This window comes from Bordetella genomosp. 13, from assembly GCF_002119665.1.
Classification (GTDB): Bacteria; Pseudomonadota; Gammaproteobacteria; order Burkholderiales; family Burkholderiaceae_B; genus Bordetella.
The window spans coordinates 1-56,139 of sequence record NZ_CP021111.1 but is presented as its reverse complement, the minus strand read 5'-3'; the positions used below and the strand labels follow the sequence as shown (position 1 = coordinate 56,139).

51 protein-coding genes and 1 pseudogene (1 of these 52 only partly in view) are annotated in these 56,139 nt (G+C 66.5%); 25 read left to right on the top strand and 27 right to left on the bottom strand.

Translation table 11 applies throughout. The annotated features are described in order from the left end of the window. The 4 genes in view from CAL15_RS00255 to CAL15_RS00240 are tightly spaced (at most 16 nt apart) and all read left to right on the top strand, a layout consistent with a single transcriptional unit that may run on beyond the window. Positions 1–169, top strand: the final stretch of a protein-coding gene (locus CAL15_RS00255; protein WP_086076783.1) for an ABC transporter ATP-binding protein. Its footprint begins 1,379 nt before the window's first position; only the last 169 of its 1,548 coding nucleotides appear in the window; its start codon lies off the left edge, out of view; the stop codon is at positions 167–169. Next, complete coding sequence (locus tag CAL15_RS00250; RefSeq protein WP_086080847.1) at positions 169–1,239, top strand: ABC transporter permease; 1,071 nt, start codon at positions 169–171, stop codon at positions 1,237–1,239. The genes CAL15_RS00255 and CAL15_RS00250 overlap by 1 nt, the downstream gene beginning before the upstream one ends. 10 nt (positions 1,240–1,249) lie before the next feature. Then, positions 1,250–2,200: an ABC transporter permease gene (locus CAL15_RS00245; RefSeq protein ID WP_086076782.1), complete on the top strand. Its 951-nt coding sequence runs from the start codon at positions 1,250–1,252 to the stop codon at positions 2,198–2,200. A gap of 16 nt (positions 2,201–2,216) precedes the next feature. Next, positions 2,217–3,500: an amidohydrolase family protein gene (locus CAL15_RS00240; RefSeq protein ID WP_086076781.1), complete on the top strand. Its 1,284-nt coding sequence runs from the start codon at positions 2,217–2,219 to the stop codon at positions 3,498–3,500. Between the two features lie 100 nt (positions 3,501–3,600). On the opposite strand, the gene CAL15_RS00235 is transcribed toward CAL15_RS00240, so the two are convergent. Further along, positions 3,601–4,494, bottom strand: coding sequence for a LysR family transcriptional regulator (locus CAL15_RS00235; RefSeq protein WP_086076780.1), 894 nt, complete (start codon positions 4,492–4,494; stop codon positions 3,601–3,603). 160 nt (positions 4,495–4,654) lie between these two features. Between CAL15_RS00235 and CAL15_RS00230 the strand changes: the two genes are divergently transcribed. The 3 genes from CAL15_RS00230 to CAL15_RS00220 all read left to right on the top strand — a co-directional run bounded on the left by CAL15_RS00230 (position 4,655) and on the right by CAL15_RS00220 (position 6,494). Then, positions 4,655–5,587 (top strand): dihydrodipicolinate synthase family protein, encoded by a 933-nt coding sequence (locus CAL15_RS00230; RefSeq protein WP_086076779.1) that lies wholly within the window; start codon positions 4,655–4,657, stop codon positions 5,585–5,587. A gap of 213 nt (positions 5,588–5,800) precedes the next feature. Next, positions 5,801–6,181, top strand: coding sequence for a type II toxin-antitoxin system RelE/ParE family toxin (locus tag CAL15_RS00225; RefSeq protein ID WP_086076778.1), 381 nt, complete (start codon positions 5,801–5,803; stop codon positions 6,179–6,181). Continuing rightward, positions 6,165–6,494, top strand: a complete 330-nt coding sequence (locus tag CAL15_RS00220; RefSeq protein ID WP_086076777.1) for a helix-turn-helix domain-containing protein — start codon at positions 6,165–6,167, stop codon at positions 6,492–6,494. Before CAL15_RS00225 ends, CAL15_RS00220 begins: the two co-directional genes overlap by 17 nt. A gap of 40 nt (positions 6,495–6,534) precedes the next feature. Here CAL15_RS00220 and CAL15_RS00215 read toward each other — a convergent pair whose 3' ends face one another. The 11 genes from CAL15_RS00215 to CAL15_RS00165 form a co-directional block, all read right to left on the bottom strand. Beyond that, positions 6,535–8,082 carry a UxaA family hydrolase gene (locus CAL15_RS00215; RefSeq protein ID WP_086076776.1) on the bottom strand — a complete coding sequence of 516 codons (1,548 nt, stop codon included), beginning with the start codon at positions 8,080–8,082 and terminating at the stop codon, positions 6,535–6,537. A 29-nt stretch (positions 8,083–8,111) separates the two neighbouring features. Further along, on the bottom strand, positions 8,112–9,119 hold the full coding sequence (locus tag CAL15_RS00210) for a Bug family tripartite tricarboxylate transporter substrate binding protein (protein ID WP_086076775.1): 1,008 nt from the start codon (positions 9,117–9,119) through the stop codon (positions 8,112–8,114). A gap of 178 nt (positions 9,120–9,297) precedes the next feature. Then, on the bottom strand, positions 9,298–9,657 hold the full coding sequence (locus CAL15_RS00205) for a RidA family protein (RefSeq protein WP_086076774.1): 360 nt from the start codon (positions 9,655–9,657) through the stop codon (positions 9,298–9,300). 31 nt (positions 9,658–9,688) lie between these two features. After that, complete coding sequence (locus tag CAL15_RS00200; protein ID WP_086076773.1) at positions 9,689–10,831, bottom strand: NAD(P)/FAD-dependent oxidoreductase; 1,143 nt, start codon at positions 10,829–10,831, stop codon at positions 9,689–9,691. Between the two features lies 1 nt (position 10,832). After that, entirely contained in the window at positions 10,833–12,272 is a 1,440-nt protein-coding gene (locus CAL15_RS00195; protein WP_086076772.1) for an FAD/NAD(P)-dependent oxidoreductase, read from the bottom strand. Further along, positions 12,269–12,577 (bottom strand): (2Fe-2S)-binding protein, encoded by a 309-nt coding sequence (locus CAL15_RS00190; protein ID WP_086076771.1) that lies wholly within the window; start codon positions 12,575–12,577, stop codon positions 12,269–12,271. Before CAL15_RS00190 ends, CAL15_RS00195 begins: the two co-directional genes overlap by 4 nt. Then, positions 12,561–13,724 (bottom strand): NAD(P)/FAD-dependent oxidoreductase, encoded by a 1,164-nt coding sequence (locus CAL15_RS00185; RefSeq protein WP_086076770.1) that lies wholly within the window; start codon positions 13,722–13,724, stop codon positions 12,561–12,563. The genes CAL15_RS00190 and CAL15_RS00185 overlap by 17 nt, the downstream gene beginning before the upstream one ends. Then, the gene (locus CAL15_RS00180; protein WP_198299212.1) at positions 13,724–14,521 is read right to left on the bottom strand and encodes an ABC transporter permease; all 798 of its coding nucleotides are present in this window, start codon (positions 14,519–14,521) and stop codon (positions 13,724–13,726) included. Before CAL15_RS00180 ends, CAL15_RS00185 begins: the two co-directional genes overlap by 1 nt. A 59-nt stretch (positions 14,522–14,580) precedes the next feature. After that, positions 14,581–15,447 carry an ABC transporter permease gene (locus CAL15_RS00175; protein ID WP_086076768.1) on the bottom strand — a complete coding sequence of 289 codons (867 nt, stop codon included), beginning with the start codon at positions 15,445–15,447 and terminating at the stop codon, positions 14,581–14,583. Next, the gene (locus tag CAL15_RS00170) at positions 15,444–16,493 is read right to left on the bottom strand and encodes an ABC transporter ATP-binding protein (protein ID WP_086076767.1); all 1,050 of its coding nucleotides are present in this window, start codon (positions 16,491–16,493) and stop codon (positions 15,444–15,446) included. Before CAL15_RS00170 ends, CAL15_RS00175 begins: the two co-directional genes overlap by 4 nt. Positions 16,494–16,516: 23 nt before the next feature. Further along, positions 16,517–17,548, bottom strand: a complete 1,032-nt coding sequence (locus CAL15_RS00165; protein ID WP_086076766.1) for an ABC transporter substrate-binding protein — start codon at positions 17,546–17,548, stop codon at positions 16,517–16,519. 132 nt (positions 17,549–17,680) lie between these two features. On the opposite strand from CAL15_RS00165, the gene CAL15_RS00160 reads away from it, so the two are divergent. Beyond that, on the top strand, positions 17,681–18,499 hold the full coding sequence (locus CAL15_RS00160; protein WP_232468078.1) for a GntR family transcriptional regulator: 819 nt from the start codon (positions 17,681–17,683) through the stop codon (positions 18,497–18,499). Positions 18,500–18,556: 57 nt separating this feature from the next. Here the strand turns inward: CAL15_RS00160 and CAL15_RS00155 are convergent, their stop codons facing one another. From CAL15_RS00155 to CAL15_RS00145, 3 genes are read right to left on the bottom strand one after another with little or no spacing between them, the layout of a single operon-like run. Then, on the bottom strand, positions 18,557–20,251 hold the full coding sequence (locus tag CAL15_RS00155) for a hydantoinase B/oxoprolinase family protein (protein WP_086076765.1): 1,695 nt from the start codon (positions 20,249–20,251) through the stop codon (positions 18,557–18,559). After that, the gene (locus tag CAL15_RS00150) at positions 20,244–22,298 is read right to left on the bottom strand and encodes a hydantoinase/oxoprolinase family protein (RefSeq protein ID WP_086076764.1); all 2,055 of its coding nucleotides are present in this window, start codon (positions 22,296–22,298) and stop codon (positions 20,244–20,246) included. The genes CAL15_RS00155 and CAL15_RS00150 overlap by 8 nt, the downstream gene beginning before the upstream one ends. 40 nt (positions 22,299–22,338) lie before the next feature. After that, positions 22,339–23,319, bottom strand: coding sequence for a Bug family tripartite tricarboxylate transporter substrate binding protein (locus CAL15_RS00145; protein ID WP_086076763.1), 981 nt, complete (start codon positions 23,317–23,319; stop codon positions 22,339–22,341). Between the two features lie 154 nt (positions 23,320–23,473). Between CAL15_RS00145 and CAL15_RS00140 the strand changes: the two genes are divergently transcribed. Further along, positions 23,474–24,373 carry a LysR family transcriptional regulator gene (locus tag CAL15_RS00140; protein WP_198299115.1) on the top strand — a complete coding sequence of 300 codons (900 nt, stop codon included), beginning with the start codon at positions 23,474–23,476 and terminating at the stop codon, positions 24,371–24,373. Positions 24,374–24,383: 10 nt separating this feature from the next. Here the strand turns inward: CAL15_RS00140 and CAL15_RS00135 are convergent, their stop codons facing one another. Genes CAL15_RS00135 through CAL15_RS00115 form a run of 5 tightly spaced genes read right to left on the bottom strand, consistent with a single transcriptional unit; the run spans position 24,384 to position 29,654 of the window. Then, entirely contained in the window at positions 24,384–25,187 is an 804-nt protein-coding gene (locus tag CAL15_RS00135; RefSeq protein WP_086076762.1) for a crotonase/enoyl-CoA hydratase family protein, read from the bottom strand. Between the two features lie 4 nt (positions 25,188–25,191). After that, on the bottom strand, positions 25,192–26,280 hold the full coding sequence (locus CAL15_RS00130) for an acyl-CoA dehydrogenase family protein (RefSeq protein ID WP_086076761.1): 1,089 nt from the start codon (positions 26,278–26,280) through the stop codon (positions 25,192–25,194). Positions 26,281–26,282: 2 nt separating this feature from the next. Further along, positions 26,283–27,431 carry an acyl-CoA dehydrogenase family protein gene (locus CAL15_RS00125; RefSeq protein WP_086076760.1) on the bottom strand — a complete coding sequence of 383 codons (1,149 nt, stop codon included), beginning with the start codon at positions 27,429–27,431 and terminating at the stop codon, positions 26,283–26,285. Position 27,432: 1 nt separating this feature from the next. Next, positions 27,433–28,656 carry a CaiB/BaiF CoA transferase family protein gene (locus tag CAL15_RS00120; protein ID WP_086076759.1) on the bottom strand — a complete coding sequence of 408 codons (1,224 nt, stop codon included), beginning with the start codon at positions 28,654–28,656 and terminating at the stop codon, positions 27,433–27,435. Between the two features lie 26 nt (positions 28,657–28,682). Then, on the bottom strand, positions 28,683–29,654 hold the full coding sequence (locus tag CAL15_RS00115; RefSeq protein WP_157666565.1) for a tripartite tricarboxylate transporter substrate binding protein: 972 nt from the start codon (positions 29,652–29,654) through the stop codon (positions 28,683–28,685). Between the two features lie 258 nt (positions 29,655–29,912). On the opposite strand from CAL15_RS00115, the gene CAL15_RS00110 reads away from it, so the two are divergent. Then, positions 29,913–30,827: a LysR family transcriptional regulator gene (locus CAL15_RS00110; RefSeq protein ID WP_086076757.1), complete on the top strand. Its 915-nt coding sequence runs from the start codon at positions 29,913–29,915 to the stop codon at positions 30,825–30,827. Between the two features lie 57 nt (positions 30,828–30,884). Here the strand turns inward: CAL15_RS00110 and CAL15_RS00105 are convergent, their stop codons facing one another. Further along, on the bottom strand, positions 30,885–32,048 hold the full coding sequence (locus tag CAL15_RS00105; RefSeq protein ID WP_086076756.1) for an alpha-hydroxy acid oxidase: 1,164 nt from the start codon (positions 32,046–32,048) through the stop codon (positions 30,885–30,887). 173 nt (positions 32,049–32,221) lie between these two features. Between CAL15_RS00105 and CAL15_RS00100 the strand changes: the two genes are divergently transcribed. After that, positions 32,222–32,506: an acylphosphatase gene (locus tag CAL15_RS00100; RefSeq protein WP_086076755.1), complete on the top strand. Its 285-nt coding sequence runs from the start codon at positions 32,222–32,224 to the stop codon at positions 32,504–32,506. Positions 32,507–32,541: 35 nt separating this feature from the next. On the opposite strand, the gene CAL15_RS00095 is transcribed toward CAL15_RS00100, so the two are convergent. Beyond that, complete coding sequence (locus CAL15_RS00095) at positions 32,542–33,954, bottom strand: amidase (protein ID WP_086076754.1); 1,413 nt, start codon at positions 33,952–33,954, stop codon at positions 32,542–32,544. Positions 33,955–34,304: 350 nt separating this feature from the next. Between CAL15_RS00095 and CAL15_RS24560 the strand changes: the two are divergent. Continuing rightward, positions 34,305–34,412 (top strand): annotated as a pseudogene (locus CAL15_RS24560) (hypothetical protein); the annotation flags it as partial. A gap of 76 nt (positions 34,413–34,488) precedes the next feature. After that, the gene (locus CAL15_RS24555; RefSeq protein ID WP_232468077.1) at positions 34,489–34,590 is read left to right on the top strand and encodes a type II toxin-antitoxin system RelE/ParE family toxin; all 102 of its coding nucleotides are present in this window, start codon (positions 34,489–34,491) and stop codon (positions 34,588–34,590) included. Between the two features lie 9 nt (positions 34,591–34,599). On the opposite strand, the gene CAL15_RS00085 is transcribed toward CAL15_RS24555, so the two are convergent. Next, positions 34,600–35,508, bottom strand: a complete 909-nt coding sequence (locus CAL15_RS00085) for a LysR family transcriptional regulator (protein ID WP_086076753.1) — start codon at positions 35,506–35,508, stop codon at positions 34,600–34,602. A 233-nt stretch (positions 35,509–35,741) separates the two neighbouring features. Between CAL15_RS00085 and CAL15_RS00080 the strand changes: the two genes are divergently transcribed. The 12 genes from CAL15_RS00080 (at position 35,742) to wsfD (ending at position 50,124) form a co-directional block, all read left to right on the top strand. Continuing rightward, positions 35,742–36,932 (top strand): acyl-CoA dehydrogenase family protein, encoded by a 1,191-nt coding sequence (locus CAL15_RS00080; protein ID WP_086076752.1) that lies wholly within the window; start codon positions 35,742–35,744, stop codon positions 36,930–36,932. Positions 36,933–36,947: 15 nt separating this feature from the next. Continuing rightward, positions 36,948–38,060, top strand: a complete 1,113-nt coding sequence (locus CAL15_RS00075; protein ID WP_086076751.1) for an acyl-CoA dehydrogenase family protein — start codon at positions 36,948–36,950, stop codon at positions 38,058–38,060. An 8-nt stretch (positions 38,061–38,068) separates the two neighbouring features. After that, a complete protein-coding gene (locus tag CAL15_RS00070) occupies positions 38,069–40,057 on the top strand; it encodes an acyl-CoA synthetase (RefSeq protein WP_086076750.1) in 1,989 nt (662 codons plus the stop codon). Between the two features lie 80 nt (positions 40,058–40,137). Further along, positions 40,138–41,121, top strand: a complete 984-nt coding sequence (locus CAL15_RS00065; RefSeq protein ID WP_086076749.1) for a tripartite tricarboxylate transporter substrate binding protein — start codon at positions 40,138–40,140, stop codon at positions 41,119–41,121. 323 nt (positions 41,122–41,444) lie between these two features. Next, on the top strand, positions 41,445–42,170 hold the full coding sequence (locus CAL15_RS00060) for a ribonuclease activity regulator RraA (RefSeq protein WP_086076748.1): 726 nt from the start codon (positions 41,445–41,447) through the stop codon (positions 42,168–42,170). A gap of 454 nt (positions 42,171–42,624) precedes the next feature. After that, complete coding sequence (rfbG, locus tag CAL15_RS00055; RefSeq protein ID WP_086076747.1) at positions 42,625–43,695, top strand: CDP-glucose 4,6-dehydratase; 1,071 nt, start codon at positions 42,625–42,627, stop codon at positions 43,693–43,695. Continuing rightward, positions 43,695–44,531 carry an NAD-dependent epimerase/dehydratase family protein gene (locus CAL15_RS00050; protein ID WP_086076746.1) on the top strand — a complete coding sequence of 279 codons (837 nt, stop codon included), beginning with the start codon at positions 43,695–43,697 and terminating at the stop codon, positions 44,529–44,531. Before rfbG ends, CAL15_RS00050 begins: the two co-directional genes overlap by 1 nt. Further along, positions 44,528–45,493, top strand: a complete 966-nt coding sequence (locus CAL15_RS00045; RefSeq protein ID WP_086076745.1) for a glycosyltransferase family 2 protein — start codon at positions 44,528–44,530, stop codon at positions 45,491–45,493. The genes CAL15_RS00050 and CAL15_RS00045 overlap by 4 nt, the downstream gene beginning before the upstream one ends. An 11-nt stretch (positions 45,494–45,504) precedes the next feature. Then, on the top strand, positions 45,505–46,284 hold the full coding sequence (gene rfbF / locus CAL15_RS00040; RefSeq protein WP_086076744.1) for a glucose-1-phosphate cytidylyltransferase: 780 nt from the start codon (positions 45,505–45,507) through the stop codon (positions 46,282–46,284). After that, positions 46,281–47,288, top strand: coding sequence for a lysylphosphatidylglycerol synthase transmembrane domain-containing protein (locus tag CAL15_RS00035; protein WP_086076743.1), 1,008 nt, complete (start codon positions 46,281–46,283; stop codon positions 47,286–47,288). The genes rfbF and CAL15_RS00035 overlap by 4 nt, the downstream gene beginning before the upstream one ends. Before the next feature lie 25 nt (positions 47,289–47,313). Beyond that, positions 47,314–48,642: an NAD(P)/FAD-dependent oxidoreductase gene (locus CAL15_RS00030; RefSeq protein ID WP_086076742.1), complete on the top strand. Its 1,329-nt coding sequence runs from the start codon at positions 47,314–47,316 to the stop codon at positions 48,640–48,642. A gap of 24 nt (positions 48,643–48,666) precedes the next feature. Then, positions 48,667–50,124, top strand: a complete 1,458-nt coding sequence (gene wsfD / locus CAL15_RS00025) for a glycan biosynthesis hexose transferase WsfD (protein ID WP_086076741.1) — start codon at positions 48,667–48,669, stop codon at positions 50,122–50,124. A 370-nt stretch (positions 50,125–50,494) separates the two neighbouring features. On the opposite strand, the gene CAL15_RS00020 is transcribed toward wsfD, so the two are convergent. The 4 genes from CAL15_RS00020 to dnaA all read right to left on the bottom strand — a co-directional run bounded on the left by CAL15_RS00020 (position 50,495) and on the right by dnaA (position 56,139). Beyond that, entirely contained in the window at positions 50,495–50,890 is a 396-nt protein-coding gene (locus tag CAL15_RS00020) for a DUF1090 domain-containing protein (protein ID WP_086076740.1), read from the bottom strand. A gap of 54 nt (positions 50,891–50,944) precedes the next feature. Further along, positions 50,945–53,398, bottom strand: coding sequence for a DNA topoisomerase (ATP-hydrolyzing) subunit B (gene gyrB / locus CAL15_RS00015; protein ID WP_086076739.1), 2,454 nt, complete (start codon positions 53,396–53,398; stop codon positions 50,945–50,947). Positions 53,399–53,563: 165 nt separating this feature from the next. Next, entirely contained in the window at positions 53,564–54,673 is a 1,110-nt protein-coding gene (gene dnaN, locus CAL15_RS00010; RefSeq protein ID WP_198299114.1) for a DNA polymerase III subunit beta, read from the bottom strand. A gap of 2 nt (positions 54,674–54,675) precedes the next feature. Continuing rightward, a complete protein-coding gene (gene dnaA, locus CAL15_RS00005; protein WP_086076737.1) occupies positions 54,676–56,139 on the bottom strand; it encodes a chromosomal replication initiator protein DnaA in 1,464 nt (487 codons plus the stop codon).

Sequence of the window (56,139 nt, the reverse complement as noted above, 5' to 3'; positions counted from 1 at the left end):
CATCCTGCTGGTCTCCGAAGACCTGGAAGAGATATTCGCGCTGGCCGACCGCATCGCCGTGCTGTGCGGCGGCAGGCTGGTGGACGTGCGGCCCACGGCGCAATGGACGCCGGCCACGGTCGGCCTGGCCATGACCGGCACGCCCCCGAAGGAAGACACCCTGCAATGATGAAGTACACCCTGGAACGCCGCGCCGATCCGAGCCGGCTGGCGCTGGCCACGGCGCCGCTGGCCGCCGTGGCGTGCACCCTGCTGGTGGGCATGCTGCTGGTGGCCTGGGCCGGCGCGCCCGTCGGCCGCACCTATGCCCTGCTGTTCGAAGGCGCCTTCGGCTCGCGCTTCGCGCTTTCCGAGACGTTGACGCGCGCCACTCCGCTGATGCTGACCGGCCTGGCCTGCGCCGTGGCCTTCCGGGCGCGCCTGTACAACATCGGCGCCGAGGGGCAGCTGTACATGGGCGCCTTGGCCGCGGTGGCCGTGGGCGGCATGCATGGCGGCGCCGCCTTCGACGTGCCCACGCCCTTGCTGTTCGGCGGAATGATGGCGACGGCCGCGCTGGCCGGCGCGCTGCTGCTGCTGATACCCGCGCTGCTGAAGGCTCGCCTGGGCGTGGACGAGGTGGTCACCACGCTGCTGGGCAACTTCATCGTGCTGCTGTTCGTGTCGATGATGCTGGACGGTCCCATGAAAGATCCCATGGCCATGGGTTGGCCGCAATCGGTGGCGCTGGACAGCGGCCTGGAGCTGGACAAGCTGATCGAACGCACGCGCGCCCACACGGGCCTGCTGTGGGGCGTGGGCCTGGCGGTGGCCCTGTGGCTGGTCAACCGCTACACCGTGTTCGGGTTCCAGATGCGCTCGGTGGGCGCCAACGCGCATGCCGCGCGCTTTCTTGGCCTGCCGGTGCAGCGCGTGATGCTGTGCACGGCCATGCTGTCCGGCGCGCTGGCTGGCCTGGCCGGCGCCATCGAAGTGGCCGGCCGCACCAGCTATGTCACGCTGGACATGTCGCCCGGCTACGGCTACAGCGGCGTGGTGGTCGCCATGCTGGCGGGCCTGCATCCGCTGGGCGTGGTGGCGGCCAGTGTGTTCGTGGCCGGCATGCTGGTCGGCGCCGACAGCATGAGCCGCGCGGTGGCCGTGCCCAACTACATCGCCGACGTCATCGTCGCCGTCGCGCTGCTGGCCATGCTGGTGGCGACGCTGTTCGCGCAGTACCGCCTGCGCCGCAATCCCTGAGGCCGCCACGATGGAATGGATAGAACTGCTGGGCTCGGCCCCGCTCTGGGTGGCCGTGCTGCGGCTGGCCACGCCGCTGATCCTGGGCACGCTGGGCGTGCTGCTATGCGAGCGCGCCGGCGTGCTGAACCTGGGCATCGAAGGCATCATGGTGGCCGGCGCGTTCAGCGGATGGCTGGTGGTGTACCTGGGCGCCCCGCTGTACGTCGGCCTGTTGGCGGCCGCGGCGGCGGGCGCCGTGTTCGGCCTGCTGCACGCGGCGCTTACCGTGGGCCTGGGCCTGTCGCAGCACGTCTCGGGCCTGGGCGTCACCATGCTGGCGACCAGCCTCAGCTACTTCGCCTATCGCGTCACGTTTCCCAGCGTCAATACGCCGCCCACCATTCAGCCGTTCGGCGAGATGAAGTTCCTGGCCGACATCCCCATTATCGGGCCCGCCCTGGCGGGCCAGACGCCGTTGACGCTGCTGGCGCTGGCCGCCGTGCCGCTGGTGGCCTGGGTGCTGAACCGCACGCCGCTCGGCCTGGCGGTGCGCATGGTGGGCGAGAACCCCGCCGCGGCCGAAGGCCAGGGCCTGTCCGTGGCGCGGCTGCGCACCGGCGCGGTGGTGGCGGGCTCTGCGCTGATGGGCCTGGCCGGCAGCTTCCTCACGCTGGCGGCCTTCAACGCCTTCTTCTTCAACATGGTGAACGGCCGCGGCTGGGTCTGCGTGGCGCTGGTCGTGTTCGCGTCCTGGCGGCCCGGCAAGGCCCTGTTGGGCGCGCTGGTGTTCGCCTTCTTCGATGCGCTGCAGCTGCGGCTGCAGCAGGGCGCGACCTCGCTGCCCGGCCTGCCCGAGCTGCCGTACCAGGTCTACCTGATGCTGCCGTATATTCTTTCCATCCTGGCCCTGGTGGTGATGGCGCGCCGCGCCGCGTATCCGCAGGCGCTGATGAAGCCCTACCGCAAGGGCGAACGCTGATCCCGATTCCGTACCCATGACTTTCGACCTGCTCATCACCCGCTGCATGCTGCCCGACGGGCGCGGCCTCGTCGACGTCGGCGTGTCCGCCGGCCGCATCGCCGCCATCGAGCCCTCGCTGCCCGCCGATGCCGGCCAGACCGTCGACGCCGCCGGCCAGCTGCTGTCCGCGCCCTTCGTCGATGCGCACTTCCACATGGATTCCACGCTGTCGTACGGCCTGCCGCGCGTGAACCAGTCCGGCACGCTGCTCGAGGGCATCTCGCTGTGGGGCGAGCTGAAGCCGCAGCTGACGCAGGATGCCCTGGTCGAACGCGCGCTGGCCTATTGCGACTGGGCCGTGGCGCGCGGCCTCCTGGCCATCCGCACCCATGTCGACGTGTGCGACCCGCGCCTCCTGGCCGTCGAGGCGCTGCTGCACGTGCGCGAGCGCGTGCGTCCCTACCTCGACCTGCAGCTGGTCGCCTTTCCGCAGGACGGCGTGCTGCGCTCGCCCGGCGCGCTGGACAACCTGAAGCGCGCGCTGGACATGGGCGTGGACGTGGTGGGCGGCATCCCGCATTTCGAGCGCACCATGGCTGATGGCGCCGAGTCGGTGCGCATCCTGTGCGAACTGGCCGCGGAACGCGGCCTGCGGGTGGACATGCATTGCGACGAAACCGACGACCCGCTGTCGCGCCACATCGAGTCGCTGGCCTGCCAGGCGCAGCGCCTGGGCCTGCAGGGCCGCATCACCGGCTCGCACCTGACGTCCATGCATTCGATGGACAACTACTACGTCTCCAAGCTGATCCCGCTGATCCGCGAGGCCGGCGTGGCGGCCATCGCCAACCCGCTGATCAACATCACGCTGCAGGGTCGTCACGACACCTATCCCAAACGGCGCGGCATGACGCGCGTGCCCGAACTGCTGGCCGCCGGCGTGCCGGTGGCCTTCGGCCACGACTGCGTGATGGACCCCTGGTACAGCATGGGATCGGGCGACATGCTGGAAGTCGCGCACATGGGCCTGCACGTGGCGCAGATGACCAGCCGCGACGGCATGCGCGCCTGTTTCGAGGCCGTCACCACCACGCCGGCCGCCATCCTCGGACTGGACGACACCGGCATCGCGGTGGGCAAGCGCGCCGACATGGTGCTGCTGCAAGCCTCGGATCCCGTCGAGGCGATCCGGCTGGGCGCGACCCGGCTGAAGGTATGGCGGGGCGGCAAGCTGGTGGCCGAGACGCCGCCGGCCACGGCCACGCTGCATCTCGAAGGGCGGCCGGAACAGGTGGATTTCAGGCTGGCGCGACGTTGAAGCGGCCTGCCCGAACGGTGATCCTCTAGAACGTCCGATTCGACTCCGTGTCGGGCGAGCGGCGGGCTCCTTCTCCCTTGGTCGTCGGGCTATACGCAGGTCAAGGCATACCAGGCGGGCGGGCCATCGCCATCGCCGCCTCCGTGGCCGCAACGAAGGCTTCGGCCAGCGCGGCATGCGGCGTCTGCGTTGCCCATACGATTCCCATGCGCCGCAGCGGCGCCGGCCCCAGCAGCGGCACGCGCACGATGCCTATGCTGTCCAGCCACTCCGGCGCCCAGTCCGGCACCAGCGACACGCCCAGCCCTTCGCGCACCATGCTGGCGATTGCCATCAACCCGTCGATTTCCAGGCGCTCGCGCGGCCGGATGCCGTGCTGGCGCAGGTAGCGGTCGGCCAGTCGCCCGCCCCAGGCCGCGCGGTCGTAACGTATGAAGGGTTGCTCGGCCATCAGCGCATGCGCGTCCCGCGAGGCGGAGCCGTGCGGCGCCAGCACCACCAGCGGCTCTTCGGCGACCGTACGCCACGCATAGCCCTTGGGCAGCGCGAACTGGGGCTGCACGATGAACGCGACGTCGACGTGCCCGCCCATCATGCGGTGATAAAGGTGGCTTGACGTGCCGGGTTCGACATACACCGCCAGCTTGGGATAGCGCCGATACAGCTGCGTCAGCACCGGCGGCATCACGCCGGTCAGCGCCGATACCGACACACCCACGCGCAACTCGCCCAGCGGGGCATCGTCGCGTGCGCTGGCGCGCAGGTCGCGCACATCGCGCAGCACCAGGCGGGCGCGTTCCAGCATGCGCAGTCCTGCCTCGGTGGGCTTCACGTGGCGGCCGGCGCGGCGCACCAGCGGCGTGCCCAGGTCTTGCTCGAGCGCCCGCACGCGCGCCGCAATGGCCGCCGGCGTCAGGTCCAGGCGGCGCGCCGCCTCGGCCAGCGACCCGGCCTCGACCACCGACACGAAACTCTGCAGAAATTGCGTCTCCACCGGCTCGTCTCCTTCGAGCCTCGTGCAGCGCGCAACAGACCCCAATAATTCTATGTTCTGAAAGCTGCACAAGCGGCTTTTCGCGCATACCCGCATGGTGCCAGAATCGATGTCTGCACCGCCGCGCAGGCGCCGCTTGCCGTTGCCCAGGAGACTTGCAATGACACAGACCACAGGACTTTCCGGCGTATTCTCGCCCGTACTCACCCCGTTCGACGCCGCGGGCCGCCCCAGCGCCGAACGCTTCGTCAAGCATTGCCGCTGGCTGCGCAACCAGGACGTGGGACTGGCCGTGTTCGGCACCAACTCCGAGGCGAACTCGCTGACGGTGGCCGAGAAGCAGCAACTGCTCGAGGCCCTGCTGGCGGCCGGCGTCGAACCTTCGGCGCTCATGCCCGGCACTGGCGCATGCGCGCTGCCCGATGCCATCACCCTGACGCGCAGCGCCGTGCAGGCCGGCTGCGCCGGCGTGCTGGTGCTGCCGCCGTTCTACTACAAGGGCGTCAGCGACGAAGGCCTGTTCCGCTACTTCGCCGGCCTGATCGAAGGCGTGGCCGACGAACGTCTGCGCATCTACCTGTACCACATCCCGCCTGTGGCCCAGGTGCCCATCAGCCTCGACCTGATCGACCGCCTGCTCGACCGCTACCCCGGCATCGTGGCCGGCGTGAAGGACAGCTCCGGCGACTGGAACAACACCTCCGCCATGCTCGAACGCCACGCACCGCGCGGCTTCCAGGTGTTCGCAGGCAGCGAAGTGTTCCTGCTGCGTACGCTGCGCGGCGGCGGCGCGGGCTGCATCACCGCCACGGGCAACGTCAATCCGGGTCCCATCGTCGAGTTGTTCAGGCACTGGCAGGATGCCGACGCGGATCAACGCCAGGCGGCGCTGGACGCCACGCGCGGCGTCTTCCAGCGCTATCCCATGATCCCCGCCATGAAGGCCGCCATCGCGTGGCAGTCGGGCGATGCCGAATGGCGCCACGTGCGTGCGCCGCTGGTCGAACTGGACAAGGCGCAGGCCGACGCCTTGTGCGCCGAACTGGAGAAGGTTGGCTTCAACATGCCGGATGCGAAATCGCTGGCAGGCTGACTCTGCTGCAGAGTCCTTGGAAATCCCGGTCCGGCGAGCACGCCGGACCGGGATTTTTTCTTTGCGATACCGCTGTCCACAACCGTGCCATTCTTGTCTCCGACCACGCGCCTGACTCCCTGAGACTGCGTTGAAATACGCGCTGCGTTGAATCAAGACAGGGGCCATTTATATGTTTCTGTGCTATAGTTTTGCGTGTCATAGAATGGCATCGTGAAAATATTCACGACTAAAGGCGTAACGCGATTCACCCGCCGCGAGGGAGTCCCCGACGCCAGCCTGAGAACGGCCATCGAGAGAGTCACACGAGGCTCCATCGACGCAGACCTGGGCGGCGGCCTCATCAAACAGCGCGTGGCCCGACCAGGCCAAGGACGGTCAGGCGGTTTTCGGATGATCTTGGCTTACCGTCAGGCCGACCGCGCTGTGTTCCTGTACGGATTTGCCAAGAACGACCGCGACAACGTCAGCAGCGACGAACTTCAGGCACTGCGGACCATCGGAGCGAACTGGCTTGCGGCGTCGGCTGCGATCATTCGGCAAGCGCTCGTCGATGGCGATTTACAGGAGATCGAACATGACCACCAAACGTAGCCGCCTAGGCGACGAACTCGTCGAAATGGCCGACGCGCAGCGCCGGCTGGGGATCATGGACACGGTGACACACGAGAAAATCACCGCCCGCCATCTCGGATCCACCGTATTGCCCACCGCTGAACCGATTACTGCCGAACAGGTGCGAGAAGTACGGGAAAAGGCGCGCCTGAGCCAGGCAGCGCTGGCGCGCTATCTCAACATGACGACGGGCTATGTTTCGCAGCTCGAGCGCGGCGCGACCCAGGCCAAGGGTCCGGCCCTGGCCTTGCTGAACGTCATCCGGCGCAAGGGAATCGAGGCGCTTTCCTGAGCACGCACCGCAGCGGCACGCGCAGGAACGCGCCCGTGCTTCAGCTGGTCACCCCGATATTCCAAGGCACGAACTCATGGTCTCCCAGCCCCAGCTCTTCGCTGCGGGTTCGCCCGCCTGAGGCCACGCGCAGGATCTCCTCGAATATCAGCTGGCCCATCTCGGCCATGGTGCGTGTTCCGTCCAGCACCTGTCCGCAGTTCACGTCCATGTCCTCCGTCAATCTCTCGTACATCGGCGTGTTCGTGGCCAGCTTGATCGACGGCACGGGCTTGGCGCCGAACATCGACCCGCGGCCCGTTGTGAAGCAGATGATATTGGCCCCACCCGCGATCTGGCCCGTGGCCGATACCGGATCGAAGCCGGGCGTATCCATGAACACGAACCCCGCCTGGCGCACCGGCTCCGCGTAGCGATATACCTCCATCAGCCCCGTGGTGCCGCCTTTCATCGACGAGCCCAGCGACTTCTCGAAGATGTTCGCCAGCCCGCCCATCTGGTTGCCCGGACTGACTTTGCCGTTGATCTGCACGTCGCGTCCAGGCGAGTACTCATCTTTCCACCAGCGGATGCGCTGCACCAGTTTCTCGCCCACCTCGCGGCTGCGCGCGCGCGAGGTCAACGTGTGCTCCACACCGTAGATTTCAGGGGTCTCCGACAGGATCGCCGTGCCGCCATGCCGCACCAGGATGTCCATGGCCGCGCCCAGCGCCGGATTCGCCGTGATGGACGAGAAGCCATCCGATCCGCCGCACTGCAGGCCGATCTTCAGGTGCCGCGCCGACACCGTGCGCCGCTGCACGTCGTTCGCGGCGGGCAGCATCTCGCGCACCGCGGCCACGCCGGCCTCGATGGTCTTGCGCGTGCCTCCCGTCTCCTGCATGACGAAAGTGCGGATGCGTTCGCCGGCCTGCAGGCCCTGGTCCTTCAGCAGCGCATCCAGCTGGTTGCGCTCGCAACCCAGCCCCACGATCAGCACACCCGCGAAATTGGCGTGACAGGCATAGCCGCCGATGGTCCGGCGCAGCAGGTCCATCGGCTCGCCGGACATCTCCATGCCGCAGCCCAGGCCGTGGCTCAACGCCACCACGCCGTCCACGTTGGGATACTGCGCCATCACATCTGGCGTGAAGGCCTCGGCGATGCGATGCACCACCGTCGCCGAACAGTTCACCGTGGACAGGATGCCCACGAAGTTGCGCGTGCCCACCTGGCCATTGGCGCGCACGATGCCCTGGAACGTGGCCTGCCTTTCTTCGGCCAGCACCTCGGTGGCCACGTAATCGCGGCCATGAGCATAGTCGCGGTCGAACTCGCGGAACTCGGTGTTGTGCGAGTGCACGTAAGTGCCGGCCGGAATGTCCGCGGCGGCAAAGCCGATACAGACGTTGTATTTCAGGATGGGCTCGCCCTGGCGCAGGTCGCGCGCGGCGATCTTGTGGCCCGCGGGCACCTGGCTGCGCGAGACGAAGCCCTCGTCCGGCACGGCGGTGCCGATGCCCACGGGAATGCGCGCCACCACGATATTGTCGGAGGGATGCAGGCGGATGACCGGGCCGCTGGCCCGCTTGGAAGAATGATCGATCATGGCAGGTATGCCGCGCGCGGCGGGTCGGTTCATTCGGGACGGATGCCGAGGTCGCGGATGGTCGACGCCCAGCGTGGAACTTCCTGGTTGATGAAGGACGAGAACCGGGCCGGGTCGGTACCCACGATGGTGAAACCCTGCTCGGACAGCTTGCCGCGCGTGGCCGGATCTTCCAGCGAGGCGCGCACCGCGCCGTACAGCTTGTCTACCACGGGCTGCGGGGTCTGGGCCGGCGCGAAGATGCCGTACCACGTCAGCACCTCGAAGCCGTCATGGCCGGACTCGGCCATGGTGGGCAGATCGCCCGCGTTGGGATCGCGCTTCAGGCTGGTCACGGCCAATGCACGCAGCTGCCCCGATTTCACATATGGCATGGCCACGGGCAGGTTGGCGAACATGTACGGCACCTGACCGCCGAGCACGTCGGTGATGGCCGGCGCCTCGCCCTTGTACGGCACGTGCGTCACGGCCACCTTCAGGCGGTGCGAATACAGTTCACCCGCGATGTGCTGCGGCCCGCCCTGGCCCGAGGACGCATAAGTGGTGGCGCCGCTGCCGGCCTTGCGGATCTGCTCGTCCAGCTCGGCCACGGTCTTTGCCTGCACCAGCTTGGGATTGACCACCAGCACCAGCGGCATCGACACCATCATCGATACCGGCTTGAAATCCTTGAGTGGGCTGAAAGGCAGCTGCGGATACAGCGAGGGCGCCACCAGCATGGTGGATTGCGACCCGAGGAACAGCGAATAGCCGTCCGGCTTGGAACGCGCCACGTTGTCGGCCGCGATGGTGCCGGTGGCGCCGGGCCGGTTCTCCACGACCACCTGTTGGCCCAGGGCCTGGGAAGCGCGAGCGCCGATCAGGCGCGCCACCACGTCGGCGCCGCCGCCGGGGGCGAAGCCCACCACCAGGCGCAGCGGCCGGTCGGGAAAGGCTTCGTCGGCGCCGGCCTGGGCAGACAGGCCCAGCGTCAGCGCGAACGTACAGCAGGCAAGGGCGGACCGGCCCAGCAGGGGCCGCAACGGCAAGGTGAACATGGCAGTCTCCGGTTTTGTAGGTATGTGCCTGGCCGGACGACGTGCGCGCCGCCCGGATGGCCAGGAACATTCTGGACATCCGGATGCAGCGGTTCAAGCATGCTTCGATAGGTTCAGAACATAAGTTTTTTATGTTCCGGATGATGCGGGCCCGTGCAGGTGCAGCGGGCAAAGCGCATTACGCCGGCTTGCGCGCCGCCGTGACGATGATCTCCACCAGCAGTTCCGGCGCGGCCAGCTTGGCTTCGCACGTGGCACGCGTGGGCATGGCGTCGGCGGGAGCCCACTCTGCCCACACCGCGTTCATGCCGTTGAAGTCGCGGTCGATGTCCGCAAGCCAGATCTGCACCTGCAGCATGCGCGACTTGTCGGTGCCGGCCTGCGCCAGGAAACCGTCGATCTTGGCCAGCACGTCGCGCGTCTGCTCGGTGATGCCGCCCGGGCTGCGCGACGTCACGCCGGCGATGTAGACCGTATCGCCGTGGATGACGATGCGGCTGAGTTTGGCATTGGAATCGATACGAACGATGTCGTCCATTCGGTACTGCTCCTTGAGAGAGTGGTTGCGATCACTGCGGACCGGATGCAAGCCCGGTGCGCGCGAAGCGACCGATGCTGAAAGCTTCGATGGGCAGGCTGGCCTGGCCCGTGGTGACCAGTTCGGCCAGCAACCGCCCCACGACGGGCCCCAGCTCGAAGCCATGCGCAGAGAAGCCGAAGGCGTGGAAGGCGTTCTCGCGGCGCAGGCTGGGGCCGATGACGGGAATCTCGTCGGGCATGGCGGCCTCGATGCCGGCCCAGCCCCGGTTGACGATGGCGTCGGCCATGTGCGGAAACAGGGCGCACACCGTGCGCGCGCCTTCGCCCAGCGATCGGAAGTCCAGCTCGGTCCATTCTTCGTCGCGGTCCACCCAGGCGCGCCGGCCGCCGCCGATCAGCACGGTGCCGTTGGCGCGCTGCTTGAAAGACAGCGGGCGCCCCGTGCCCAGCACCACCGCGTCAAGAAAGTGCGGCATGCGCAGCGTGACCAGCATCATCGGGCTGATGGGCTGCAGCGGCACCGGCTCGTCCCACTGCGCCGCCAGGCGGTCGGCCCACGCGCCGGCGCAGTTGATCAGCGTGGGCGCGGTGTACCGGCCCGCGCTGGTCGACACGATCCATTGCGCGCCTTCGCGCCGCGTCTCGTGCACGCGCACGCCTTCCATGAAGCGCGCGCCCAGGCTGGCCGCCTTGCGGCGGAACGCCAAGGTCGTGCGATAAGGATCGGCGGCCGCATCGCCGCGCGCGATCAGGCCGCCGCGCACCGTGGGCACGATGCGCGGCATCATGGCGCGCAGTTCGTCGGCGTCTATCCATTCCTCGTGCGTGTAGCCATGCGACTGCATGGCCTGCAGCCGTGCGCGCAGCGTCGCCACGTCCGCGTCATTCTCGGCCACGCGCACCTGGCCGTGCTGCTCGAAGCCGCAGTCGTCGTCGACCAGGCTGCCGATGTCGTACCAGATCTCGCGCGAGGCCAGCGCCAGCGGCACCTCGGCCAGGTGGCGCGACAGCGTGCGCACGCCGCCCGCGTTCACGCCCGAGGCGTGGCGGCCGACGTAGTTCTTTTCGATGACCAGCGCCTGGATGCCGGCGCGCGCCAGGTGCAGCGCGGCCGAGCTGCCATGCAGCCCGCCGCCCACGATGATGACCTGCGCGCTGTGTCCGCCGTCCATGTCATTTCTTCAGGCGCACCACCGCCTCGCGCGAGGCGTCGGTCTGCGGCAGCGACGCCAGCTCGCCCAGCGTAAGGGGCTTGGTCGGAAAACGCAGGCGGTAATAGCCCACCTCGCTGACCGGCACCTTGCGCTCGTCGGCGATCAGTTCGCTGACGGTGAGCCCGCAGAAGCGGCCCTGGCAGGGCCCCATGCCGCAGCGTAGGAAGGCCTTCATCTGGTTCGGCCCCGAACAGCCCAGCGCCACCGTCTCGCGCACCTGCTGGGCCGTGACCTCTTCGCAGCGGCACACGATGGTGTCGCCCGTGGGACGGCGATAGGCTTCGGGCGCCTTGTACAGCGTGTCGAAGAAGGCACGTCCGCGCACGGCGCGCGACAGCGCCTGGCGATGCGGCCCGGCCTCGCGGTCGCGTATCGCGGCGTCGATGCGGCCCAGCGTCGCCGCGGCCTGCAAGGCCGCCAGCCGGCCGCGGTGTTCGGCGGCCAGCGCGCCGGCGATGCCGGCGCCATCGCCCGCGATACCGATGCCCGCCACCGAGGTGGCGCCCCATTCGTCCACTCGCGGCTGCCAGCAGTCCAGCGCGTCGTTCCATTCGTGCTCGGCGCCGACGGCGCGCGACAGGTTCACGTTAGGCACCACGCCCTGGTGCAGCAACAACTGCTCGGCCGGCGCCTCGTGCTGCCTGCCGCTGGCGCGGTAACGCACCGATTCCAGCTTGTCCCGGCCCAACGCCTGCAGGTCCTGCACGTTCTTCACAATGGGCACGGCAGCCTTCACCGCGCGCATCAGCTTCAGTCCCTTGCCCAGGTACGGCGAACGCAGGAAGTCCCACACGTGCGGCAGCGCCTGCGTCATGCGGCCCGCCGGCGTGGTCTCGAGCAGCACGTCGATCTTCGCGCCCGCGTTCAGGTACTGCCACGCCACCAGGTACAGCAGCGGACCGCAGCCCGCCAGCACCGTGGGACCGGTGGGCACCAGGCCCGCCGACTTCAGCAGGATCTGCGCCGCGCCCGCGGTGATGACCCCGGGCAGCGTCCACCCGGGAATGGGAAAGGGCCGCTCTTGCGCACCGGTGGCCAGCAGGATGTGGCGCGCCACCGCCATGTGCGCCTCGCCGCCGACCGAATAGGCGATCTCGAAGCCCTGGTCGGGCTGCTCGGCCGTCATGCGCGAAATGGCCCACACCGTGGCGCCGGGCTGGTACCTCGCGCCGCTGGCGCGGAACGGTTCGATCAGGCTGGCGCCATGCCAATAGTCTTCGCCCAGGATGCGCCGGTCGGCCACCGGCGTGCTCGTGATGGCGCGGTAGATCTGCCCGCCAGGCGCCGGCTGCTCGTCCAGCAGCAAGGTGTCCACGCCGAGCCGGGCCGCGGTGGCGGCGGCCGCCAGGCCCGCCGGTCCGGCGCCGATCACCAGCAGTTCGCAACGAACGGGCGTCATGCCAGCACCTCGCGCGCGCCGCGCTGGCGCTCCACGCGCATGCCCTCGCACACCGGCGTCATGCATGCCTGCCGGTTGGGCTGGCCGTCTATGGTGACCAGGCAGTCGTAGCAGACGCCCATCATGCAGTAAGGGCCGCGCGGCACTTCACTGACGGCGGTGTCGCGGCACGCGGCATGTCCGCCCGCGAACAGGGCCGCCGCCACGCTGTCGCCCTCGCGGCAGCGCAGCTCGGCGCCATCGACGGTGATGCGCACCGGCGCGCGTCCGGCCTGAACGGCGGCCGCCTCAAGCCTCTTGAACATGAAACCTCCGGGTGGAAAACGGCGCCATGTCGTCGGCCAGCGCGCCGGCGGCGATCATGGGAGCGAGTTTGAGCGCATGGGCCGCGGCCAGCGTGACGCCGCTATGGCAAGTCGCCACAAAGGCGCCCGGACAGGTCTCGGACTCCTGGTAGATGGGAAACCCGTCGCGCGACATCACGCGCAGCGCGGCCCACGACCGCACCACGCGCACGTCGCGCAGCGCGGGCAGCGTGCGCACCGCGCGGTCGGCCAGCGTGCCCAGCACGGGCAGCCCGGCGATCTCGTCGGCATAGCCGGCCTCTTCCTGCGAGTCGCCGATCAGCCACGAGCCCTCGTCCATCTGGCGCAGCGTGCTGAAGGGCGTATGCAGCACCCGGCGCGTGCGTTCCAGCACGATGATCTGGCCGCGCTGCGGCCGTATCGGCAGGTCCAGGCCGACCTGGCGGCCCAGGTGGGGATTGCCCAAGCCGCTCGCCAGCACCAGCCGCCCCGCGCGCACGGCGCCCTGCGGCGTATCGATGTGGAACACGCCGTCATCGCGGCGGATGGCCGTGGCGCGGCGGCGCGGCAGGTAGTCGACGCCCTCGCGCGACATGGCCGTGTGCAGGGCGCGCAGGAGCTTCAGGGGATTGGCGATGCCGTCCACCGGCGTCCACGTGGCGCCGCGCACCTCCGGACCGATGCCGGGCACCATGTCGGCCAGCTCGTGGCGGTCGAGCAGTTTCCACGGATACTGCGGCATGTCCGGCTGCGCCTGCAGCGTGGTCATGAACTTCACGCGCGCTTCCACTTCCTCGTCGGACAGCAGCGCGTGCAGGCCGCCGCGCTGCTCCAGGCGCACGTCGACGCCGGTCTTGTCCAGCAGCTCGGCCGCCAGTTGCGGCCACAGCCCGGCGGACGACATGGTCCATGCGCCATAGCGCGGCATGCCCATGCCCTTGCTCTGCACCCAGACCAGCCCGAAGTTGCCGCGCGAGGCGCGAAAGGCCACGTCGTCCTCGTCCAGCACCGCCACGCGGGCAAGCGTGCGCCGCAGGCCGTAGGCCACGGCCGAGCCCACCAATCCGCCGCCTATCACCACGGCGTCGTAGACGCCGCCCTGCGGCTTCGCACCCCCGGGCGGCGGGGGAACCGTCTGTTGATTCATCAACGTCCTTTTCCGACAAACAGCTTTTCCAGACCGATCAGGCGATCCAGGATGAAAATGGCGATCGCCGTCGCGTAGATCAGCACCGCGGACACCGCGGTGACCAGCGGATCGATGGTGTCCTCGATGTGCAAGAAGATGCGCACCGGCAGCGTGGTGGTCGACGGCGAGGCGATGAAGATGGACATCGTCAGCTCGTCGAAGCTGGTGATGAAGGCAATGACCCACCCGCTGATCACGCCGGGCAGCACCAGCGGCAGCACCACGCGCCGGAAAGCCGTCCAGTTCGATGCCCCCAGCGACAGCGCGGCACGCTCCAGCGCGGGATCTATGCCGGTGGCCGACGCCAGCACCAGGCGTAGCGCATACGGCATGATGATGATGGTGTGCGCCACCACCAGGCCGAAGTAGGTTCCCACCAGGCCCACGCTGGTGAAGAACTTGAGGAACGCGAGGCCCAGCACCACGTGCGGGATCATCAGCGGCGACATGAAGAAGGCCAGCAATGCCTCGCGGCCGCGGAAGCGGTAGCGCGCCACGGCCAGCGCGGCCGGCACGGCAAGCAGGATGGCCAGCGTGGCCGACAGCGCGCCCAGGCCCATGCTGAACCAGAACGCATCGACGAAGCGCGGGTTGTCGGCGATGGCGCGGAACCAGCGCAGCGACAGCCCGCCGGTGGGCAGCGAGATAAAGCCTTCCGAAGTGAAGGCCACCGCGCACACCATGACGATGGGCGCCAGGATGAAGGCGATGAATACCGTATGGAACAGCAGCGCCAGCGGGCCGTTGCGCGAAATGGTCGACGCGCCTTCGTGCTTCGCGCTGCGGAATGCACCCTTGAGGCGGCTCGGCAGGCTCATGTCGTCCCCTGGTTGAAGACCGCGCCATAGCGGCGCTCGACCATGCGGTTGGCGGCCAGCAGCACCACCACGGTGGCCACCAGCAGCAGCATGGCCAGGGCGGCGCCCAGCGGCCAGTTGAGCGTGTTCAGGAATTCGTCGTAGGCGGCCGTGGCCACCGTCTTCAGGCGCCGTCCGCCGATGATGGCCGGCGTGGCGAACGCGCTGGCCGCCATGGCGAACACCATGATGGAGCCCGACAGGATGCCCGGCATGACCTGCGGAACGATCACCCGGCGGATCATCGTGAAATGGCTGGCGCCCAGCGACAGCGCGGCCGCCTCGGTGGACGGATTGATACGCTGCAGCGAGGCCCACACCGCGATCACCATGAAGGGCACCAGCACGTGCGTCAGCGCGACGGCCACGCCGACGTTGCTGTACATCAGGCTGACCGGCGACGAGATCAGCCCCAGCGCCAGCAGCGCCTTGCTGACGAGCCCCGTGGAGCCGAACAGCAGCGCCCAGCCCAGCGTGCGCACCACCACCGAGATCAGCAGCGGGCCCAGCACCACCATCAGGAACAGCCCCTTCCACGGATTGGCCATGCGCGACAGCACATACGCCTCGGCGGTGCCCAGCACCAGGCAGGCCAGCGTGACGGCCGCCGCCACGCCGAAGGTGCGCGCATAGATTTCGTAGTAATAGCCGTCGGTGAGGATCTCGGCGTAGTTGTCCCACGAGAAGGCCTGCTGCATGCCGCCGTAGAACTCGAAATTGAAGAAACTGACCAGGAACACCAGCGCCAGCGGCACCGCCAGGAACGTGCCGTACACGACCATGGCGGGAGTGCTGAGCACCCACGGATTGGCGCGCTGGTTCATCGCGCCGCCTCGCCCACCGGCCGCATGTCCTGCGCGCGCCAGCGCAGGTGCACCGGACTGCCCTCCTGCGGCACCGGCACGCCGTCGTTCTGGCGGATCACCAGCACGTCGCCCACCGAGGTCTCGACCTGGCACAGCCAATGGTTGCCCTGGAACACGCGCGCCTTCAGGCGCCCGGGCAGGGCGCAGGCCGAGGCCTCGCCGAACGATATCTTCTCGGGACGCACGATGACGGCGCCCGACGGCATGGGCTCGCCTTCCAGCGCGATGCGCGCCTCGCCGATGCCCGCACGCGGCTCGCCTTCGTGCTGTACCGCCAGCGGCGTGAACAGGTTGGCCTTGCCGAGGAAGCCGCCCACGAAGCGGCTGACCGGCGCCTCATAGGCCGAGAACGGATCGGCCACCTGTTCGGCGCGACCCTGGTTCATCACGACGATGCGGTCCGACAGCGCCAGCGCCTCGGACTGGTCGTGCGTAACCAGAATGGTGGTGGTGCCCACGGTGCGCTGGATACTGCGCAGTTCGAGCTGCATTTCCTCGCGCAGCTTGGCGTCCAGGTTCGACAGCGGCTCGTCCAGCAGCAGCACGGCCGGCTTGATCACCAGCGCGCGCGCCAGCGCCACGCGCTGCTGCTGCCCGCCCGACATGCGCGCCGGATGACGGTCGGCCAGGTGCGACAGGCCCACCAGCTCGAGCGTCTCGCCCACGCGCTTCGTGCGCTCGGCGCGCGACACGCCGCGCATCTCCAGGCCGAAGGCCACGTTTTCGGCGGCCGTCATGTGCGGAAACAGCGCATAGTTCTGGAACACCATGCCCAGGCCGCGCTTGTTGGCCGGCGTGCGGCCCAGGTCGCGGCCATCGAGCACGATGCTGCCCGCGGAGGGTTCGACGAAGCCCGCGATCATCTGCAGCGTGGTGGTCTTGCCGCAGCCCGACGGGCCCAGCAGCGACACGAATTCGCCGCGATTGACGGACAGGCTCACGCCGTCCACCGCGACCATGTCGCCGTAGCGCTTGGTCAGGCCGTTCAGTACCAGATAACTCATGTCCGCTCCGCCGCTACCCGCGCTCAACGCTCGATCTCGCGCGTCCAGCGCTTGTTCCAGTCGTCGCGATTCTGGTTGACGGTGTCCCAGTCGATGACGATGAGCTTGGCCGCGCGCTCCCCGATGGGCATGGGCACGTTGGGATCGTCCTTGGCCTGCGCCTTCTTGTTCACCGGGCCGTAGCCGTAGCTGTTGGCCAGCTTGGTCTGCACCTCGGGCGACACCAGGTAGTTGACGAAGGCCTGCGCCAGCGGGTGCGGCTTGGACTTGGCGACCGGACACACCGAGGACAGCAGCGCGTAGGCGCCCTCGCTGGGATACACGAAGCCCACCGGGAACCCCGTGTCGGCAAAGGCCTTGACGCGGCCGCTGCCCCACACGGCGATGGACGCCTGGCCGCTGGAGAACAGCTCGGTCATCTTGCCGGGCGAGGGCTCGTACACCAGCACGTTGGGGCCGACCTGGTCCTTGAAGGTCTTGAAGCCAGGGTCGATCTTCTTCTCGCCGCCGCCGCCTTCGCGCGCGTACTGCACCAGCGCGTGCAGGCCGTACGTGTTGTTCAGCGGCGGGATGACCAGCTGCTGCTTGTACTTGGGGTCCTTCAGGTCGGCCCACGACTTGGGCGGCGCCCACTTCTTCTCTTCGAAGACCTTCTTGTTGTACATGATGCCCGTGGCCACGATGCCGATGGCCACGGCCTTGTCGTCCTTGTACAGCGCGGTGCCGTACAGGTCGTCCTTGGGCAGTCCCTGGATGGGGCCGCAGAAGCCCAGCGCGATGGCCTGGTACATCGGGCCGTCGTCGATGATGGCCACGTCGACCTGCTGGTTGCTCTTCTGGGCCTGCAGGCGCGCCACCGTGTTGGTGGAGTTGCCCGCGACGTAGTCGAGCTCGACGCCGTGCTGCTTGCCGAAGGCAGGGAAGATCTCCTGCCGCATGATGTCCTCGAACGAGCCACCGTAGCCGGCCACCACCAGCTTCTGCTGGGCGCCCGCCGCCGCCGAGTACGCCGCCGCCAGCGTGGCGGCGGCAAGCACTGCAACTACTTTACCCATGTGAACCCCCGATCGTTATTGGACGTACAATTTGTCCGGACATGAATGTCCGGACAAATGATCGAACCATCACGGTAAAGTCGTCAACATAGTGATGTCCCTTACTTCCCCACCGATACCGCAGGAACGCCCATGATCCGATCCGTGTCGCCCGAGAGCGCCGCTTCCGCCGAGGACGCGGACGCGATGCTCAGCGCCGGCACCGACGCGCTGGCCGACGACGGCCGCGCTCCGCGTTACAAGGCCATCTACCAGGACCTGGCCCGCGGCATCCGCGCCGGCCGCTATCCGGTGATGACGCTGCTGCCCACCGAGCACGAACTGTGCGTCCAGTACGACGCCAGCCGGCACACCGTGCGCGAGGCCATCCGCCTGCTCACCGAGGCCGGCATGGTGTCGCGCCGGCCCGGCGTGGGCACCCGCGTCGAGGCCGCCAAGTCCGCCACGCGCTACACCCAGCGCATCTCGCAGCTCTCCGACCTGTTCCAGTACATCAAGAATGCCTCGCTGCGCGTGCACGACGTCCGCATGATCAAGGTCAACGCCCGGCAGGCCGAACTGCTGGGCTGCGCCCTGCGCAACGAATGGCTGTACGTGCGCGCCATCAAGCTCTTGGGCGCGAAGTCGGCGCCGGTGGCGTTCTCCGAGGCCTACGTGCATCCGGACTACGCCGCCATCCAGGCCGACATCGGCCGCGTGCACCTGCCCCTGTCCGGCCTGATCGAAACGCGCTACAGCCAGCGCATCAGCGAAGTGGCGCAGGAGTTCTCGGCCACCCCCATCGGCAAGGAGATGGCCGAACTGCTCAAGGTCGCCCCCAAGACTGCGGGGCTGGTCATCACGCGGCGCTACTTCGGCGAACACAGCACGCCCATGCTGGTCACCGTCACCACCTTTCCGCACACCAAGATGAAGTACTCGATGTCGCTCAAGGTGGACTGGCCCGAATGACTCCCGCTGCACCATGACTCCTTCAGCGCGCACCCATGCAATCGCTGCCCCGGCCGCTTACTGCCCGTACACGGCTTGCGCTTGCGCCGCGCTGATCTTGTCGTCCAGCAGGTCGCGCTCCACGCGCGCCCGCGGCCGCTCGGCCGGGCTGCCGTAGCCGCCGCCGCCGGGCGTCTCGATGCGCACGCTCTCGCCGGGCGCCAGCGGAATGTTGGCGGTCTTCGAGAACAGCTCCTCTTGCTGCGGCGTGCCGAAGTTGCGCACCAGGCGGGCGCGCCGGCCATCGCCGCCGCCCGCCACGCCGGCCGCCACGCCCACGGTGTGGCTGTCCGAACGCGCCGAGAACACCACGCCCGGCCCCACCGCGCGGATCTGCTTGGCGATGGCCAGGCCGCCGCGCGTGCGGCCCGGGCCGCCGGAATCCTGGATCAACGCGTACTCGTCCATCAACAACGGGTACTCGTTCTCCAGCGCCTCCACCGGCAGGTTCGAGGTGTTGGTCATGTGCACGTGCACGCCGTCCATGCCGTCCGCGTCATAGCGCGCGCCCGCGCCGCCGCCCAGTGTTTCCAGGTAGACGAAGTGGCCCGCGCGGCCGGGCCAGCGGCCCGAGAACACGATGGCCGGGCAGCAGTCGTTGCCCGAGGCCATGATGCGTTCGGGCGGCAGCAGGCCGCGGAACGCGCCGAAGATCGTGCCTGCCACCTTCTGCGCCGTGATCGAGCGCGCGCCCACGGCGGCGGGCGCCTCGGGATTGGTGATGGTGCCCAGCGGCGCGGACACCGAGATCGGGTCGAACAGGCCCGCGTTCGGCGCCAGGTCGGGATCGAGCAGCGCCTTCACCGCGTAGTACACGCAGGCGCGCAGCGCGTTGATGGGCAGGTTCATGGCGCCGCGCGCCTGCTTGCCCGTGCCCTCGAAATCGAAGTGCAGCCTGCCCTCGGCCACGGTCAGCGTCACGTGGATGGGCACCGGGTCGCCGCCCATGCCGTCGTCATCCAGGTCGCTGTGGAACGAATAACTGCCTTCCTTCAGTTCCGCGATGCGGTTCTGCAGGCGGCGCCGCGTATACGCGATGACGTCGTCCACCGAGCGCAGCACCGCGTCCAGTCCCATCTGGCGGATCAGGCCCTGCACCGCGGCCGCGCCGCGCCGGTTGGTGGCCATCTGCACGCGCAGGTCCAGCAGCCGCTCTTCGGGGTCGCGCGTGTTCGAGCAGATCAGGCGCAGCAGGTCTTCGTCGACCTCGCCGGCGCGCGCGATGCGGCACGCCGGGATGCGGATGCCTTCCTCGAAGATCGACTTCAGGCCGCCCGCGATCGAACCCGGCACGGCGCCGCCCACGTCGGAGTGGTGCGCGATGTTCGCGGCGAAGAATCGCAGCGTGCCGTCCCAGAACACCGGCGTCACGATGTTGATGTCGGGCAGGTGGCTGCCGTCGGCCAGATAGGGATCGTTGCAGATGAAGACGTCGCCGTCGCGGATCGCCTCGGGCCGGTAGGTGGCCAGGATGGCGCGCATGGCGCCGTCCAGCGAGCCCAGGTGCAGCGGGATCTGCGTGCCCTGGGCAACAAGGCGGCCGGCGGCGTCGAACAGCGCCACCGAGCAGTCCTTGCGCTCCTTGATGTTGGTGGAGAACGAGGCTCGCACCAGCGTGTTGTTCATGTCCTCGGTGATCGACAGCAGGCGGTTGCAGAACACCTCCATGCCGATCGGGTCCGCCAGGACGGGCGTATCCGCATGCTCAGTCATGCAGGTCTCCTTGCAGCACAATGATCAGATTGCCGTAGTCGTCGACGCTGGCATGGTGGCCGGGGCCCACCACAGTCGTCGAACTCATCTCTTCCACCAGCGCCGGGCCAGCGAAGCGCGTGCCGGCCGGCAGCAGGTCGCGGTCGTACACCGGCGAGTCCAGCCATCCCGCGGCGGCGCCGAAGTACGCGCGGCGCTCGCCCATGCGGGCGCGCTCCAGGCTGCCGTCCACGTGGCGCGGCGCCAGCGGGGCCTTGATGACCTGGCCCACCGCCTGCAGGCGGCAGTTGATGATCTGCACGCCGCGGTCGTCCACGGTATAGCCGTATTCGCGTTCGTGGGCCTCGCCGAAGCGGCGCAGGAACTCGGCGCAGCCTTGCGCCGCGTCTTCCATCGCCACCTGCACTTCGAAATTCTGGCCTTCGTAGCGGGCGTCGATGGCCATGCGCACCTGGCGCATGGCGGGCGCCACGCGTTCGGTCTCCAGCCAGGCCTGCGCCTGCTGGCGCAGCTGGGCGAACACCGACTCGACGTGGGGCCAGTTCGCCTCCGTGGCCAGCGCGATCTCGCTGCGCACGAAGTCGAACGAGATGTCGCTGAGCAGGATGCCGCGCGCGCACATCGTGCCCGGCTCCTGCGGCACGATGACGCGTGGGATGCCGCATTCCTCGGCCACCTCGACCGCATGCAGCGGCCCCGCCCCGCCGTACGCATACAGCGCGAACTCGCTGAGGTCGTAGCCGCGCTCGGTGGACACGGCGCGGATGGCGCGGCTCATGTTGGCCGCCGCGATGCGCAGGATGCCTTCGGCCGCTTCCTCCATGGACAGGCCCAGCGGCTGCGCCACGCGTTCCTTGATGACGTCGCGCGCCGCCCCCGCATGCACCGCCATGCGGCCCTTCAGCAACGAAATGGGGTTCAGGCGCTGCAACGCAATCTCGGCGTCGGTGATGGTCGGCTCGGTGCCGCCCCGGCCATAGCCCACCGGTCCCGGCACCGCGCCGGCGCTGTGCGGGCCGACTTTCAACGCGCCCGCATCGTCCATCCAGGCGATGCTGCCTCCGCCCGCGCCGATGACGTGGATGTCGACCATGGGCGTCTTCACCGGATAGCCGGCCACATGGCGATGCGAGGTGAACAGCGGCTGCCCATCCACCACCAGCGACACGTCGGTGCTGGTGCCGCCGACGTCGAACGTGACGAGATTGGGACTGCCGATCACCCGGCCCACCGCGGCGGCCCCGACCACGCCGGCCGCGGGGCCCGACAGGCAGGTGCGCACCGGATAACGGCGCACCGTGGCGATGGACATCAGCCCGCCGTTGGAGTGGATGGTGTGCGGTTCGTGCACGATGTCCAGCTCGCGGGTGCGCGCCAGGAATCGCTCCAGGTAACGCTCCATGCGCGGTCCCACCGCGGCGTTCAGCACCGTGGTCGACAGGCGTTCGTACTCGCGGAACTCCGGCAGCACCTCACTGGACAGGCTGACGTACACGTCGGGCAGTTCCTCGGCCACGATCTCGGCCGCGCGGCGCTCGTGTTCGGGATTGCGGTAGGCATGCAGGAAGCAGATCGTCACCGCCTCGATGCCGCCCTCGGCGAAGACGCGGGCGGCGGCCCTCACCTGCGCCTCGTCCAGCGGACGCAGCACCTGGCCGGCCGCATCGACCCGCTCGTCGATCTCGATGCGGAACTGCCGCGGCACCGCCACCGGCGGCTTGCCCACGCTGTAGTCGTACAGGTGGGGCCGCGTCTGGCGGCCGATCTCGAGCACGTCGCGAAAACCGCGCGTGGTCAACAGTCCCACGCGCGCCCCCTTGCGCTCGATGATCAGGTTGGTCGCCACCGTGGTGCCGTGGCCCACGTGCGACACCTGGTCGGGCGACACCTTGTGATCGGCCAGCATCCCGGCGATGCCGACCTGGATGGCTTCCGAAGGATCGTGCGGAGTGGAAGGCACCTTGTGGAAGTGCACCTGCCCGCTGCCCTCGTCGATCATCGTGAAGTCGGTGAAGGTCCCCCCGACGTCTATTCCTATGCGATACATGCCTGCGTCATCCTATGGTTATGGGCGGCGGGCGCCGCGCTCAGTCCAGCTTGATGCCGGCCTGCTTGACCACCTGGCACCACTTGGCCACTTCGGTCTTGATCATGTCGCTGAAGGCCGGGCCCGCGACCTTGGATACCTCGGCGCCCTGCTGCTCGAGGTAGGGCTTCATCTCGGGACCGTGCAGCACCTGGACCAGCGCATCGGTCAGCGGCTTGCGCACGTTCTCGGGCAGGTTGGCCGGCGCCAGCATGCCGAACCACACCATGGCCTCGTAGCCCGGATAGCCGGATTCGGCCACCGTGGGCACGTCAGGCAGCATGGCGGATCGTTGGCTGGACGTGACGGCCAGCGCCTTGATCTTGCCGTCCTTGACGTACGGATACGAGGTCATCACGACGTCCATCATCATGTTGACCTGCCCGCCCACCAGGTCGATCAGCGCGGGACCCGAACCGCGATAGGGCACGTGCACCATCGACACGCCCGCCGTGGTCTTGAACAGTTCGGCGGCCAGGTGGTTCGAGGTGCCCTGGCCGTTGGAGGCGAACGAGTACTTCTCGGGCTCCTTCTTCAGCAGCGCCACGAACTGCTGCAGGTTGTCGGCGGGCACCGACTTGTTCACCACCAGCACATTGGGAATGGTGGCCACCACCGACAAAGGCGTGAAGTCCTTGATGGGGTCATAGGGCAGCTTCGAATACACGCATGCGGCACTGCCGTGCGTGCTGACCGAACCCATCAGAATGGTGTACCCATCCGCCGGCTGGCGAGCCACGTATTCCGTGCCCACCGTGCCGCCGGCGCCTGGCCGGTTCTCGACGATGACGTTCGCGTTGAGCTGCTTGCCCAGACCTTCGGCCACCTTGCGCGCGATCAGGTCCGTGGACCCTCCCGCCGCGAACGGGACGACGATGCGTACTACCTTGTCCTGCGGCCATGCGGCCATTGAAGGCGCGGCGGCGGCCAGCGCGAAAGCTGCGGCCGCCACGCGCGCCGCGACGAGACGTGCTGTTGTCATGTACTACCCCTTGTGTCGTTAGAACTTCTCGGTCGCCGGTCGTACGCGCCGGCATGTGTTCACTGCAACAACGGGTTCATACTAGGCTTGTGCAAGCCGAGACAGCAGCGTTTCTTGTTTATAGTGGCATCAACTGCATTTATGGGGATGGGCGATGAAACAACCGGACCTGAACCTGCTGCTGCATTTCGACGCGCTGATGACGTGCCGCAGCCTGACCCGCGCGGCCGAGCAGCTGGGCGTCAGCCAGCCCGCCATGAGCGCGGCCATGAACCGCCTGCGCCGGCTGTTCAACGATCCGCTGCTGGTGCGCGAGGGCGCGGGCTGGCAGCCCACCGAGCACGCCAACGAACTGCACCGGCGCTTTCGCCCCCTGATCGAGGAATGGCGCCGCGCCACGCGCGTGCTGGACGAGTTCGACCCCGCGCACTCCGCGCGCGCGCTGTCGCTGTATGCCACCGATTACGTGCAGTTCACCCTGCTGCCGCGCGTGCTGCCCGACCTGGCGCGCGACGCGCCGCACTTCCAGCTGCGCATCGTGCCGGCCCGTCCGCAGCATGGGCTCAGCATGCTGGATACCAACCATGTGGAACTGATCGCGGGCTACTTTCCGGAGCCATCGCCCGACCTGCGCGCACGCTTCCTGTACGACGAGCCCGCCGTGTGCGTAGTGCGCGAAGGACACCCATGCCTGCGCAAGCGCTGGAACCTGGATGCCTACCTCAGCTACGGCCACCTGGACCTGGCCGCGCACACCCGTTTCTTCAGCACCGCGGTGGACCGCGTGCTGCAGGGCCAGAACCGGCGCCGCCACATCGTGGCCACGCTATCCAGCTACCTGGTCTGCCCTTTCGTGATCGCGGCCTCGGACCTGATCGCGACCATGCCGGTCAGCATCGCCAAGACCATGGCCGCCGCCACGAAGACCGTGACGCTGAAGGTCCCGCTCGGCCTGCCGAACATCGCCGTGTCGCTGTACTGGCACGAGAGGTATCAGGACGACGCCGGGCATGCCTGGCTGCGGCAGTACATCGCCGACCGGGTGTCGGTGTAGCTACCGGGGCTCAATGCCCGTGGAACACGGGGCTGCGCTTCTCCAGGAATGCCGCGACGGCTTCGTCGTGGTCCCTGGTATGGTGGGCCAGCGCCTGATAGGACGCTGCCAGCTCCAGCGACGACTGCAGCGACGAGAACTGGCTCTCGCGCAGCAACCGCTTGGTCAGGCGCAGCGTAAGCGGCGGCTGCCGCGCGATCGAGGCGGCCAGTTCCTGGGCTTGCGCCAGCGTGTCCTGCGGCGGCGCGAGCCGGCTCACCAGGCCGATGGCCAGCGCTTCCTCAGCACCGATGCGATCACCGGTCAGCATCAGCTCCATGGCCTTGGGCACCCCCACCAGCCGCGACAGCAGCCACGCGCCGCCATCCGCCGGCACGATGCCCAGCTTGATGAAGCTGGCGGCGAAGACCGCCTCGCGCGAGGCCACGCGGATATCGCACATGCAGGCCAGGTCCAGGCCCGCGCCGATGGCCGGGCCGTTGACGGCCGCGATGGTCGGCACGTTGAGGTGATACAGCGCCATCGGTATCCGTTGTATGCCGCGCCGGTAGGCCTCGCATACCTGCATCGGCGAGCCCGCGGAGAAGCTCTTCTTGTCGCGCATGTGCTTGACGTTGCCGCCCGCCGAGAACGCCGGCCCGGCTCCCGTCAGCACGACCGCGCGCACGTCGTCGTCGCGCTCCAGCGCGTCGCACATCGCGACGAACTCCAGCATCTCGTGCTCTTCCGACAGCGCGTTGCGCTGTTCGGGACGGTTCATGGTCAGCGTGACGACCCCGTTGTCGTTGCGCTCGCAGATCAGGAAATCGCTCATCGGATCATGCCTCTCGTGTCAGGTCCAGTTCCAGTTCGCCCGAGGTCGCGGCCGGCCACCATGCCTGCGGCCCGCCCGCGCACACCGCCCTGCCCAGATGCAATGACCACCAGCCATGCGATCCGAACTCGCTGCGCCAGGACCATAGACGGCGCGTCGCGTAATGCAGGGTGTGTTCGTACGTGAAGCCGATCGCGCCGTGCACCGCGTGCGCCAGCGCGGCCGCGCGTCCCGCGGCGCGGCCGGCGCGGATCTTGGCCGCCGCGATCGGCAGCCATGCCGGCCCGCTGCCGGCCTGGCCGCACGCGTAGGCGCTGGCGGCCACCGCCGCGGCCGCCTCGCAGCCGAGCTCGGCCATGTGGTGCTGGATGGCCTGGAACTTCGCCAGCGGCCTGCCGAACTGCACCCGCTCGCCGGAATACAGCAGCGTCTGCTGCAGGATGCGTTCGATCGCGCCGGCCATCTGCGCGGCCCGCATCATCGCTCCCAACCGCAGCAACACGGACGGGCCCAGGCCGGGCGCGGCCTGCCAGGCGCTGAGCGGCGCATCGCACAGCGTGAATCCTACGCGCGGTTCGCGCGCCACGTTCATGGCGCCGTCGTCGTCCCATTGCAGCTGCCGCGCGTCCAGCGACCTCAGGTCTATCCGTCCCACGTGCGGCACGCCGTCCACGTCGGCCGACACCACCACGCAGTCGGCGTGCCGCGCGTAGGGGGCATGGGCGACGCGGCCCGACACCGCGCGGTCGCGCACCTGCCCCGCATCCAGCTGCGCCACGCTCAGCACGGCGTGCTCGTCGTGCGGATCGCCGCCTGCGCCCAGCAGATAGTGCCCCAGCATGGTTTCCGGCAGCGGGACCGGCACGGCATGCCAGCCCGCCGCATGCAGCAGCGGATAGGCCTGCGCCCAGGACAGCCCGCTACCGCCCTGGACCTCGGGCCGCAAGGCCACGGTGAAGCCCTGTTCGACCACCTGCCGCCACAGTGCCTGCGCGAACTCGCCCGCCTCGGCGCGCTGCTGCAGGGCCGGTTGCACGGCATCGCCGAACACTGCATTCGCGCTGTCGCGCAGCATGCTCTGGATATCGTCCATGACTATCGCGCTCCCAAACCACGCGCGATGATGCCGCGCAATATTTCGCGGGTGCCGCCGCGCAGCGAGAACGACGGCGCGACCTGCATCACGTAGGCCATTACCTGCGCCTCGGCATCGCCGCCTCCTACGCGCGGCTCCAGGTCGAACAGGGCATGCGCCGCTTCCGGCAATGCCTGCTCGAACAATGTGCCAAGCTCCTTAACGCATGCGGCCTCGAGCTGCGGGTCTTCGCCGCGCTCCAGGCGCCCCGCCACAGACAGCGACATCTGCCGCAATGTCAGCGCATCGGCCATGAAGCTGCCCATGGCCCGTGCCACGGCCGCGTCAGGATCCCGCCCGGCCAGCCTCATCATGGCGGTCAGCAGCGCCGCGGCGCTCAGGTAGCGCTCGGGGCCGCTGCGCTCGAAGGCCAGTTCGGCCATGACCTGCGACCAACCCTGGCCGGGCGCGCCGATCAGGCGGTCGGCGGGCACGAACACGTCCTCGAATACCACCTCGTTGAAATGCGCGTCGCCCGCCAGGTCGCGGATCGGCCGCACGGTCACTCCAGGCGCATGCAGGTCGATAACGATCTGCGACAGCCCTTCGTGCCGTTCGCTGCCCGGCTCGGTGCGCACCAGCGCGATCATCCAATGGCAGCGATGCGCGTTGGTCGTCCACAGCTTGGTGCCGTTGACGCGCCAGCCGCCCTCGACCGCCACGCCGCGCGTGCGGGTGGCGGCCAGGTCGGATCCCGAATCGGGTTCGGACATGCCTATGCAGAAATACGATTCGCCGCGCGCGATGGGCGGCAGGAAGAACTGCTTCTGTTCTTCCGTGCCGTAGCGCAGGATCAGCGGCCCGCTCTGCCGGTCCGCCGTCCAATGCGCCAGCACCGGGGCTCCCGCCGCCATCAGTTCCTCCGCCAGCACGTAACGATGCAGGGCGCTCAGGCCTTGGCCTCCATACTCGCGCGGCCACGTCATGCCTATCCATCCGCGCCGGCCCAGCGCCCGCGTGAAGTCGGCGTCGAAACCCATCCACGAGTACATGCGCCGCGTGAGCGCGAAATCGGGGCCCAGCGTCTGGTCCAGGAAATCGCGCACTTCCTGGCGCAAGGCCTCGGCCGCGGGCGGCAGGGGGATGGGCATGAACCGTTCGGACCACATGCTAGATCACTCCTTCACGGCGCAGGTCCGCGATCTGGCCGGCGGACATGTCCAGCAGATCCTCCAGCACTTCATCGGTATGCTGCCCCAGCAGCGGCGGCGGATCGCGGTACTCGATGGGATGCCGTTCGAAATGGATCGGGTTGGCCACCAAGGGCACGTCGGCGCCGGCGGCATGCCGCATCGTCATGCGCATGCCGCGGTGCACGACCTGGGCCTCGGCGAAGGTCTGGTCAAGCCGGTTGATCGGCCCGCAGGGCACGGCATTGCGGCCCAGCTGCTCGCACCACCATGCGGTGGACTGCTGCTGCATCGCCTGTGCAATCAGCGGCACGAGCTGGTCGCGATGCATGACGCGGCCGGCATTGGTTCGGAAACGTCCGTCGTCGGCCAGCGCCTCGAGTCCGGCCAACCCGCAGAAACGCCGGAACTGGCCGTCGTTGCCCACCGCCAGGATGACATGGCCGTCGGCCGTGCGAAACGATTGATAGGGCACCACGTTGGGATGCGCGTTGCCGAACCGCCGCGGCACCTCGCCCGAGATCAGATAGTTCTGCGCCTGGTTCGACAGCATCGCCACCTGGCAGTCCAACAGGGCCATGTCGATGTATTCGCCCACACCCTCGCGGTCGCGGCGCGCCAGCGCCGCGAGAATGGCCACGGCGGCATACATGCCCGTCATCAGATCGGCCACCGGGACGCCAACCTTCTTGGGCCCGCCTCCGGGCAGGTCGTCGGCATCGCCCGTCAGGCTCATCAGGCCGCCCATGCCTTGCACCATGAAGTCGTAGCCGGCATGCGCGCGCATGTCTCCGGTCTGGCCGAAGCCGGTGATCGAGCAGTACACCAGGTCGGGCTTGAGTTCGCGCAAGGCGGCATAGTCCAGCCCATAGCGGGCCAGGTCTCCCACCTTGTAGTTCTCGATCACGACGTCTGCATCCACCACCAGCTTGCGGACGATGGCCTGGCCCGCCGCGGTGGCGATGTCGACGGTCACGGACCGCTTGCCGCGGTTGGCGCACATGAAGTACGCCGTTTCGGACGTGTCGGCTCCGTCGTCATCGCGCAGGAACGGAGGCCCCCACCCCCGGGTATCGTCGCCCTGTCCGGGCCGCTCGATCTTGATGACGTCGGCTCCCAGGTCGGCCAGCGTCTGTGCCGCCCAGGGCCCCGCGAGAATGCGCGACAGGTCGATGACGCGCAGGTGAGAAAGCGCTCCAGCCATTCATGCCACTCCTGCCAGGGCGATGATCATCGCGACGATTCCTTTTCTTTCAGCTCGCGGGCAAGCGGGGCATACGCCTTGCGCTCGTCCTCCACCCGCCGCTCCCATGCCGGGCCATCGAGATAGGACAGGAATGGTGCGTCGAAGCGCGCCACGGCCCGATAGCCGGGATCGGCCATGGCATTCTCGATGGCCTTGCTCAGCCGCTGCGCAACGTCGGCGGGCACGTCTTTGGGCATTGCGAAGCCGCGCTCGGCGGTCATCTCCGCCGGCAGCCCGCTTTCGAACGTAGTCGGCACATCGGGCAGCGAGGGCAGGCGATCGCGGCGAAACTGCGCCAGCATCTTCAGCCCCTCGGCCTGCGCCTGCTGTACCTCCGAGGCGGACACGAAGGCCAGGTCGATGTGGCCGCCGCCCAGGCTGGTCTTCTGCTCGGACGTGCCTTTGAACGGGATGTCGTTCAGGGCGACCTTGCCCGCCGTCTGCATGCGCTGCATGGCCAGGTGGCCATTGGTGCCGATGCCGTTGTGGCCGGCCGACAGGGAGCGGGGCTTGCTCGCCAGCTGGTCCATCACCTGCTTCATCGTCTGCGGCCCCTTGTTCGCGCGCGTGACGAGCACGGTGGGGTCGGACACCACCCGGGCCACGAGCGCCACGCGGCCCGGGTCATAGCTGGTCTGCCGCATCATGGGCAGGAAGAAGTACCCCGGCAGGTTGACGATGGCCAGGGTGTAGCCATCGGGCTTGGCGCGCTGCATCTGGTGGACCGCGAGCTCGCCCGACGCGCCCGGCTTATTGACGATCACCAGGCGTGCCTTGCCGCCAAGCTGCTTCTCGATATAAGGCGCCAGCGACCGCGCCATGATGTCGGTGGTGCCGCCGGCGGCAAAGCCGACCAGCACCTCGATGGGCTGGTCGTCGGGCCATGCCGCCCACACCGGCTGGCCGCAGGTCGCGGCCAACCCCAGCGCCGCGCACAGCAATCTCCACTTGACCATTTGTCGTCTCCTTTGGTTTTTGTCGCCGCGGAGGTCTGAAGCCGCCGTCGGACCCGTGAAGCGTACGAAGTGCCGGGCATTGAGGAAAGCGATAATTTCGAAACCGACGTCAGTCGAAAAAGGAATATGAGCGCCGCACTCCGGAATGCAACGGAGCCGCATGTGCTACGTCGCGTCGCGCCGCCTTCCAGGAGAGGCCGGTTTGCGCATGCGTGCAAGGAACTTAATATTGCTTTTCCTCACGCTTCCGATCCCTCCATGACGCTGAAGCAGATCCAGGCCTTTTACTGGGCCGCCACCTTGGGCAATTTCGCCGCGGCGGCCGCCCGCCTGCACATCACGCAGTCGTCGCTGTCCAAACGCATCGCCGAACTGGAAGACGAGCTGGCATGCGCGCTGTTCGACCGCAGCCGCAAGCAGTCCGTGCCCACCGCGGTGGGCGAGCGGCTTCTGCCTCGATGCCGGGCAGTGCTCGACATGATGGAATCATTGGAACGCGACGCCGGCGCCGACCCGGACAGCCGCGCGTTGACGGGCATCTGCAGGTTCGGCATCAGCGAGCTGTCGGCATCGACGTGGCTGCCCCGGTTCGTCGACAAAGTGCGCGCCGCCCATCCGCAGTTAGTGCTGGCGCCGCAGGTCGTCCTTACCGGCCATCTGCAGCGCCTGGTGCAACGTGGCGAACTGGATTTCGCCATCATCGCGGGGCCGCCCTCCGGGACGGCGCTGGACAGCCAGGTCGTGGCGCACGTGCCGTTCACCTGGGTGGCGTCGCCGCGGCTGGCGGGCGCCGGCGCCGTGCTGGGCCGCGAGGACTTCGCCAGCCTGGACGTGCTGGCCCATCCGCCAGAGTCGGGCCTGGCGACGGCCTTCAATAGCTGGCTGACGCTGCACAACCTGAAAGTGCGGCGCACTATCGTGTGCAACAGCCTCACGGTCATCACCGGCCTGACCGTCTCCAGCATGGGCATCAGCTTTCTGCCGGCGGACTATGTGCAGCCACTGGTCAGGCAGGGCAAACTGGTGGCGCTGCGCAGCGAACCGGCCGCGCCGACGCTGGCCTATCACATGATCTGGCTGCGCGACGACATCCGCCCCATGACGCGCATCGTCAAGCGGCTGATTCTGCAGACCATCGACTTCTCGGTGCCCAACCCGCTGTGGGCGCCATGAAAAAGGCCGCGTGTGCGGCCTTTTCGGGGTTCTCGCGCGAGCAAAAACGCGCGAACGTCACTCGGGATACGTACCCGGCACGAGAATGCTGCGGTCGACCTGCGACAGGTTCTTGCGGCCGCACAGCGCCATGGTGACGTCCATTTCCTTGTACAGGATCTCGAGCACGCGCTTCACGCCGGCCTCGCCGTAGGCGCCCAGGCCATACAGGAAGGCGCGTCCGATCATCGTGCCGCGCGCGCCCAGCGCCACGGCCTTCAGCACGTCCTGGCCCGAGCGGATGCCGCCGTCCAGCCAGATCTCCATGCGCGAGCCGGCGGCTTCCACGATGGAAGGCAGCACGCTGATGGAAGACAGCGCGCCGTCGAGCTGGCGCCCGCCGTGGTTGCTGACGATGAGCGCATCGGCGCCGCTGTCGGCGGCCAGGCGCGCGTCTTCGGCATCGAGAATGCCCTTGAGGATCAGCTTGCCGCCCCAGCGCTGCTTGATCCACTCGACGTCGGCCCAGCTCAGGCGCGGGTCGAACTGCTCGGCCGTCCACGACGACAGCGAGGACAGGTCGGTGACGTTCTTGGCGTGGCCGACGATGTTGCCGAACGAGCGGCGGTTGGTGCCCAGCATGCCCATGCACCAGCGCGGCTTGGTGGCCAGGTTGATGAGATTGCGCAGCGTGGGCTTGGGCGGCGCGGACAGGCCGTTCTTGATGTCCTTGTGGCGCTGCCCCAGGATCTGCAGGTCGAGCGTGAGCACGAGCGCCGAGCAGTTGGCGGCCTTGGCGCGGTCGATGAGGTTGGCGATGAACTCGCGGTCGCGCATCACGTACAGCTGGAACCAGAATGGCCGGCGCGTGAACTGGGCCACGTCCTCGATCGAGCAGATGCTCATGGTGGACAGCGTGAAGGGCACGCCGAAGTCGGCGGCGGCACGGGCGGCGAGCATCTCGCCGTTGGCGTGCTGCATGCCGGTCAGGCCCGTGGGGGCCAGCGCCACGGGCATGATCGCGTCCTGGCCGGCCATGGTGGTGGCCAGCGAGCGGCCTTCCATGTCCACCGCCACGCGCTGGCGCAGCTTGATGCGGCGGAAATCGTCCTCGTTGGCGCGATAGGTGCTTTCGGTCCACGCGCCGGAATCGGCGTAGTCGTAGAACATGCGCGGCACGCGCTTCTGCGCGATGACGCGCAGGTCTTCGATGCTGGTGATGGTGGAGAGATTCTGGCTCATGGTGTTATTGGGATCGTGATGGCCACGGAGCGGGGAAATGCAGATGCGGTATACGCGCCTTGGCGCGAGCGCTGCCCAGTATACGCCCGGGCCCGGCCACCAGGCGGCCGATCCATCGCATAATCGGACTTAAGGCCGACCCGTTTCCCGGCCAGCAGGATAAGGACAGACTCATGACGAACGCCCCCATCGAAACCGTCCACGTCACCATCAGGGGCAAGGTCCAGGGCGTCGGCTATCGCCACGCCACCGTGCGGCGCGCCCACATGCTGGGCGTCACCGGCTGGGTGCAGAACCTCGAGGACGGCACGGTCGAAGCGCTGGTGCAGGGCACGCCGGACCAGGTGGACCACATGCTCGAATGGCTGCGTCGCGGCCCGCCCGCGGCCACCGTGCGCGAACTGGAGACGCGCCGCGAATTCACCGAAAAGCGCTACGGGCGCTTCGAGCAGCTGTAGCCGGCAAGCGGCTCTCGGCCGCTACGGCAACACCGCTACAGCACGGGCGCGCGCTGCCAGAACCGCGTGGCCTGCTCGAACGCGTAGGCCATCTGCAGCACGCCCCATTCGTCGCGGTGACGGCCGACGATCTGCAGGCCCACCGGCAGGCCATCGGCCGTGAATCCGCACGGTACCGAGATGGCCGGATGGCCGGTCAGCGAAATGTAGTACCCCGACCGCATCCAGTCGATGTAGTTCATCATCGGCATGTTGTCGATCTCCAGCGGGTACTCCAGGTCGACGTTGAACGGCGCCACCTGGCTGACCGGGCCGATCACGAACTCGTGGCGCTGCATGAAGGCATGCATGCGCTCGAACAACGCGGTGCGTTCGCGCTCGGCGCGCACCAGGCGCTCGGCGGGCTGCGACCAGCCCAGCTCGGTGTTCCAGATCACCGTCTGCTTGACGCGATCGCGGTGGTTGCGCACCGTGTCGCCCTGCGCGATGGCGAACTGCTGCGCGCGCAGCGCATGAAAAGCGGCATCGGCATCGCCGAAATCCGGGCATGCCTCTTCCAGCGCGCAGCCCAGTTGCTCGAATATGGGCAGCTGCGCCTGCAGCACCTGCGTGACGGCGGGCTCGACGGGAAGCCCGCCCCAATTCAGCGTGAAGGCCACCCGCACGCCGCCGAAGTCGCGCTCCAGCGGATCGAGGAAGCGGCGCGGGTCCTGCTCGATGGTCAGCGGATCGCGCGCGTCGGCGCCGGCCAGCGCCGCCAGCATCAGGGCCGCGTCGGACACCGTACGCGCCATGGGCCCGGCCACCGTCAGCGTGCCGTACGAGGCCGCCGAGGGCAGGTTGGGCACGCGACCGGGCGAGGGCCGCAGGCCCACGACGTTGCAGAAGCCGGCGGGATTGCGCAGCGATCCGCCCATGTCCGTGCCGTCGGCCAGCGGCAGCATGCGGGCCGCCAGCGCCGCCGCCGCCCCGCCGCTGCTGCCGCCCGCGCTGCGGCTGCGATCGTAGGGATTGCGCGTGGCGCCGAACACCGTGTTGAACGTGTGCGAACCCGCGCCGAACTCGGGCATGTTGGTCTTGCCCAGCGTGATCGCGCCCGCAGCGCGCTGGCGTTCTACGACCACGCTGTCGCGGGTCGGCACGAAATCGCGGAACACCGGCGAGCCATAGGTGGTGCGCATGCCCGCGGTAAGAAAGCTGTCCTTGTGCGCCACCGGCAGGCCATGCAGCAGTCCCAGCGGCTTGCCCGCTGCCTGCGCCTCGTCCGCCTGCGCCGCCTGGCGCAGCGCGCCTTCCGCATCCAGCGTGACGATGGCGTTGATCGCCGGATTCCACCGCTCGATGCGCGCCAGGTGCGCCTGCACGACTTCGCGCGCGCCCAGGTGTCCCGCCGCGATCTCGGCGCGCATCTGCAGCGCGGTCATGTCGCATATCGAGGTCTCGGACATCGCCAGTTCTCCTTCAGTTGTTCCGTCGCCTTCGTGATGCCGCCGGGCGTGCTACGACTGGCACTATACGCCCTTGCCCCCCGCGCCCAGCCTCGTATACTGGCTCGATGGTACGCGCCCTTTCCCCTCTCCCTTCGAAACTCGCCACGGCCGAGGACGCCGACGCCTACGATCGTTGGCTACAGGCCGAGATCGAAAGCGCATTGCATGAGGCAGCGGCGCCTGACGCGAAGTTGCTTCCGCATGACGAGGTGAGAGGCCGGATGGAAGCCCTTATCGAGGCTGTCGAGAAACGCCAGAAGGCCCGCCGGGCAAACTCATCGGAATGATCAAGGCAGTCTGGCCGCCTCATGCGTTCCATTGTCTGGCTTGAATCCGCCGAGCGGCGGTTGGCGAAGATCATCCTGGACATAGCCGAAGAGAATCCCCAAGCGGCACGTCGTCTGTACCATCTCATTCACGACTCGGTCCTGCCCGCGGCAGAGCATCCGCACCTTTTCCGCCCCGGGGCGGGTCCCCGGCACGCGAGAAATCGTGGCCCATCCGAATTACGTCGTGGTCTATCGCGTAACCGCAGCCGCCATCGTCATCATCCGAGTGCTGCACACGAGGCAACACTATCCTCGAACAGGATGACGCCCGGACTCAACCGGCCGCAGAAACGTCGCCTCCTCGCGCACACTCCAGCAGATACTCGATCATGGTCGATATCGCCCGGGGGTGATGCCGGTTAGGCATGTACAGCATGAACATGCTGCGCCCGTAGATGCTCAGGCGCCAGTCGTTCAGCACGGTGACGACGTCGCCCCGCTCGACGTCCTGCCGTACCACGTAATCAGGCACCAGGCCCACGCCCAGTCCTTCCAGGATGGCCTGCCGCATGAAGGGATAGTCTCGCGTCGCCAGCGTGGGCTCGAGCGTGACGAGATGGCGGCGCTCGCCCAGGTAGGCGGACAGGCGCAGCGGCCGGCCGATCACGGCCGCGCACAGCAGCGGCCCTTTCTGCAGGTCGTCAGGGTGCTCGGGCAGCGCGGCCCGGCTGGCGTAGTCGCGCGACACACATGCGTAGTAGCGCATCGGCCCCAGTTCGCGGGCCACCAGCGTGGGCGGCGGCGCCGACATGATGCGCACGGCGATGTCGACTTCGTCGCGCACCAGATCGTCCACGCTGTTGTTGAACACCACGTCGAGCACGATGCCGGGATAGCGCCGCTTGAACGCCAGCAGCCAGGGCGCCATCACGAAGTGCCCATAGCCGCTGGGCACGCTGAGCCGCACCCGGCCCTGCAGCGTATTGCCCAGCGTCTGCACCGACTCGCGGGCGGCCGACAGCTCTTCCTGGATGCTGCGGCCGTGGCGATACAGCTTCATGCCAAGTTCGGTGGGCTCGACGCGCCGCGTGGTCCGGCGCACCAGCTGCATGCCCACCGAGCGCTCGAGCTGGTTCAGGTGGTAGCTGACGTTCGCCCGCGTCATTTTCAGCCGGCGGGCGGCTTCGCTCAGGTTGCCGGCGTCGAGGATCTCGACCAGCAGGATCAGCGACTTCAAATCCATGGCAGGTGGGGCGGATTGCCGTTGTCAAAAAATCCTGAACAGATTGTCAACCCGATGAGGGATTGTCAAGGTTCGCTTGCTGGCAAACAATCTGGTGATATTCACGAATGCCGGCGTCTGCACGACCGGCCCACAGGAGACAAGTCCGTGCCGACGAGACCTCGTCCGCTGGCGCCCCGCGCGGGCCGGGCGGCGGCCGCGCGGGACCTCTCCTCCTGCAACGGAACCGCATCATGGACCTGAACTTCAGCCCCGAGGAACTGGCGTTTCGCGACAGCGTGCGCGAGTTCCTGCGCGAACGCCTGTCGCCTGAGCTGGCCGCCAAAGTGCGCGCGGGCAAGCACCTGAGCAAGGCGGAGATGGAAGGCTGGCATGCCGAGCTGCACGCCCGCGGCTGGCTTGCCAGCCACTGGCCCGTGGAGTACGGCGGCACGGGCTGGAGCGCCGCGCAGAAATACATCTTCGACTATGAATCCGCGGTGGCCGGCGCCCCGCGCATCGTGCCGTTCGGCGTCAGCATGCTGGGTCCGGTCCTGATCAAGTACGGCAGCGAGGCGCAGAAGCGCTACTGGCTGCCGCGCATCCTCGACGGCTCCGACTGGTGGTGCCAGGGCTACTCCGAACCCGGCGCCGGCTCGGACCTGGCCTCGCTGCAGACGCGCGCCGTGCGCCAGGGCGACGAGTACATCGTCAACGGCCAGAAGACCTGGACCACGCTGGGCCAGTACGCCAACATGATCTTCTGCCTGGTGCGCACGTCCAGCGAGGGCCGGCAGCAGGAAGGCATCAGCTTCCTGCTGATCGACATGAACAGTCCCGGCATCGAGGTGCGGCCCATCGTCACGCTGGACGGCGATCACGAGGTCAACGAAGTCTTCTTCTCCGACGTGCGCGTGCCCGCGGCCAACCTGGTCGGCGAGGAGAACCGCGGCTGGACCTGCGCCAAATACCTGCTCACCTATGAGCGCACCAACATCGCTGGCGTGGGCCTGTCGTACGCCGCGCTGGAAGAGCTGAAGGCCGCCGCCGCGGCGGCCAGGCGCAATGGCCGTCCGCTGGACCAGGACCCGCTGTACGCGGCGCGCCTGGCTCGCGTCGAGATCGACCTGGACAACATGCGCACCACCAACCTGCGCGTCATCGCCGCGTCCGAGCACGGCGCCCCCGGCGCGGAGAGCTCGATGCTGAAGATCCGCGGCACGCAGATCCGCCAGGAGATCGCCTCGCTGCTGCGCCGCGCCGCCGGTCCGCATGGGCGCTCGCACGATGAGGGCATGCTGGAATCCGGCGACGCGCTGGGCTTCGGCCCACCCGGCACCGAAGGGGCCGCGGCGCGCTACTTCAACCTGCGCAAGCTGTCGATCTTCGGGGGTTCCAACGAGATCCAGCGCAACATCATCTCGAAGATGATCCTCGGACTCTGAGCGGAGACGGACAGGATGGACCTGCAACACACCGACGACCGCCGCATGCTGGCCGACATGCTCGGCCGCTTCATCGGCGAACAGCACGACGCCGCGGCGCGCGCGCGCATCGCCTATTCGGATACCGGCCACAGCCCCGAGTTGTGGCAGCGCTTCGCCGAACAGGGCGCCATCGCGGCGCTGTTCGACGAGCCCGCCGGCGGCCTGGGCGGCGGCGGCTTCGACATCGCGGTGGTGTTCGAGGCGCTGGGCCGCGGCCTGGTGGCCGAGCCCTTTCTTGGCACGCTGATGGCGGGCAGCGTGCTGGCCGCCGCGGGGGCGGCGCACCGGCCATTGCTCGACGGCATGATCGCCGGCAACGACATGGTGGCGTTGGCGCACGAAGAGGCCGGCGGCTACGCGCCGACGCGCGCGGCCGCCCTGGCGCGGCGCGACGGCGCCGACTGGGTACTGGATGGCGACAAGGTCATGGTGCCGGCCGGCGAGGCCGCCCGCCACTTCGTCGTCTCGGCAACCAGCGCGGATGCGGGCATCTCGCTCTTCGTGGTACCGGCGGATGCGGCGGGGCTTGCCGTGCGCGGCTGCGGCGCCATCGACGGCGGGCGTGTGGCCGACCTGTCGTTGCGCGGCGTGCGCGTGAACGAAGCGGCACTGCTGGGCGCGGCGGGCGCGGGCGGCGCGCTGCTGGAACAGGCGCTGGGCCGCGGCATCCTGGCTCTGTGCGCCGAAGCCGTGGGCGCCATGGACGTGGTGCGCGACGGCACACTCGACTACCTGCGCACGCGCCGCCAGTTCGGCGCGCCCATCGGCCAGTTCCAGGCCCTGCAGCATCGCATGACCGAACTGGTCATCGAAATCGAGCAGGCCCGCTCGGCGGTGGTCAACGCCGCCGCGGCGCTGGACGGCGAAGAACGCATCGCACGTGAACGCGCGCTGTCTGCCGCCAAGTACACCATCGGCCGGGTGGGGGCGCTGGTCGCCGAGGAGAGCATTCAGCTGCACGGCGGCATCGGCATGACCTGGGAATTGCCGCTGGCGCACTACGCCAAGCGTCTGGTCATGATCGATCATCAGCTGGGCGACGAAGACGAGCATCTGGCGCGCTACATCGCGCTGGGGCAGGCCTAGGAGGGCGCATGGAAGCAGCCGTCTGGCCCGACGACGCATCCGCGGCCGCGCGTGCCTTTCGCACCGGCCCGCCGGTGCGCAGCCTGGCCGACGTGCGCCGGCTGGAGGCCGTGCCGCTGCACGAAGCCGTCACGGCCGACAGCACGTACGAGATCTTCCGCAACTCCGCGGCGGCCTTCGGCCCGCAGCGCGCGCTGACATTCCTGCGCAGCGCCGTACCCGGCGACTCGCCGCTGTCGCTCAGCTATACCGAACTGCTGCAAGGCATTCACCGCACCGCCAACGCGCTGCATGCGCTTGGCGTCGGTCCGCGCGACAGCGTGGCCATCATGCTGCCGGGCTGCCTGGAATACCACCTGTCTCTGTGGGGCGGCGAAGCGGCCGGCATCGTGCAGCCGCTCAATCCCATGCTGAACGAGGACAAGCTGGCGGCGCTGCTGAACGCCACCGGCGCGGTCGTGCTGGTCGCCTACGGCAGCGACCGCGAATCGGGCATCTGGTCCAAGGCGCTGCGGCTGCTGGACGCCGTGCCCACGCTGCGCGCGCTGCTGCGCGTGGCGCCGCATGACGAGGCCACGCCTGAAATCGAGGCCCCGCAGGACTCGCGCCCATGGACACGCACCGGCGAGCCGCTGCCGCAGCACGCGCGCGCGCGGCTGGTGGACTTCGCGGAAGCCCTTGCCGTGCAGCCCGACGCCCAGCTGCTGAGCCGTCGCGTGCCCCTGCCCGGTGACGTCGCGGCCTACTTCCACACCGGCGGCACCACGGGCGCGCCGAAGCTGGCCATCCATACGCATGCCAACCAAGTGTTCACCGCCTGGGCCGGCGTGCAGCTGCAGGGCGTAGGCCCGAAGGACGTGGTCATCAACGGCTATCCGCTGTTCCACGTGGCCGGTGTGCTGCCCGCATCGCTGGCCGCGCTGTCGGCCGGCGTGGAAACCGTCATCCCCACGACCTCGCTGATGCGCAACCGCGAGATCATCCGCAACTACTGGCGGCTGGTGGAACATCATCGCGCGACGTCGCTGCAAGGCGTCCCCACCGTACTGGCGGCGCTGGCCGACGTCCCCCTGGATGGCGCCGACATCTCCTCGCTGCGTTACTGCCGCACCGGCGCGGCGCTGCTGCCGCCCGAACTGGCGGCGCGCTTCGAGCGGCAGTTCGGCCTGCACGTGCACGAAAGCCTGGGCATGACCGAGATGGCAGGCATCACCAGCATCACGCCGCCGGGCGTCGTCGGGCCGGTAGGGTGCGTGGGCTTTCCGCTGCCCTATGCGCGCATGCGCATCGTCGCGCTGGACAGCCTGGGCGGCGCATGCCGCGACCTGCCCGTGGGCGAAACCGGCATGGTGCTGTTCCGCTCTCCCAATGTGTTCGCGGGTTACCTGGATGCCGCCGACACGGCCGAGGCCTTCACCGCCGACGGCTGGCTGATCACCGGCGACGTCGGGTTCGTCGACGAGCATGGCCGCCTGAACCTGCGCGGACGCGCCAAGGACCTGATCATCCGCAGCGGCCACAACATCGATCCCACGGCCATCGAGGACGCGCTGGGCCGGCATCCCGCCGTGCAGATGTGCGCGGCGGTGGGCGCGCCCGATGCCTATGCGGGCGAACTGCCCGTGGCCTATGCCGTGCTGGCCGAAGGCGCGGATGCCAGCGAGGCCGACCTGCTGGACTTCGCCGCCCGCCACGTCGAGGAAGCCCCCGCGCGGCCCAAGCGCATCACCATCGTGCCCGCGCTGCCCACCACCAACGTGGGCAAGATCTACAAGCCTGAACTGCGGCGCCTGGCGGCGGAAGCCGCTGTGAATGCCGAAGCGTCCCGACTGTGGCAGGCCGCGGGGGCGCAGGGCACGCCGCCGTTGGCGGTGCTGGCCGAGTCGGCCACGGTGGTCACGGTCGTGCCCCAGTTGCCTATCGACGCCAGTCTGTACGAATCCTTGCGGCAGGGCCTGCAGCGCCTGCCGCTCGAGATACGGTTCCGCGACCCTTGATCGGGCGCGGCACCCGCGCCTGGACGTGATCGATGGCGCAAACGAACAACAATGCTTAGAAGCAAGAGGAGACACCCACCATGACCACCAAGTACTCACGACGTGCCTGCCTGCTGATGTTGGCGGGTTCCCTGCTCGGCGCCGCCGTGCCTGCGGCGCACGCCGCCGACAACTATCCCAGCAAACCCATCACGCTGATCGTGCCCTGGCCTGCCGGCGGCTCCACCGACCGTCACCTGCGCGCGCTAGCTCAACTGGCCAGCAAGCAGCTGGGCCAGCCCGTGGTCGTCGAGAACCGGCCCGGCGCCGGCGGCACCCTAGGCCCCAGCACCATGGCGCTGACCGCCAAGCCCGACGGCTACACCATCTCGCAATACCCGCTGGGCCTGCTGCGCATGCCGCACATGCAGAAGGTGAACTACAACCCCTTGGAAGACTTCACTTTCATCATGGGCCTTTCGGGCTACACCTTCGGGCTGACCGTGCGCTCGGACTCGCCCTTCAAGACCTTCAACGAATACATCCAGGCCGCGCGCGACAAGCCGGGCACCATCAACTACGGCTCCACCGGCACGGGCTCGTCGCCCCACCTGCTGCTGGAAGAGCTGGCCATCAACGCCAAGGTGAAGCTCGAACACATCCCGTTCAAGGGCAACGCCGACATGCAGCAGGCCCTGCTGGGCGGCCACATCATGGCCCAGAGCGATGCGGCCGGCTGGGACAAGTTCGTCGACAGCGGCCAGATGCGCCTGTTGGTCACCTTCGGCGAGAAGCGCACCGCGCGCTGGCCCGACGTGCCCACGGCGCAGGAACTGGGCTACGGCGTGGTCTCGACCTCGCCCTATGGATTGGCCGGCCCCAAGGGCATGGATCCGAAGATCGTGAAGATCCTGCACGACGCCTTCAAGAAGGCGCTGTTCGATCCGGAAAGCATCGAGATCATGCGGCAGCTGAACCAGGAAGCCGCGTACGCGAGCGGCGAAGACTTCCGCGCCTGGGCGAGCGAGACCTTTGTGAAGGACAAGGCGCTGATCGACCGCCTGGGGTTGGGAGTGAAACAGTAAGAGGCCGGGTATTGCCTTTTACGTGGGCGGGTCGCTGCGGCGGTCCGCCCGTTTCATTTGTATGGTGTGGAACACCGCGAGGGTCTACTCGACGATCCAATGGGTTGTGCATGAGCGAGTGTCGCAACGATCCGTCCCGGGTCATTCGCGCTCCGCACAGTGCCGATGCGCCAGATTTACCGGAACACGCTACATCGCGGCGCAACACTGCCTCGGTATCTCGTGTCGGACGCATCCAATGTGCGATATGTGCTGTAGCCCGAGTGTGATAGCGTTTTCACGAAAGGCCCTCCACGGCCTCTCCCACGATCAGGAGCAACCCCATGGGCATGGACCCCATCGAGCTGGACGAAGACCTGGTGCGCGCGCTGTCCGGCGTCACGACCGCCACCTTGACCACCGTGCTGCTCAAGATGGGCTTGCGCAACGTATGGATGCGAGGCGCCCGCCCCATCCGGCCGGGACAACCGCGCCTGGTGGGCCGCGCATTCACGCTGCGGTTCGTGCCCGCGCGCGAAGACCTGGCCACGCCCGCCTCGTGGGGCTCGCTGATCTCCACCCGCGCCGCCATCGAGGCCATGCCGCCCGGCGTGATCGTGGTGGTCGACGCCATGGGCGTCACCGATGCCGGCATCTTCGGCGACATACTCTGCGCGCGCATGGCCAAGCGCCAGGTCGCCGGCCTGGTCAGCGACGGCGTGGTGCGCGACATAGACGGCGTGCTGCGCACCGGTTTGCCCGTATGGTGCGCCGGCGCCGCGGCGCCGCCTTCCGTGGCGGGGCTGACGTTCGTCGGCTGGCAGGAACCCGTGGGCTGCGGCGGCGTGGCCGTGTACCCCAATGATGTCGTGGTCACCGACGGCGACGGCGCCGTGCTGATCCCCGCCGCGCTGCTGGAAGAGGTGGTCGAGACTGCTGTTGAACAGGAACGGCAGGAGAACTGGATCATGCAGCAGGTGGAGCAGGGGCATTCGCTGCCGGGGCTGTATCCGCCGAATGACGAGGCGAAGGCGCGGTATGAGGCTTGGGTGAAGCAGCAGGAAAAGTGAGCCTTCGGCGCAGACCCATCCGCGCCACACGTAAACACGCGTCAACGCGAAGCCGCTCGCGGCCACATCGAGACCTCCTCTGATATCCGATGTCTGTGGGCGGCCGCGATCGGCATCGCGCCGCTCTAGAGCACGCCTCGGGCCCGCCGTTATCTCAGCTGCCTCGCCCGTGCTGGACGGCTGCGACAGCACTACAATTGCCCATTCGTCTCCCATCGGAAGCGTCAGCATTTTCCGCGGCATTCCACGCCTCGCCCCATGGGGAAGCATGGGTCGGCATGCCTGTGATGGACGGAACGCCTTCCAAGGAAGGTTAAAATGTTTTCAAATGTGACGATCAATCCGGCCGCGCTGGCAAGGATGGCCGTTTGTTCCACATTGACCTCAGGGTCACGGGCACAGTGTTCTGGCCCATCGTGCAGTTGGTCGCGAGAGACCGCGAGGACGACTTGAAATGGCTATTGATTTTGAAGCTCAGCTGGCCGGCAAAAAAATATTCATCACCGGCCATACTGGATTTACCGGAAGTTGGACTTGCCTGTGGCTCCGATCGATTGGAGCCCAGATATTCGGGTATGCGCTCGAGCCGGACACCACTCCGTCCATGTACGAAGCGGTACGCCTCCATGAAGATATCCCGTCCGAATACGGCGACATCTGCGACTATCCCAGACTGCATGCTGCGGTCCAGCAATATCAGCCCGACCTGATCCTGCATCTGGCCGCCCAGCCGCTGGTTCGAAAATCCTATCGTGAGCCTTTGCAGACGTTCCTGACCAATGCGCAAGGTACGGCGCATGTACTCGAAGCGGCTCGTTCCGTGAAGTCCGTCAAGGGCGTGTTGTGCATCACGACGGACAAGGTCTACAAGAACAATGAATGGCCGTGGCCCTACCGGGAGAATGACCCCTTGGGCGGCAAGGACCCGTACAGCGCCTCCAAGGCCGCGGCCGAGATGGTGATCCAGAGCTATGCCGCGTCCTATCCCTTTCTGACCGGCCAGGGACCGGCCATCGCCACCGCGCGAGGCGGCAACATAATCGGCGGTGGAGATTGGTCCGAAGACCGCTTGATTCCAGACTTCGTTCGCGCTGTCGTCAACGGCAGTGTGCTGACGCTTCGTTATCCGCAAGCCACTCGTCCATGGCAGCACGTGATGGCGCTGGTCCATGGGTACTTGATCATTCTTGCTGGGCTGGCATCGGACGATCCGGAAAAATTCGCAAGAGCATGGAATCTCGGTCCCCACGATGCAACGCAGTTTTCTGTCCGCGACGTGCTGGAGCTGATGAGCGACCACTGGAAGCGCCCTGCACTGCAATATATGGACAACCCGTTGCCAGAGGCCCAGGCGCTGGCGCTCGACAGCTCGCTTGCGCGCAACCACCTCGGTTGGATTCCCGCCTGGGACACCGAGCGTGTGGTTCGTGAAACAGCCACATGGTATCGCGACTACCATGCCACGCCGAGCTCCGCTCGCGCCATCACGCTGGGCCAGATCGATGCGTGGCGCAGAGGGCAGTAATGGCGCGTTACCTGATCGGAGCAAAAGGGCGCCTGGGGCACGCGATCGAAGCGGAGTTCGGCAACGACCAGATCATCTCGCTCGACCGGGCGATCTATCAGGCTTGGTCACGTCCCGGCGCTGCTGAGGCAGTGTCGCGATTCTTCGACGGTTGCAAGGACGACAGCACCACCATCTTCGTCGCATCCGGCCTGCTCGATCCCAGGCTTCCGTCAGAAGATCTGTCGGCCGTCAACTATCTGCTTCCCAGGAACGTCGTCGAAGGGGCCACGAAAACCGGCGCCAAGGTCATCACCTTTGGCACCATCATGGAAGGATTGCTGGCTTCCAGGAATCCGTATATCCAGAGCAAGGCTGCACTGGCCGAATATGTTGCCGGCGCGGCCTCCCGAAACGAGCCGGTCGTGCATGTACAGATTCATACCCTTTATGGAGTGGGCCATCCGAGCCCGTTCATGTTCCTGGGCCAGATGCTGACTTCCATCCGGGAAAAAAGACCGTTCGAGATGACTTCGGGCAGGCAGCTGCGCGAGTATCACCATCTGGCCGACGAAGCGCGTGCGCTCAGAAAGATCAATGCCGGCGCTGCGCTCGGCGTAGTGAACTTGAGCCATGGAAAGCCCGTCAGTCTCAGGGCCATTGCCGAAAACGTGTTCGACGCATTCGGAATGAGAGATCTGCTGCGCGTGGGCGCGTTGCCGGAGCCGGCGGAAGAGAACTACGACAAGGTGCTGCCACCGACGGAACTCGCGCGACATGTCGCCTTCCGGGACTCCATACCCGCCATCGTGGACTACATGCGGAACTGCCACACTCCGGACGAAGTCAAGGCATGACAGAAAACAAGAAGCCGCTGATCTCGATATCCATTCCTGTCTTGAATGAAGAAGGAAATATCGACGCGCTGTACAAACGACTCTGCGACCTGGCAGAGCGAATGAACGACCGCTGCGAGTTCGAGTTCGTCTTTTCTGACAACCACTCCGACGACCGGACATGGTCGATGCTTTCCGAGTTGGCTCGACAGGACGGCCGCGTCAAGGCCATCCGCTTTTCCAAGAATTTCGGGTTCCAGCGATCGATCCTGGCAAATTACATGCACACCAAGGGTGACGCGGTCATGCAGATCGATGCAGATCTGCAGGATCCACCCGAGCTGCTCGAGGTCTTTTTTGGACATTGGCAGCGCGGATACCAGGTCGTCTATGGCATTCGCAGGAAACGGCCGGAAGGCGTTTTCCTTCGAACCTTCCGGAAACTGGGCTATTGGGCCATCGACAAGATCAGCGAGCACCCGATACCGCGCGATGTCGGAGACTTCCGGCTCATCGACCGGAAGGTTGTGCGCGCGCTTACCCAGGTCAAGACCGCGAATCCCTATCTTCGCGGAATGATCGCGGGTCTTGGATTCAACCAGACCGGTGTTTCGTATGATCGCGATGCCCGACTGGCCGGAGAAAGCAAGTTCAACATCTCCCGGCTGCTGCGCCTTGGATTGACGGCGGTTTTCAACCACTCGACCGTTCCATTGCGCGCTGCCTCGTTCCTGGGAGCGGGCATCCTGGCCGTCAGCATCCTGGGAGCGCTTTACTACGTTGGACTGAAACTGCTGCATCCCGAATTTCCGCACGGGCTGGCCAGTATCCACATACTCGTCTTGTTCGGCATCGGACTGAATTCATTTCTTCTGGGAATCATCGGCGAGTACCTTCTGCGCATTTATCTGGTGCTGCGGGCAGAGCCTGTCGCTATAGTCGAACAGAGCCTCAATATTGCACCGACCGATCTCGAACTCTAACTGGAATCCTCATGAAAGCCGTTATTCTGGCTGGTGGCCTCGGCACTCGCATTGCCGAAGAATCCGATACGAAACCCAAGCCCATGGTGGAGGTTGGCGGGAAGCCTCTCTTGTGGCACATCATGAAGACGTATTCCCACCATGGGATCAAGGATTTCGTGATCTGCCTTGGATATAAGGGCTATGTCATCAAGGAGTTCTTCTTCAACTACTACCGCCACATGTCGGACATGACCATCGACTTGAAGACGGGAGACCACCAGATTCTCAATAGTCAGGCAGAAGACTGGCGGATAACGCTCGTCGACACCGGACAGGACACCATGACGGGAGGCCGCCTGAAGCGCGTCGCGCCGTACCTGGACGACGAGACGTTCTGCATGACGTACGGCGATGGTCTGTCGAACATCGACATCAGCGCCGAGATTGAATTCCACAAGAGCCACGGAAAACTGGCCACCGTCGCGGCAGTCCAACCGCCAGGGCGTTTCGGCGTATTGAACATTGACGCCGAGAACCGCGTGTCCAGCTTCGAAGAGAAGCCAAGCGATGAAATCGGCTGGATCAATGGCGGTTTCTTTGTTCTTGAGCCTGGCGTCATTCCATATATCGATGCGGACGACACATCGTGGGAACGCGCGCCATTGTCCAACCTGGCCAGAGACGGACAGCTTGCGGCTTTCCATCACTCCGGATTTTGGCAGCCCTGCGATACGCTCCGCGACAAGCGCGAGTTGGAAGGTCTCTGGGCCACAGGCAATGCCCCCTGGCAGGCCCGGAGCAATGCATGACGGTCGGCCGACGCCCGGCTTCACACCGCTGGATCAGGCACGCCATTGGTCTCGGTATCACCGTCGTATGTTTGATCGTCCTTTTTCGGCAGGTTCGCCTCAGCGACGTGCTGGATGCGCTCGCCAGCTTCGAATGGCGGTACCTGATCGCCGGCATAGCCTCCTTGGCCTGTGGTTATGCTCTGCGCATTCTGCGCTGGTCGATGATGCTCAGAGCCACGGGAGCGAATGCAGGCTTTGCAGTCTGCAGTGCGCCGTTCCTTGCGTCCATAGCGCTCAACAACATACTGCCTTTGCGTCTAGGCGACGTCGTCCGCGCTCTGGTGTTTCCCAGCTCCATGGGCATCACGAAGACCGTCGCCACCAGTAGCCTCTTCGTTGAAAGACTGATCGACCTGATGACCCTTCTGGCCAGCTTCGCCATTGGCCTGCTTGCGGTACGCGCAGTAGAGATACCGGCAAACCTCGTAAACTCGGCGGTGACGTTGGCGTTGATGGGCGGTGCCGCTCTTTCGGTTGGCCTCTTGGCAAGCCGGCCCTTGGCGAAGTTCTTTCTCGGCCTGGCGGACAATCCGGCAACAGCGCCAGGTCTAGGCCGGGTGTATCGCACTCTGGGAGAACTGCTTCATGGCTTCGATGCCATGTCACGCCCTAGATTGCTGCTTTCCATGCTGGCGGTTTCAATGCTGGTCTGGATCGGCGAAGCAGGCCTCTTTTACTTCGTCCTGATCGGCGCGGGCATGGACGGCACGCCGGTCATCGCGCTGCTTGTCATGGCGATGGCCACCCTGGCCACGCTGGTCCCTTCCTCGCCCGGCTACGTCGGCCCTTTCCATCTCGCCGCCTTCACCGCCATCTCACTGGCCGGAGGAGCGACAGCGCAAGCAGGCAGCTACGCGGTCGTGGTGCACTTGGCGTTGTGGCTGTCGACCACTCTCGCGGGCGCGGTGGCAATCTGGATACGCCCGGAACTCCTCAGGGCTGCGAAATCGCAGGCCTCTTGAGCTTAGCAAAAAAGATACTTTACTCATGAACAGATTCGACGTAGTCATCGTTGGCGCGGGGTTCACCGGCCTTACCGCAGCATATGTCCTTGCAAAGCAGGGGAAAAAGGTCCACGTCGTCGAGGCCGATGAAACGCCCGGCGGCCTGGCCGGGACCTTCAGCTTCGGCGATGGCGTCATGGTGGAGAAGTTCTATCACCACTGGTTCAATAACGACGTCTATGTGCCGGAGCTGGTACGTGAACTCGGTTTGGACGGGGACGTACTCTTGCTCCCTACGCGTACAGGGATGTACTTCAATGGGCGCATGTGGAGACTGTCGACCCCTCTCGATCTGCTTCGGTTCAAGGCCCTGTCATTCGTCGATCGTATTCGGCTCGGCCTGCTTGTTTTCCAAGTGCGACGCATCAAGGACTGGAAAAGCATCGAGCACCTCAGCATTCGCGAGTGGCTGGAGCCGCTGTGCGGCAAATCCGTCTACAAGATAGTCTGGGAGCCGCTGATCACGGCGAAGTTCTCCGTCTTCGCGGAAGCTGTGAATGCGGTGTGGATGTGGAAGAAGCTGGTGCTTAGAGGCAGCACGCGCAACGATAAGGGTGGCGAAGAGCTGGCGTATTTCAAGGGCGGTTTCGGCCGACTGGCCGAGAAGCTCGTCGACGCGATACGCGCGAATGGCGGCGAAGTAAGCCTGGGACGACGGGTCACCGGCGCCGAGACGGACGGAAAGAACATCGTCGCGCTCCGCACGGAGCAGGGATCCATTCAGGGCGAGAAATACCTGTTCACTCCGTCTTTTCCCATCATCGCGGACATTCTGAAGGAATGCTCCACGCCAGACTGGATCGACAGCCTGCGCAGGGTCAAGTATCTTGGAAACATGTGTCTGGTCCTCCGGCTCAAGAATAGCCTGTCCGAAACCTACTGGCTCAACGTGAACGACCCGGGTTTCCCATTCGTCGGGGTCATCGAGCACACCAACTTCGACACCCCTGAAAGCTACAAGGGCTCGCACATCGTCTACCTCTCGCGCTACCTCGCCGTCGAAGACCCCTTGTGGGCTTATTCGGATGAGGAATATGCCCGGTTTGCCATGGAGCATCTGAAGCGGATGTTTCCGAAGCTGGACGAATCTTGGGTGATCGAATACAAAATCTGGCGCTCGGAATACGCCCAGCCTGTCACCGAGAGGAACTATTCAAGCTACGTACCCGATGGGACGACACCGTTCGGCAACGCATTCATTTCGACCATGGCCCAGATCTACCCGGAGGATCGGGGGACTAACTATGCAATAAGGGAAGGACGCAAAGTAGCCGCGCAGCTGTCCGCATGCTCTCCGCCGCTATCGGAATGAGCTAGCTGGCCGCAGGATGACTCCATGAGAAAGTATCTGGGCCCCAGATCGATCCAGTTGGCCGCCCTGTTTCTATCGGCATTGGTGCTGCTGGTCGTCAACCGGGAATTCGGGGTCGCCGACAACGGCGACTTCAATCGCTATGTGGGCGGCATTGCGTCAACGCCTCTGGACCTCGGCCCGGCCCAGTCTTCCGATCCGGCTGAGGTCCAGAAGTACCGCTTCTTCGGCCAGCCCTTGTTCTACTGGAACGCGACGGTCGACCCGAACCAGACACCCTGGTTCAGCTCCGCCACCCTGTTGTGGAAAGCAGGGCAGATCCTGAATGGCTACCTTTACAGTCAGGAGGTGGTTAACCTGAAGAACATCGGGTTGCCGTTCTTCCTGCTGCACCTATTCAGCCTGGTTTACGTCTTGCGGCGTATCGGACCGTCTCATGCCGGCACGACGGTGGCTTTCCTGGGCACCCTGTTGGTCCTCACAGACGCGAGGATCACGGCCTTTTATAATTCGCTGTATGCCGAATCGGTGGTGATTCTGGCGATTCTCTTTGTTTTTGCCTATTTTGCAGGTCGATTGTTTGCCGCACCGACGGCGGTCAACGGCAGAGGCGAGCAACTGGTGTTTTCCGCATTGGTACTCCTGTTGCTCGTCGCATCCGTCTTCGCGAAACGGCAATACATATATTTTTCAGTGCCAGCCTTCCTCTTCGTCATCCACGCCATCTGCGTGGACGTCAAACTGAGCAGAAGAGTCGGCGCGGTCGTGGCTTTCGGCTTCGCCGCCGCGCTGGCTGCCGCCATCGTATTCTTGACGGTAACGCAACGTGCCGACAATCCGGGGGAAGCCTTCGCCGCCCGCTATACGAGCTATCACGCGCTCTACTATGGACTTCTTCCTCACTCGAGCGAACCCCTGAAGTTGCTGGAACATCTTGGCCTCCCACCGGACTCCAGCGAACTCATCGGCAGAAGCGCCTGGAACGAGGCAAGCGCAAAGTTGATCGCTGCCGAACCTCGCATCAACCTGGGAACTTTTCTGTCCGCAATAGTCGCCGATCCCGCTGCATTTGCTGGGTCCCTGCTGCATAACGCGAGGGAAGTCGGAAGCTATGAAATGAATCTCGGCATGGTTCACGGCACCGTTCTTCAATATCCGCCCGCGTTGATATCGTCGATTTCCAGTCTATCCACCATACTGCCAGGGCTACTTCTCTTCTGCTCCGCGATAGTCGTGTCTCTAATTCTATTGGTTCGGCCAATTGGCGAGACTGCCGAGAAGCGCTTTTCATCCCGAATATTCATCGCGACGCTCCTGACAGTACTTCTCTCCGACGTCGGCATCTCTACGTTCGACGGACAGCAGGAAGCGGCCAAACACGTCCTTATCGCAAGTATTTCGGCGGTCCTGATATTGATAACTGGAATCTCGTCGGTGGCGGGACGCTTGTCGCGAAGGCATCTCTTTACCCGGCCATCGTGACGGGCTTTGAGATGGCAGGACAACGGCGACAAACCTTCGGACATCGCCGCAAGCGACATGGTCGTCACGCATCTGAACAGGATGCCGCTGTATAGGCTTGAATGTAATAGCAGGACAACGTGGCCCGTGCTTGCCGGATACTCGTGCCCTTTTATCCAAAGCTTCGGCGGCTCGACAGAAAGAAGCAGGGCTGCAGCAACCTCTGCTACGAACCGGGATTTGGTGCGCAGAATCCGGTCTCTTGTGAATCCGCGCATCCAACACCACGGCGGCCGCCAGAGCCAACAGCCGCGCCGCACAGCGCAGACAATGGACCACCGCCGCCGTCAGCGCGTCAACCACCCGTAATTGCGACGTCGCCGACTCGCGATCAGGTGCCCAGCGCCTTCTGCGCTTGCGCCAACTCTTCCTGCGCCTCTTTCAGCTTGGCTTCGCGCTTCGCGATCTTGTCGGCATCCCTGCCTTCACGCTTTGCCTCCTGAAGTTCGCGTTCGCGCTCGGCTACCTCTTCGCGCGCCTCAGCGACATCCTGCTCGCGCTTCTTGCGCAGCGACTCCGGGGTGCAGTGGGCTTCCTGTTCGCGCAATGCCCTGTTCAGTCCAGCGATCCTGTTCTCGTTGCCGTGCCGCTTGGCTTGGTCGATCTGCTCGAGAATGGCTTGGCGTTGCTGCAGGCAGGGATCGGCGGCGTAGGCCGCGTCGAGCGGCAACGTAGCGGTCAGCATGGAACCGAAGGACAGCAACAACCGGGAGACAAGACGTTTCATGATTGGGCTTCCTTGTTGGTTCGCATACTCTGCCGCGGCGCCACCGCCGCTGGCTTACGCGTCGATGTTCCCCGCCGACAGCGCATGCGCTTCGATAAACGCACGCCGGGGCTCCACGTCATCCCCCATCAGCGTCGTGAACACCTCATCCGCAGCAATCGCGTCCTCGATCTGCACACGCAGCAACCGCCGAACCTTCGGATCCATCGTGGTTTCCCACAGCTGTTCGGGGTTCATTTCACCCAGACCCTTGTACCGCTGCTTGCTGATGCCGCGCTCGGCTTCGCTGCGCAGCCACTGCATGGCCTCGCGGAAATCCGACACCGGCTGTTCCTTGCGCTTGTCGCCTTCACCGCGCGCCACGACGGCGCCTTCGCGGATCAGGCCAAGGAAGGTCTTCGCGGACTTCGACAGCACCGCATAATCCGACCCGCCCACGAAGTCGCCATCGATCACGCTCACGCGCACGTTGCCGTGATGCATGCGCTTGACGACCAGACGGTGCTTCTCGGTGGCCTCGTCGAACTCGGTGACGATCTCGACGCCGGCGCCCACTTCGCTGCCGGCCAGCGCGCGCGTCAGCGCCTGCGCTGACGCCTGCGTGTGCTCGGCGTTGTCCAAGTTGATCTCGACCCCTTCGGCCAGCGCCGACAGCGCCGCCACGTCGAACACGCGCGACAGGCGGCTGATGACGGCGTCGGCCAGCACGTACTGGCGCGCCAGTTCGGCCAGGGCCTCGCCGGAGATGGCCGCGCCATCCTTGCCGGGCATCAGCGCCGCGTCCTTCAGCGCCAGCTGCAGCATGTACTGCGCCTCTTCCACGTCGTCCTTCAGGTAGCGCTCGTCGCGGCCGGCCTTCACCTTGTACAGCGGCGGCTGCGCGATATAGACGTGGCCGCGCGACACCAGCTCGGGCATCTGGCGGTACAGCAGCGTCAGCAGCAGCGTGCGGATGTGCGCGCCGTCGACGTCCGCGTCGGTCATGATGATGAGGCGGTGATAGCGCAGCTTCTCGATGTTGAAGTCGGGACCGATGCCGGTGCCCAGCGCGGTGATGAGCGTGGCGATCTGTTCGCTGGCGATCAGGCGGTCGAAGCGCGCCTTCTCGACGTTCAACACCTTGCCGCGCAGCGGCAGGATGGCCTGGAACTTGCGGTCGCGGCCCTGTTTGGCCGAGCCGCCTGCCGAGTCACCCTCCACGATGTACAGCTCGCACAGCGCGGGGTCTTTCTCTTGGCAGTCGGCCAGCTTGCCGGGCAGGCCGGCGCCTTCCAGCACGCTCTTGCGGCGCGTCATCTCGCGCGCCTTGCGCGCGGCTTCGCGCGCGCGCGCGGCCTCGACGATCTTGCCGCACAGGGCCTTGGCGTCGTTGGGATGCTCGAGCAGCCAGGTTTCCAGCGTGCGCGCCACGGCGTCTTCGACGGCCGGACGCACTTCGGACGAGACCAGCTTGTCCTTGGTCTGGCTGCTGAACTTGGGCTCGGGCACCTTCACCGACAGCACGCAGGCCAGGCCTTCGCGCATGTCGTCGCCGGTGGTCTCGACCTTGGCCTTCTTGGCCAGCTCGTTGTCGGTGATGTACTTGTTCAGCACGCGCGTCATGGCCGCACGCAGGCCGGTAAGGTGCGTGCCGCCGTCGCGCTGCGGGATGTTGTTGGTGAAGCACAGCACGCTTTCGCCGTAGCTGTCGTTCCACTGCATGGCGACTTCGACGCCCACCGGCACGCCGCCCGCGCTGGATTCGCTGGTGACGGCGAATACGTTGGGGTGCAGCACGGTCTTGCTGCGGTTGATGTATTCGACGAAGCCCTTCACGCCGCCCGAGAAGGCGAAGTTCTCTTCCTTGCCCTGGCGCTGGTCGACCAGGCGGATCTTCACGCCGTTGTTCAGGAACGAGAGCTCGCGCAGGCGCTTGGAGAGGATCTCGTAGTGGTACTCGACGTTGTTGAAGATGATCGGGTCGGCCAGGAAGCGCACTTCGGTGCCGCGCAGGTCGGTGGGCCCGATGACGGCCAGGGGCGCCACGCGCTCGCCCTGGCGGAATTCCATCTGGTGCACCTGGCCGTTGCGGCGGATGGTGAGACGCAGCCACTCGGACAGCGCGTTCACGCACGACACCCCCACGCCGTGCAGGCCGCCGGACACCTTGTACGAGTTCTGGTCGAACTTGCCGCCGGCGTGCAGCTCGGTCATGACGATTTCAGCGGCGCTGCGGCCGAACTCGTCGTCCTTGTGGATGTCGGTCGGGATGCCGCGGCCGTTGTCGGTGACCGAGATCGAGTTGTCGGTATGGATGGTGACGACGATGTCGTCGCAGTAGCCCGCCAGCGCTTCATCGATGGCGTTGTCGACGACTTCGAACACCATGTGATGCAGGCCGGTGCCATCGGATGTGTCGCCGATGTACATGCCCGGGCGCTTGCGCACTGCCTCGAGGCCCTTGAGCATCTTGATCGAATCGGCGCCGTAGCCGCCGGTTTCGGGAGTGGTGTTCTGCTGTTCAGACATATCGAATTCTTAGCCTTCAAAAAAGGGCCTCGTGGCGAGCCTTCGGCTGGCTGCCCCACAGGAGTCCTGGCATCCTGGAAGCAGCATGGCTGCAAAAGCGGCGTCACGGACTGGCGGGCCGCGGCGGACACGATGCCCGCCGGCGGCTGCGACGCGCGTGCGCGATCAGATGCGCATGGGCATGACGACGTACTTGAACTGATCGTCGTCGGGCAGGGTGATGAGGGCCGACGCGTTGGCATCGGGCATCACGGACCATTGCACGTTCTCTGCCTTGACGTTGCCCAGCACGTCGAGCAGGTAGCTGACGTTGAAGCCAACGTCCAGCGGTTCATGGCCATAGTCGATGTCGACTTCTTCCTGTGCCTCTTCCTGCTCGGCGTTGGAAGACGAGATCTTCATCTGGTTCTGCGCCAGCTGCAGGCGCACACCCTTGAACTTGTCGGTGGTAAGGATGGCGGCGCGCTGCAGGCTGCCCTGCAATACGTCGCGCGGCACGGTGAAGTGGCGCGAATAGTTGGTGGGGATGACGCGCGTGAAGTCGGGGAACTTGCCTTCGACCAGCTTGGAGACCAGCTCGACGTGACCGAAGCGGAAACGGATCTGGCCGGGCGCGACGTCCAGCGAGACGGGCTCGTCGGAGTCTTCGAGCAGGCGCTGCATCTCGAGCACGGTCTTGCGCGGCACGATGACTTCATGGCGCTCGTTGATGCCGTCGGCGGCGGTGGCGCAATGAGCCAGGCGGTGGCCGTCGGTGGCCACGGCGCGCACGTGGCCCGGTTCGAACACCAGCAGCATGCCGTTCAGGTAGTAGCGGATGTCTTGTTGCGCCATGGCGAAGTGCACCATGTTCAGCAGGTGGCGCAGCATGCGTTGCGGCAGCGTCAGCGACACGTTCCACTGCTCGGGCTGGGCCACGGTGGGGAACTCGCTGGCCGCCAGCGTCTGCAGCGCGAAGCGGCTTTTGCCGGACTGCACCGACAGCTTGCTGTTGGCCAGGGACAGGCGCACATCGCCCGTGTCGGGCAGCGCCTTCAGGATGTCGAGCAGCTTGCGCGCCGCGACCGTGGTGGACTCGTTCTCGGGACCCACACCGAAATCCGCATGCGTGGTGATCTGCACTTCGAGGTCGGTGGCGATGAACGACACCTTGTTGCCCTCTTTGCGCATCAGGATGTTCGCCAGGATGGGCAAGGTGTGCCGTCTTTCGACGATACCCGCCACGGTCGACAGCGGTTTCAGCAATGCATCGCGTGTGGTTTGTACGAGTTGCATGTTCATCCTTTTAGAGTTTGTTCCAACACGTGCAGGGTATGGTTGAGTTCCGCTTGCTTGGCGCGGGCGTCGGAGATTTTTCGGACCGCGTGAAGCACCGTGGTGTGGTCGCGGCCGCCGAACAGATCGCCGATCTCGGGCAGGCTTTTCTGGGTCAACTCCTTCGCCAGGTACATGGCAACCTGGCGGGGTAGCGCAATATTCGCGGGACGCCGTTTCGAATACATGTCGGCGACCTTGATCTTGTAGAAGTCGGCCACCGTCTTCTGGATGTTCTCGACCGTGATCTGGCCGTTGGACACCGACAGCAGGTCTTTCAGCGCGTCTTTGCAGACGTCGACGGTAAGCACGTCGCGGCCGTGGAAACGCGCGTAGGCCAGCACTTTGCGCAGGGCGCCCTCGAGTTCGCGCACGTTGCTGCGCAGGTGCTTGGCGATGAAGAAGGCCACTTCTTCGGGCATAGGCACGCCCTCGGACTCGGCCTTGCGCAGCAGTATGGCCACGCGCATCTCGAGTTCGGGCGGCTCGATGGCCACGGTAAGGCCGGAGTCGAAGCGCGAGATCAGGCGGCTGTCGATGCCCGACAGTTCCTTGGGATAGGTGTCGCTGGTGATGATGATCTGCTTGCGCTGCGCGACCATCGCCTCGAAGGCATAGAAGAACTCTTCCTGCGTGCGGTTCTTGCCCGAGAAGAACTGGATGTCGTCGATCAGCAGCAGATCGAGCGAGTGGTAATAGCGCTTGAAGTCGTCGAAGGCCTTGCGCTGGTAGGCCTTGACCACGTCGGACACGTACTGGTCGGCATGCACGTAGCGCACGCGCACGCCGGTGCCCGCGGCCACCATGGCATTGCCGATGGAGTGGATGAGGTGGGTTTTGCCCAGGCCCACGCCGCCGTACAGGAACAGCGGGTTGTACGAGATGCCGGGGTTTTCGGCCACCTGCAGCGCCGCCGCGCGAGCCAGCTGGTTGGCCTTGCCGGTGACGAAGTTGTCGAAGGTGAGATCGGTGTTCAGCCGCGAACGCTCGTACACCAGGCTGGCCGCGTCGCTGGCGGCCGGCATGGCGGCGGGCGTCGCGGCCGGCGCATTGGCGAACGCGGACGCGGCGGGCACGGCGGTTGCTGGCGGCGCGGACTGCATGGGTTGCGCCGGGGACGCGCCCGTGGGCGCGGGCGCAACCGGCGCGCGCGGCGCCTGCGGCATGCGCGGCGCGCCGCTGTTGCCGGGCAGCTCGAATGCGACCTGCACGGGACGCTGGTACCACTCGGACGCAAGCGACTCGATCTGGTGCGAGAAGTTCTTGCGGACCCAATCGAGCTTGAAGCGATTGGGCGCGGCGACGCGCAGCACCGCTTGCGCTTCGTCGTAGGCAAGCGGGACTAGCGGCCGGATCCAGGCGCTGATTTGCTGTGGGGGGAGTTCCTGCTCAAGACGACTGACGCAGGTCTGCCAGAATTCTTTCAT

Excerpts from the sequence above, each read along its gene's own strand:
- CAL15_RS00250 (WP_086080847.1), top strand. The coding sequence starts at position 169 with ATGAAGTACACCCTGGAACGCCGCGCCGATCCGAGCCGGCTGGCGCTG.
- CAL15_RS00245 (WP_086076782.1), top strand. The coding sequence starts at position 1,250 with ATGGAATGGATAGAACTGCTGGGCTCGGCCCCGCTCTGGGTGGCCGTG.
- CAL15_RS00240 (WP_086076781.1), top strand. The coding sequence starts at position 2,217 with ATGACTTTCGACCTGCTCATCACCCGCTGCATGCTGCCCGACGGGCGC.
- CAL15_RS00230 (WP_086076779.1), top strand. The coding sequence starts at position 4,655 with ATGACACAGACCACAGGACTTTCCGGCGTATTCTCGCCCGTACTCACC.
- CAL15_RS00220 (WP_086076777.1), top strand. The coding sequence starts at position 6,165 with ATGACCACCAAACGTAGCCGCCTAGGCGACGAACTCGTCGAAATGGCC.
- CAL15_RS00215 (WP_086076776.1), bottom strand. The coding sequence starts at position 8,082 with ATGATCGATCATTCTTCCAAGCGGGCCAGCGGCCCGGTCATCCGCCTG.
- CAL15_RS00210 (WP_086076775.1), bottom strand. The coding sequence starts at position 9,119 with ATGTTCACCTTGCCGTTGCGGCCCCTGCTGGGCCGGTCCGCCCTTGCC.
- CAL15_RS00205 (WP_086076774.1), bottom strand. The coding sequence starts at position 9,657 with ATGGACGACATCGTTCGTATCGATTCCAATGCCAAACTCAGCCGCATC.
- CAL15_RS00200 (WP_086076773.1), bottom strand. The coding sequence starts at position 10,831 with ATGGACGGCGGACACAGCGCGCAGGTCATCATCGTGGGCGGCGGGCTG.
- CAL15_RS00195 (WP_086076772.1), bottom strand. The coding sequence starts at position 12,272 with ATGACGCCCGTTCGTTGCGAACTGCTGGTGATCGGCGCCGGACCGGCG.
- CAL15_RS00190 (WP_086076771.1), bottom strand. The coding sequence starts at position 12,577 with ATGTTCAAGAGGCTTGAGGCGGCCGCCGTTCAGGCCGGACGCGCGCCG.
- CAL15_RS00185 (WP_086076770.1), bottom strand. The coding sequence starts at position 13,724 with ATGAATCAACAGACGGTTCCCCCGCCGCCCGGGGGTGCGAAGCCGCAG.
- CAL15_RS00175 (WP_086076768.1), bottom strand. The coding sequence starts at position 15,447 with ATGAACCAGCGCGCCAATCCGTGGGTGCTCAGCACTCCCGCCATGGTC.
- CAL15_RS00170 (WP_086076767.1), bottom strand. The coding sequence starts at position 16,493 with ATGAGTTATCTGGTACTGAACGGCCTGACCAAGCGCTACGGCGACATG.
- CAL15_RS00165 (WP_086076766.1), bottom strand. The coding sequence starts at position 17,548 with ATGGGTAAAGTAGTTGCAGTGCTTGCCGCCGCCACGCTGGCGGCGGCG.
- CAL15_RS00160 (WP_232468078.1), top strand. The coding sequence starts at position 17,681 with ATGATCCGATCCGTGTCGCCCGAGAGCGCCGCTTCCGCCGAGGACGCG.
- CAL15_RS00155 (WP_086076765.1), bottom strand. The coding sequence starts at position 20,251 with ATGACTGAGCATGCGGATACGCCCGTCCTGGCGGACCCGATCGGCATG.
- CAL15_RS00150 (WP_086076764.1), bottom strand. The coding sequence starts at position 22,298 with ATGTATCGCATAGGAATAGACGTCGGGGGGACCTTCACCGACTTCACG.
- CAL15_RS00145 (WP_086076763.1), bottom strand. The coding sequence starts at position 23,319 with ATGACAACAGCACGTCTCGTCGCGGCGCGCGTGGCGGCCGCAGCTTTC.
- CAL15_RS00140 (WP_198299115.1), top strand. The coding sequence starts at position 23,474 with ATGAAACAACCGGACCTGAACCTGCTGCTGCATTTCGACGCGCTGATG.
- CAL15_RS00135 (WP_086076762.1), bottom strand. The coding sequence starts at position 25,187 with ATGAGCGATTTCCTGATCTGCGAGCGCAACGACAACGGGGTCGTCACG.
- CAL15_RS00130 (WP_086076761.1), bottom strand. The coding sequence starts at position 26,280 with ATGGACGATATCCAGAGCATGCTGCGCGACAGCGCGAATGCAGTGTTC.
- CAL15_RS00125 (WP_086076760.1), bottom strand. The coding sequence starts at position 27,431 with ATGTGGTCCGAACGGTTCATGCCCATCCCCCTGCCGCCCGCGGCCGAG.
- CAL15_RS00120 (WP_086076759.1), bottom strand. The coding sequence starts at position 28,656 with ATGGCTGGAGCGCTTTCTCACCTGCGCGTCATCGACCTGTCGCGCATT.
- CAL15_RS00115 (WP_157666565.1), bottom strand. The coding sequence starts at position 29,654 with ATGGTCAAGTGGAGATTGCTGTGCGCGGCGCTGGGGTTGGCCGCGACC.
- CAL15_RS00110 (WP_086076757.1), top strand. The coding sequence starts at position 29,913 with ATGACGCTGAAGCAGATCCAGGCCTTTTACTGGGCCGCCACCTTGGGC.
- CAL15_RS00105 (WP_086076756.1), bottom strand. The coding sequence starts at position 32,048 with ATGAGCCAGAATCTCTCCACCATCACCAGCATCGAAGACCTGCGCGTC.
- CAL15_RS00100 (WP_086076755.1), top strand. The coding sequence starts at position 32,222 with ATGACGAACGCCCCCATCGAAACCGTCCACGTCACCATCAGGGGCAAG.
- CAL15_RS00095 (WP_086076754.1), bottom strand. The coding sequence starts at position 33,954 with ATGTCCGAGACCTCGATATGCGACATGACCGCGCTGCAGATGCGCGCC.
- CAL15_RS00085 (WP_086076753.1), bottom strand. The coding sequence starts at position 35,508 with ATGGATTTGAAGTCGCTGATCCTGCTGGTCGAGATCCTCGACGCCGGC.
- CAL15_RS00080 (WP_086076752.1), top strand. The coding sequence starts at position 35,742 with ATGGACCTGAACTTCAGCCCCGAGGAACTGGCGTTTCGCGACAGCGTG.
- CAL15_RS00075 (WP_086076751.1), top strand. The coding sequence starts at position 36,948 with ATGGACCTGCAACACACCGACGACCGCCGCATGCTGGCCGACATGCTC.
- CAL15_RS00070 (WP_086076750.1), top strand. The coding sequence starts at position 38,069 with ATGGAAGCAGCCGTCTGGCCCGACGACGCATCCGCGGCCGCGCGTGCC.
- CAL15_RS00065 (WP_086076749.1), top strand. The coding sequence starts at position 40,138 with ATGACCACCAAGTACTCACGACGTGCCTGCCTGCTGATGTTGGCGGGT.
- CAL15_RS00060 (WP_086076748.1), top strand. The coding sequence starts at position 41,445 with ATGGGCATGGACCCCATCGAGCTGGACGAAGACCTGGTGCGCGCGCTG.
- rfbG (WP_086076747.1), top strand. The coding sequence starts at position 42,625 with ATGGCTATTGATTTTGAAGCTCAGCTGGCCGGCAAAAAAATATTCATC.
- CAL15_RS00050 (WP_086076746.1), top strand. The coding sequence starts at position 43,695 with ATGGCGCGTTACCTGATCGGAGCAAAAGGGCGCCTGGGGCACGCGATC.
- CAL15_RS00045 (WP_086076745.1), top strand. The coding sequence starts at position 44,528 with ATGACAGAAAACAAGAAGCCGCTGATCTCGATATCCATTCCTGTCTTG.
- rfbF (WP_086076744.1), top strand. The coding sequence starts at position 45,505 with ATGAAAGCCGTTATTCTGGCTGGTGGCCTCGGCACTCGCATTGCCGAA.
- CAL15_RS00035 (WP_086076743.1), top strand. The coding sequence starts at position 46,281 with ATGACGGTCGGCCGACGCCCGGCTTCACACCGCTGGATCAGGCACGCC.
- CAL15_RS00030 (WP_086076742.1), top strand. The coding sequence starts at position 47,314 with ATGAACAGATTCGACGTAGTCATCGTTGGCGCGGGGTTCACCGGCCTT.
- wsfD (WP_086076741.1), top strand. The coding sequence starts at position 48,667 with ATGAGAAAGTATCTGGGCCCCAGATCGATCCAGTTGGCCGCCCTGTTT.
- CAL15_RS00020 (WP_086076740.1), bottom strand. The coding sequence starts at position 50,890 with ATGAAACGTCTTGTCTCCCGGTTGTTGCTGTCCTTCGGTTCCATGCTG.
- gyrB (WP_086076739.1), bottom strand. The coding sequence starts at position 53,398 with ATGTCTGAACAGCAGAACACCACTCCCGAAACCGGCGGCTACGGCGCC.
- dnaN (WP_198299114.1), bottom strand. The coding sequence starts at position 54,673 with ATGCAACTCGTACAAACCACACGCGATGCATTGCTGAAACCGCTGTCG.
- dnaA (WP_086076737.1), bottom strand. The coding sequence starts at position 56,139 with ATGAAAGAATTCTGGCAGACCTGCGTCAGTCGTCTTGAGCAGGAACTC.